Annotated in this window: 55 protein-coding genes and 1 tRNA gene (2 of these 56 running past the window's edge); 32 read left to right on the top strand and 24 right to left on the bottom strand. The window is 63.2% G+C overall.

Annotation, left to right across the window (positions count from 1 at the left end):
- From G474_RS0113280 to hyi, 3 genes are all read right to left on the bottom strand, one after another.
- Nucleotides 1–566, bottom strand: partial view of an HDOD domain-containing protein gene (locus tag G474_RS0113280; RefSeq protein WP_026687407.1) — the 5' portion only. 340 nt of this gene lie to the left of the window's left edge; only the first 566 of its 906 coding nucleotides appear in the window; its start codon is at nt 564–566; the stop codon falls past the left edge of the window.
- Nucleotides 566–736 (bottom strand): hypothetical protein, encoded by a 171-nt coding sequence (locus G474_RS23450; protein WP_156919260.1) that lies wholly within the window; start codon nt 734–736, stop codon nt 566–568. Before G474_RS23450 ends, G474_RS0113280 begins: the two co-directional genes overlap by 1 nt.
- A gap of 62 nt (nt 737–798) precedes the next feature.
- Nucleotides 799–1,587: a hydroxypyruvate isomerase gene (gene hyi / locus G474_RS0113270; RefSeq protein ID WP_026687406.1), complete on the bottom strand. Its 789-nt coding sequence runs from the start codon at nt 1,585–1,587 to the stop codon at nt 799–801.
- A gap of 103 nt (nt 1,588–1,690) precedes the next feature.
- Between hyi and G474_RS0113265 the strand changes: the two genes are divergently transcribed.
- From G474_RS0113265 to nifM, 7 genes are all read left to right on the top strand, one after another.
- On the top strand, nt 1,691–2,248 hold the full coding sequence (locus G474_RS0113265; RefSeq protein ID WP_026687405.1) for a cob(I)yrinic acid a,c-diamide adenosyltransferase: 558 nt from the start codon (nt 1,691–1,693) through the stop codon (nt 2,246–2,248).
- A 153-nt stretch (nt 2,249–2,401) separates the two neighbouring features.
- Nucleotides 2,402–3,583, top strand: coding sequence for a homocitrate synthase (gene nifV / locus G474_RS20770; protein ID WP_084513758.1), 1,182 nt, complete (start codon nt 2,402–2,404; stop codon nt 3,581–3,583).
- Nucleotides 3,576–4,391: a serine O-acetyltransferase gene (gene cysE, locus G474_RS0113255; protein WP_043464388.1), complete on the top strand. Its 816-nt coding sequence runs from the start codon at nt 3,576–3,578 to the stop codon at nt 4,389–4,391. Before nifV ends, cysE begins: the two co-directional genes overlap by 8 nt.
- Nucleotides 4,392–4,395: 4 nt before the next feature.
- Nucleotides 4,396–4,926 (top strand): hypothetical protein, encoded by a 531-nt coding sequence (locus G474_RS0113250; protein ID WP_026687403.1) that lies wholly within the window; start codon nt 4,396–4,398, stop codon nt 4,924–4,926.
- An 11-nt stretch (nt 4,927–4,937) separates the two neighbouring features.
- Nucleotides 4,938–5,279 carry a nitrogenase-stabilizing/protective protein NifW gene (gene nifW / locus G474_RS0113245; RefSeq protein ID WP_026687402.1) on the top strand — a complete coding sequence of 114 codons (342 nt, stop codon included), beginning with the start codon at nt 4,938–4,940 and terminating at the stop codon, nt 5,277–5,279.
- Nucleotides 5,276–5,734, top strand: coding sequence for a nitrogen fixation protein NifZ (locus G474_RS0113240; protein ID WP_026687401.1), 459 nt, complete (start codon nt 5,276–5,278; stop codon nt 5,732–5,734). Before nifW ends, G474_RS0113240 begins: the two co-directional genes overlap by 4 nt.
- Before the next feature lie 5 nt (nt 5,735–5,739).
- Nucleotides 5,740–6,561, top strand: coding sequence for a nitrogen fixation protein NifM (nifM, locus tag G474_RS0113235; protein WP_043464385.1), 822 nt, complete (start codon nt 5,740–5,742; stop codon nt 6,559–6,561).
- A gap of 119 nt (nt 6,562–6,680) precedes the next feature.
- Here nifM and glnA read toward each other — a convergent pair whose 3' ends face one another.
- On the bottom strand, nt 6,681–8,093 hold the full coding sequence (gene glnA / locus G474_RS0113230) for a glutamate--ammonia ligase (protein ID WP_026687399.1): 1,413 nt from the start codon (nt 8,091–8,093) through the stop codon (nt 6,681–6,683).
- 296 nt (nt 8,094–8,389) lie between these two features.
- Between glnA and G474_RS0113225 the strand changes: the two genes are divergently transcribed.
- The 9 genes from G474_RS0113225 to siaD all read left to right on the top strand — a co-directional run bounded on the left by G474_RS0113225 (nt 8,390) and on the right by siaD (nt 16,179).
- Nucleotides 8,390–8,842, top strand: a complete 453-nt coding sequence (locus tag G474_RS0113225; protein WP_026687398.1) for a rhodanese-like domain-containing protein — start codon at nt 8,390–8,392, stop codon at nt 8,840–8,842.
- A 47-nt stretch (nt 8,843–8,889) separates the two neighbouring features.
- Nucleotides 8,890–9,984, top strand: a complete 1,095-nt coding sequence (gene nadA, locus G474_RS0113220) for a quinolinate synthase NadA (RefSeq protein ID WP_043464382.1) — start codon at nt 8,890–8,892, stop codon at nt 9,982–9,984.
- 12 nt (nt 9,985–9,996) lie between these two features.
- Nucleotides 9,997–10,431 carry a BLUF domain-containing protein gene (locus G474_RS20765; RefSeq protein WP_051282280.1) on the top strand — a complete coding sequence of 145 codons (435 nt, stop codon included), beginning with the start codon at nt 9,997–9,999 and terminating at the stop codon, nt 10,429–10,431.
- A gap of 3 nt (nt 10,432–10,434) precedes the next feature.
- Nucleotides 10,435–11,181, top strand: a complete 747-nt coding sequence (locus G474_RS0113210) for an endonuclease/exonuclease/phosphatase family protein (protein WP_026687396.1) — start codon at nt 10,435–10,437, stop codon at nt 11,179–11,181.
- Entirely contained in the window at nt 11,174–12,355 is a 1,182-nt protein-coding gene (clsB, locus tag G474_RS0113205; protein WP_026687395.1) for a cardiolipin synthase ClsB, read from the top strand. The genes G474_RS0113210 and clsB overlap by 8 nt, the downstream gene beginning before the upstream one ends.
- Nucleotides 12,356–12,423: 68 nt before the next feature.
- Nucleotides 12,424–14,418, top strand: a complete 1,995-nt coding sequence (gene siaA, locus G474_RS0113200; protein ID WP_026687394.1) for a biofilm regulation protein phosphatase SiaA — start codon at nt 12,424–12,426, stop codon at nt 14,416–14,418.
- 11 nt (nt 14,419–14,429) lie between these two features.
- Nucleotides 14,430–14,972: a biofilm regulation protein kinase SiaB gene (siaB, locus tag G474_RS0113195; protein WP_026687393.1), complete on the top strand. Its 543-nt coding sequence runs from the start codon at nt 14,430–14,432 to the stop codon at nt 14,970–14,972.
- A 17-nt stretch (nt 14,973–14,989) separates the two neighbouring features.
- Nucleotides 14,990–15,376 (top strand): biofilm regulation phosphoprotein SiaC, encoded by a 387-nt coding sequence (siaC, locus tag G474_RS0113190; protein WP_026687392.1) that lies wholly within the window; start codon nt 14,990–14,992, stop codon nt 15,374–15,376.
- 2 nt (nt 15,377–15,378) lie between these two features.
- Nucleotides 15,379–16,179 carry a biofilm regulation diguanylate cyclase SiaD gene (siaD, locus tag G474_RS0113185; protein ID WP_211228115.1) on the top strand — a complete coding sequence of 267 codons (801 nt, stop codon included), beginning with the start codon at nt 15,379–15,381 and terminating at the stop codon, nt 16,177–16,179.
- A 5-nt stretch (nt 16,180–16,184) separates the two neighbouring features.
- Here the strand turns inward: siaD and gluQRS are convergent, their stop codons facing one another.
- The 4 genes from gluQRS to G474_RS0113165 form a co-directional block, all read right to left on the bottom strand.
- Nucleotides 16,185–17,108: a tRNA glutamyl-Q(34) synthetase GluQRS gene (gene gluQRS, locus G474_RS0113180; RefSeq protein WP_026687390.1), complete on the bottom strand. Its 924-nt coding sequence runs from the start codon at nt 17,106–17,108 to the stop codon at nt 16,185–16,187.
- A 70-nt stretch (nt 17,109–17,178) separates the two neighbouring features.
- The gene (locus G474_RS0113175) at nt 17,179–17,955 is read right to left on the bottom strand and encodes a DUF4124 domain-containing protein (protein ID WP_026687389.1); all 777 of its coding nucleotides are present in this window, start codon (nt 17,953–17,955) and stop codon (nt 17,179–17,181) included.
- A gap of 75 nt (nt 17,956–18,030) precedes the next feature.
- Nucleotides 18,031–21,090, bottom strand: a complete 3,060-nt coding sequence (locus G474_RS0113170; RefSeq protein ID WP_156919259.1) for a hypothetical protein — start codon at nt 21,088–21,090, stop codon at nt 18,031–18,033.
- Between the two features lie 564 nt (nt 21,091–21,654).
- Nucleotides 21,655–21,885: a helix-turn-helix domain-containing protein gene (locus tag G474_RS0113165; RefSeq protein ID WP_026687387.1), complete on the bottom strand. Its 231-nt coding sequence runs from the start codon at nt 21,883–21,885 to the stop codon at nt 21,655–21,657.
- A 129-nt stretch (nt 21,886–22,014) separates the two neighbouring features.
- Here G474_RS0113165 and G474_RS0113160 point away from each other — a divergent pair, with 129 nt between their 5' ends.
- Together G474_RS0113160 and G474_RS0113155 are read left to right on the top strand one after the other, a co-directional pair.
- Nucleotides 22,015–23,106, top strand: a complete 1,092-nt coding sequence (locus tag G474_RS0113160) for a hypothetical protein (protein ID WP_156919258.1) — start codon at nt 22,015–22,017, stop codon at nt 23,104–23,106.
- A 2-nt stretch (nt 23,107–23,108) separates the two neighbouring features.
- The gene (locus tag G474_RS0113155; RefSeq protein ID WP_026687385.1) at nt 23,109–23,582 is read left to right on the top strand and encodes a hypothetical protein; all 474 of its coding nucleotides are present in this window, start codon (nt 23,109–23,111) and stop codon (nt 23,580–23,582) included.
- Nucleotides 23,583–23,635: 53 nt separating this feature from the next.
- Here G474_RS0113155 and G474_RS0113150 read toward each other — a convergent pair whose 3' ends face one another.
- Nucleotides 23,636–25,216, bottom strand: a complete 1,581-nt coding sequence (locus G474_RS0113150) for an AAA family ATPase (RefSeq protein ID WP_026687384.1) — start codon at nt 25,214–25,216, stop codon at nt 23,636–23,638.
- A 117-nt stretch (nt 25,217–25,333) separates the two neighbouring features.
- Between G474_RS0113150 and G474_RS0113145 the strand changes: the two genes are divergently transcribed.
- The 12 genes from G474_RS0113145 to G474_RS0113090 all read left to right on the top strand — a co-directional run bounded on the left by G474_RS0113145 (nt 25,334) and on the right by G474_RS0113090 (nt 40,686).
- Nucleotides 25,334–26,062: a hypothetical protein gene (locus tag G474_RS0113145; RefSeq protein WP_026687383.1), complete on the top strand. Its 729-nt coding sequence runs from the start codon at nt 25,334–25,336 to the stop codon at nt 26,060–26,062.
- Nucleotides 26,063–26,398: 336 nt separating this feature from the next.
- On the top strand, nt 26,399–26,731 hold the full coding sequence (locus tag G474_RS22850) for a helix-turn-helix transcriptional regulator (protein ID WP_084513756.1): 333 nt from the start codon (nt 26,399–26,401) through the stop codon (nt 26,729–26,731).
- Nucleotides 26,732–26,755: 24 nt separating this feature from the next.
- Nucleotides 26,756–27,664 carry a hypothetical protein gene (locus tag G474_RS23445; RefSeq protein ID WP_156919257.1) on the top strand — a complete coding sequence of 303 codons (909 nt, stop codon included), beginning with the start codon at nt 26,756–26,758 and terminating at the stop codon, nt 27,662–27,664.
- Nucleotides 27,661–28,059: a hypothetical protein gene (locus tag G474_RS0113130; protein ID WP_026687381.1), complete on the top strand. Its 399-nt coding sequence runs from the start codon at nt 27,661–27,663 to the stop codon at nt 28,057–28,059. Before G474_RS23445 ends, G474_RS0113130 begins: the two co-directional genes overlap by 4 nt.
- A gap of 231 nt (nt 28,060–28,290) precedes the next feature.
- Nucleotides 28,291–29,157 (top strand): plasmid recombination protein, encoded by an 867-nt coding sequence (locus tag G474_RS0113125; protein ID WP_156919256.1) that lies wholly within the window; start codon nt 28,291–28,293, stop codon nt 29,155–29,157.
- Nucleotides 29,158–29,368: 211 nt separating this feature from the next.
- Nucleotides 29,369–30,277, top strand: coding sequence for a helix-turn-helix transcriptional regulator (locus G474_RS0113120; RefSeq protein ID WP_281171733.1), 909 nt, complete (start codon nt 29,369–29,371; stop codon nt 30,275–30,277).
- 7 nt (nt 30,278–30,284) lie between these two features.
- Nucleotides 30,285–31,841: a class I SAM-dependent DNA methyltransferase gene (locus G474_RS0113115; protein ID WP_026687378.1), complete on the top strand. Its 1,557-nt coding sequence runs from the start codon at nt 30,285–30,287 to the stop codon at nt 31,839–31,841.
- Nucleotides 31,831–33,153, top strand: a complete 1,323-nt coding sequence (locus G474_RS20760; protein ID WP_043464376.1) for a restriction endonuclease subunit S — start codon at nt 31,831–31,833, stop codon at nt 33,151–33,153. Before G474_RS0113115 ends, G474_RS20760 begins: the two co-directional genes overlap by 11 nt.
- Entirely contained in the window at nt 33,128–34,204 is a 1,077-nt protein-coding gene (locus G474_RS0113105) for a hypothetical protein (RefSeq protein WP_026687377.1), read from the top strand. The genes G474_RS20760 and G474_RS0113105 overlap by 26 nt, the downstream gene beginning before the upstream one ends.
- Before the next feature lie 33 nt (nt 34,205–34,237).
- Nucleotides 34,238–37,441 (top strand): type I restriction endonuclease subunit R, encoded by a 3,204-nt coding sequence (locus G474_RS0113100; protein WP_026687376.1) that lies wholly within the window; start codon nt 34,238–34,240, stop codon nt 37,439–37,441.
- A gap of 58 nt (nt 37,442–37,499) precedes the next feature.
- Nucleotides 37,500–39,335, top strand: a complete 1,836-nt coding sequence (locus G474_RS0113095; protein WP_026687375.1) for a DUF262 domain-containing protein — start codon at nt 37,500–37,502, stop codon at nt 39,333–39,335.
- A gap of 241 nt (nt 39,336–39,576) precedes the next feature.
- Nucleotides 39,577–40,686 (top strand): hypothetical protein, encoded by a 1,110-nt coding sequence (locus G474_RS0113090; RefSeq protein WP_043464371.1) that lies wholly within the window; start codon nt 39,577–39,579, stop codon nt 40,684–40,686.
- A 27-nt stretch (nt 40,687–40,713) separates the two neighbouring features.
- On the opposite strand, the gene G474_RS0113085 is transcribed toward G474_RS0113090, so the two are convergent.
- From G474_RS0113085 to G474_RS0113045, 9 genes are all read right to left on the bottom strand, one after another.
- The gene (locus G474_RS0113085) at nt 40,714–41,898 is read right to left on the bottom strand and encodes a tyrosine-type recombinase/integrase (RefSeq protein WP_026687373.1); all 1,185 of its coding nucleotides are present in this window, start codon (nt 41,896–41,898) and stop codon (nt 40,714–40,716) included.
- 218 nt (nt 41,899–42,116) lie between these two features.
- Complete coding sequence (gene ychF, locus G474_RS0113080; RefSeq protein WP_026687372.1) at nt 42,117–43,208, bottom strand: redox-regulated ATPase YchF; 1,092 nt, start codon at nt 43,206–43,208, stop codon at nt 42,117–42,119.
- A gap of 24 nt (nt 43,209–43,232) precedes the next feature.
- The gene (gene pth, locus G474_RS0113075; RefSeq protein WP_026687371.1) at nt 43,233–43,823 is read right to left on the bottom strand and encodes an aminoacyl-tRNA hydrolase; all 591 of its coding nucleotides are present in this window, start codon (nt 43,821–43,823) and stop codon (nt 43,233–43,235) included.
- Nucleotides 43,824–43,917: 94 nt separating this feature from the next.
- Nucleotides 43,918–44,520 (bottom strand): 50S ribosomal protein L25/general stress protein Ctc, encoded by a 603-nt coding sequence (locus tag G474_RS0113070; protein WP_026687370.1) that lies wholly within the window; start codon nt 44,518–44,520, stop codon nt 43,918–43,920.
- A gap of 52 nt (nt 44,521–44,572) precedes the next feature.
- On the bottom strand, nt 44,573–45,523 hold the full coding sequence (locus G474_RS0113065; RefSeq protein ID WP_026687369.1) for a ribose-phosphate pyrophosphokinase: 951 nt from the start codon (nt 45,521–45,523) through the stop codon (nt 44,573–44,575).
- Nucleotides 45,524–45,597: 74 nt separating this feature from the next.
- Nucleotides 45,598–45,674 (bottom strand) — tRNA-Gln (locus G474_RS0113060).
- An 86-nt stretch (nt 45,675–45,760) separates the two neighbouring features.
- A complete protein-coding gene (ispE, locus tag G474_RS0113055; RefSeq protein WP_026687368.1) occupies nt 45,761–46,627 on the bottom strand; it encodes a 4-(cytidine 5'-diphospho)-2-C-methyl-D-erythritol kinase in 867 nt (288 codons plus the stop codon).
- Nucleotides 46,624–47,235 carry an outer membrane lipoprotein LolB gene (locus tag G474_RS20755; protein WP_051282279.1) on the bottom strand — a complete coding sequence of 204 codons (612 nt, stop codon included), beginning with the start codon at nt 47,233–47,235 and terminating at the stop codon, nt 46,624–46,626. The genes ispE and G474_RS20755 overlap by 4 nt, the downstream gene beginning before the upstream one ends.
- Nucleotides 47,232–48,956 carry a tetratricopeptide repeat protein gene (locus G474_RS0113045; protein ID WP_026687367.1) on the bottom strand — a complete coding sequence of 575 codons (1,725 nt, stop codon included), beginning with the start codon at nt 48,954–48,956 and terminating at the stop codon, nt 47,232–47,234. Before G474_RS0113045 ends, G474_RS20755 begins: the two co-directional genes overlap by 4 nt.
- Nucleotides 48,957–49,049: 93 nt before the next feature.
- Between G474_RS0113045 and mutM the strand changes: the two genes are divergently transcribed.
- The gene (mutM, locus tag G474_RS0113040; protein ID WP_026687366.1) at nt 49,050–49,871 is read left to right on the top strand and encodes a bifunctional DNA-formamidopyrimidine glycosylase/DNA-(apurinic or apyrimidinic site) lyase; all 822 of its coding nucleotides are present in this window, start codon (nt 49,050–49,052) and stop codon (nt 49,869–49,871) included.
- A 78-nt stretch (nt 49,872–49,949) separates the two neighbouring features.
- A complete protein-coding gene (locus G474_RS0113035) occupies nt 49,950–51,896 on the top strand; it encodes a dynamin family protein (protein ID WP_026687365.1) in 1,947 nt (648 codons plus the stop codon).
- Here the strand turns inward: G474_RS0113035 and G474_RS0113030 are convergent.
- The 6 genes from G474_RS0113030 to cobA all read right to left on the bottom strand — a co-directional run.
- On the bottom strand, nt 51,875–52,063 hold the full coding sequence (locus tag G474_RS0113030) for a hypothetical protein (RefSeq protein WP_026687364.1): 189 nt from the start codon (nt 52,061–52,063) through the stop codon (nt 51,875–51,877). The genes G474_RS0113035 and G474_RS0113030 overlap by 22 nt on opposite strands.
- Before the next feature lie 74 nt (nt 52,064–52,137).
- Complete coding sequence (locus G474_RS0113025; RefSeq protein ID WP_026687363.1) at nt 52,138–52,848, bottom strand: response regulator transcription factor; 711 nt, start codon at nt 52,846–52,848, stop codon at nt 52,138–52,140.
- Between the two features lie 103 nt (nt 52,849–52,951).
- The gene (locus tag G474_RS0113020) at nt 52,952–54,940 is read right to left on the bottom strand and encodes a UvrD-helicase domain-containing protein (RefSeq protein ID WP_026687362.1); all 1,989 of its coding nucleotides are present in this window, start codon (nt 54,938–54,940) and stop codon (nt 52,952–52,954) included.
- An 82-nt stretch (nt 54,941–55,022) separates the two neighbouring features.
- Nucleotides 55,023–55,334: a hypothetical protein gene (locus G474_RS0113015; RefSeq protein WP_026687361.1), complete on the bottom strand. Its 312-nt coding sequence runs from the start codon at nt 55,332–55,334 to the stop codon at nt 55,023–55,025.
- A 76-nt stretch (nt 55,335–55,410) separates the two neighbouring features.
- Entirely contained in the window at nt 55,411–56,097 is a 687-nt protein-coding gene (locus G474_RS0113010; protein ID WP_043464368.1) for a DUF4197 domain-containing protein, read from the bottom strand.
- A gap of 83 nt (nt 56,098–56,180) precedes the next feature.
- Nucleotides 56,181–56,364: the final stretch of a uroporphyrinogen-III C-methyltransferase gene (cobA, locus tag G474_RS20750; RefSeq protein ID WP_043464365.1), read on the bottom strand. The gene runs 560 nt beyond the window's last position; 184 of the gene's 744 nt are visible here — the last part of the coding sequence; its start codon lies off the right edge, out of view; its stop codon occupies nt 56,181–56,183.

Here is a 56,364-nt window from a genome sequence, read left to right as displayed (position 1 = left end):
CGCCCCTGCTCCCCCAGGTGCATTTCCTGGCAATAGGTGGAAAAGCGCTGCATCAGCACCGGCACGCCGCAATCGTGGAACATGCCCGCCAGATAGGCCTGCTCGGGAAAGATGTTGCAGACGGTGACCCGGTCATCGGCGATCAGCATCGCCAGCTGCGCCACGGCCTGGGAGCGGGTCCAGAAGGCCTCGTAGGCCAGGCGGTTCTTCTTGATCTCGGTGGCGCTGGTGAGCGCCACCGCCTGGACCAGGTTGAAGGTTTCCCGGGTGCCCAGGGCGTGGATGATCTGCTCCACGGTCTCGAAGGGATGGTGCTGGCGATACACGGTGCTCTTGACCGCCTTGAAGAGCATGGCCGTCACCCCCGGGTCCTGGCTGATCACCCGGGCCAGGGCACGCACATCGAACTCGCGCCGGTTGAGGAGGCCGCGCAATTCGGCCAGCACCCGGGGCTGGGGCGGAATCTTGATGCCCCGCTCCAGGACGAAACGCAGGCGGGCCGCCTCTTCCTCGCTCATGGAGGCGAGGATTTCCGAGAGGGCAGGGGCTCCGGTGGAAGGAAGCATCAGTCCTCTCCCTCCGCAGGCGGTTTCCCCTGCCCGGCGGCCTGGCGCTCCCCGGCCTTCTGCTTGAGCCGGCCATAGGTGCGCAGGGACATCCAGGTTCCGATCAGGGACAGAATGGGGCCGCCCACCAAGAGGAGCTGCAGCTTCTGGTCGTCGCTCAGGTCGAGCATGGGCGTCCCTTCGGGATCAGGAAAAAGAGCTTCATTCTACTCCAGCCCCCCTGACAAAAGTTCTACGCCTCCGTCTGCCAGGGCCGCAGCCAGCCCAGGCCGGCCTCGGTCCCGGCCCGGGGCCGGTATTCGCAGCCCACCCAGCCTTGATAGCCGAGCCGGTCCAACAGGGCGAACAGGTAGGGATAGTGGATTTCCCCGGTCCCTGGCTCCTGGCGCCCGGGATTGTCAGCCACCTGGATGTGGCCGATGCGCGCCAGCTGGGTCTCCAGGGTCCGGGCCAGGTCCCCGGCCATCACCTGGGCATGGTAGAGGTCCAGCTGCACCAGCAGCCCCTCCCGCCCGGCCTGGGCCTGCAGGGCAAAGGCCCGGGCCGGGGTGTCCAGCCAGTAACCGGGCATGTCCACCCGGCTGTTGATGGGCTCCATCAGCAGGGTCACTCCCTGCCGGGCGCAGGCGTCGGCCGCGGCCCCCATGTTCTCCAGGAAGGTGGCCTCCAGCTCGGCTTCGGAAACCCCCGCCGGGCGCAACCCTGCCAGGGCGTGCAGCCGGGTGCAGCCGAGTGCTGCGGCGTATTCCAGGGCCTGCTCCAGGCCGGCCCGGAACTCGGCTTCCCGGCCCGGGTGACAGGCGCAGCCCCGCTCGCCGGCGGCCCAGCCACCGACGGGCAGATTGAACAGCACCTGCTCCAGGCCCGCTTCCCGGAGCCAGACGGCGATGTCGGCAGCCGGCCAGTCGTAGGCAAACAGGTATTCCACCCCGCGGAACCCGGCCCGGGCGGCGGCAGCAAAACGTTCCGGAAAAGGCAGTTCGGTAAACAGGAAGGAGAGATTGGCGCAGAACCTGGGCATGGGCAGCGGACCGGGGCGGAACTTCGGGGGCCCCGGCAAGTCTGTGGAACACCCGGCCAGTATAATGGCCCGCCACATCCGCCGCAGATACGAAGGAGTTTCCATGGGCAACCGGCTTTCCAAGATCATCACCCGCACCGGCGACGCCGGCACCACCGGCCTCGGGGACGGCTCCCGGGTCAACAAGGACAGCCTGCGCATCCACGCCATCGGCGAGGTGGATGAGCTCAATTCCAGCCTGGGCCTGCTGCTGGCGGAAGCGGAGCTCCCCGCCGCCGTGCGCGAAGCCCTGCTCGGCATCCAGCACGATCTCTTTGACCTGGGGGGCGAGCTCTGCCTGCCGGGCATGAGCGTCATCACCAACGCCCAGGTGGGCCGCCTGGAGGAGCTCTCCGCCGCCTTCAACGCCGACCTGCCCCGGCTCAAGGAATTCATCCTTCCCGGGGGCAGCCGGACCGCCGCCCTGGCCCACATGAGCCGGGCCATCTGCCGCCGGGCCGAGCGGGCCATCGTACATCTGGGCAACAACGAGACGGTCTCCGAGGACGCCCGCCGTTACGTGAATCGTCTCTCGGACCTGCTCTTCATCCTGGGCCGCGTCCTGAACCGGGCCTCCGGGGGCGGCGACGTGCTCTGGCAGAAGGGCAAGAACGCGGAGTAAGGGGCTGCCCGCCTTTGTCGCAAAACCGACAGGAACGTTCCGGGCGCTCCACACAATCCCGAAGCACTCACACAAACCACTGAATTAACGCATATTTTTAGCTGGCATCCCGCTTGCTAAACAGGGCTGACCTAGATTATTTCCGAGGCAGCCATGCATGCGGTGACCATCAACGACACGACCCTGAGGGACGGCGAGCAATCCGCCGGGGTGGCCTTTTCCCTGGAGGAAAAGCTGGCCATCGCCCAGGGCCTGGACGCCATCGGCGTGCCGGAGCTGGAAGTGGGCATTCCCGCCATGGGCAGCGAGGAACGGGAAAGCATCCGCGCCGTCGCCGACCTGGGCCTGAAGGCCCGGCTCATGGTCTGGTGCCGCATGCATCCCCTGGACCTGGCCGCCTGCGCCGGCCTGGGGGCCCAGCTGGTGGACATTTCCGTCCCCTCTTCAGAGCAGCACCTGGCCTACAAGCTCAAGAAGGACCGTGCCTGGCTGCTGGCCACCTTGCCCGAATACATCGCCCGGGGCCGGGACCTGGGCCTGGAAGTGTGCATAGGCTGCGAGGACGCCTCCCGGGCCGATCCGGATTTCCTGCTCGCCATCGCCGCCACGGCAGCCCGGGCCGGCGCCGTGCGCCTGCGCTACGCGGACACCCTGGGCATCATGGAGCCCTTCGGCCTGCACCAGATCATCGGACGCCTGGTGCAGGCATCCGGTCTGGCCATCGAAATGCACGCCCACGACGACCTGGGCCTGGCCACCGCCAACACCCTGGCCGCCATCCGTGCCGGCGCCACCCACGTCAACACCACGGTGAACGGTCTGGGCGAACGGGCTGGCAACGCCCCCCTGGAAGAAGTGGTGCTGGGGGTGGAGAAGTTCTACGGCGGCAGCACCGGCGTCAATCTCAAGGGTTTCCCCAGCCTCTCCGAACGGGTGGCCCGGGCCTCGGGCCGGCCGGTACCCTGGCAGAAGAGCATCGTCGGCCCCGGGGCCTTCACCCACGAGGCGGGCATCCACGTGGATGGCCTGCTCAAGGACCCGCGCAACTATCAGGGCTTCGACCCCATGGAAGTGGGCCGCAGCCATCGCATCGTGCTCGGCAAGCATTCGGGCCACCGGGCCGTGCAGGCCGTCTATGCCGGGCTGGGCATGCCCCTGGATGAGCCCACCGCCCGCCACCTGGTGGAGGGCGTGCGCGCCTTCGTGATCGCCGCCAAACGCCCGCCTGAAGACGGCGAACTCCTGGAGCTGCTGCATGCCCACACCGAACTCTCCTCCGGACGCCCGGACCCCGCCACCGGCACAACCCCTGCGAAGGATGACGCCCATGTCTGAGACCACCACCCTGCCCCTCGGCGCCAGCGATGAGGCCCCCGCGGGCCTCTGGGCCCAGATCCGGGAAGACCTGCGCTGCGTCTTCGAACGGGACCCGGCGGCACGCAGCACCCTGGAGGTGCTGACCACCTATCCGGGCCTGCACGCCATCATGCTGCACCGGGTGGCCCACGCCCTGTGGCTGCGCCAGCTGCGCTTCCCGGCCCGGCTGCTGTCCTTCCTGGCCCGGGCCTTCACCAATGTGGACATCCACCCGGGCGCCAGCATCGGCCGGCGCTTCTTCATCGACCACGGAGCTGGCGTGGTGATCGGCGAGACCGCCGAGGTGGGCCACGACGTGACCCTCTACCACGGCGTCACCCTGGGCGGTACCTCCTGGAACAAGGGCAAGCGCCACCCCACCCTGGGCGACGGGGTGGTGGTGGGGGCCGGCGCCAAGATCCTCGGCCCCATCCAGATCGGCCACCGGGTGCGGGTGGGCGCCAATTCCGTGGTGGTCAAGAATGTCCCCAGCGACCGCACCGTGGTGGGCATTCCCGGCCGCATCGTCCCGACCCGGGCCGGCTCGCCCCGCCCGGCCAACGGCATCAGCCTGGACCATAACCTGCTGCCCGATCCGGTGGCCCGCTCCATCACCTGCCTGCTGGACCGGATCGAATCCCTGGAAGCGGAGCTCAAGGCCATGAAGCGGGGCGAGCCCCTGGCCGACAGCCCCGACGCTGACGAAGAACGCTGCGGCGTCTGCAGCGCCGGCGACCTCTGTTGCGAGCATGAGCGGGACACCCCTCAGCCCGCCCCGCTCCAGTAAGACCATGGATATCCTGGACTTTTCCGACTGCGAACTCTATTTCGAGGAGCCCCTGCTCCCCGAGGCGGAGCGCCTGCTGCAGGAAGCCTCGGGCCTGTACGGGGACGAGGCGGCGGAGCTCGCCCTGCTGCGCGCCTATGTCCTGGCCCCGGAGCATCTGACCGTGCTGGTGGGCCTGTACCGTTACTACTTCTACCAGCACCGTCTGGAAGATGCCCTGGTGGTGGCCGAGCGGGCCATGCAGCTGGTGGCCCGACGCCTGGGCCTGCCCCTGGACTGGGCCCGGGTGGAGGAGCTGCATCTGGCGGCTGCGGCCCAGAGCTCTTTCGGCCTGTTGCGCTTTTACCTGCTGGCCCTGAAGGCCAGCTGCGTGGTGCTGTTGCGCCAGCACGCCATTGACGCCGCCCGGGCCCGGCTGCAGAAGCTGATGCGCCTGGACAGCCAGGACCAGCTGGGCGCGGCCAAGCTGCTCGAAGTGGTGGATGAATTCCGGCCCCGCCAGGAGGCGGAGCCGGCCCTGACCCTGATCGCCTGAGGAGGCCCCCTATGGATACCAACCTGACCCTGGACGAAGCCCTGGAAGAACTCGTGTCCGCCGAGGATTTCCTCGATTATTTCGGCGTGCCCTACGAGCCCACCGTGGTGCACGTGAATCGCCTGCACATCCTTCAGCGCTTCCACGACTACCTGAACCGCTACGCCAAGGAAATGCCCACCGACGACGGGGAGCGTAGCGCCATCTACAAACAGTGGCTGAGCCAGGCCTACGAGGACTTCGTCAAATCCGACGCCCTGACCGAGAAGGTCTTCGCCGTGTTCCAGAATGTGCCCACGGCGGACGGGGGCATGTCCTCCTTCGTCTCCCTGGACAAGGTGTTCCGCTCATGAGACCCCGCTGGCAGATCGACGACGAGGTGCGCGTCATCCGCAACGTGCGGGACGACGGCACCTTCCCCGGCGCCGACATGGGCGACCTGCTGGTCCGACGCGGCAGCATCGGGGTGATCCGGGACGTGGGCACTTTCCTCCAGGACCAGATCATCTACTCGGTGCATTTCTATGACGAGAACCGGATGGTGGGCTGCCGGGAAGAAGAGCTGATCCCCATCGACGAGGAATGGGTCCCCTCCCGCTTCGAGTTCCGGGAAAAGGTACGCAGCATCGCCTCCCTCAAGGTGGGCGACGAGATCCTGGTCCCGGCCGGGGCGCCCGGAGAAATCATCAAGGTGGTGCGGGACCATCCCAGCGGCCCCGCCTACCACGTCCATTTCGACAGCCTGCCCGGCCGCATCCTGCTGATCCCCGAACCCATGCTGGAAACCCGCACCCCCCTCCCCAACTGAAAAAAATGCTCGCCATGCAACCCTACCTGCAGCTCAAACTCTCCCTGGCACTGTTCAAGAAGGCGCCCCGCACCCTGGATGCCACGGAAAGTGCCCGGTTGGGCGAAGTGGTCAGCCGCCAGGCCCGCATGGAAGCTGCCATCCTCGCCAGCCCCGAAGCTCTGGGCGTGGTGGTGCCGGAAGCCACCCTGGCGACCCGCCTGGAAGAGATCAGGCAACGCTACCCGAGCCGGGAAGAGTTCCTCGCCGACATGGGCCAGAACGGCCTGAGCGAACCCGAACTGGAACAGGCCCTGGCCCGGGACCTGCGCATCGAGGCAGTACTGGAGCGGGTCTCGGCCCAGGCGCCCAGCCCCTCCGACGTGGAGGCGGAAATTTATTACCGGCTCCATCCCCAGGCCTTCAACCGCCCGGAAATGCGGCGCATCCGGCACATCCTGATCACCTTCGACGACGAAGCCCAGAAGCTGAAAGCCACGGAACTCCTGGAAACCTTGCGCCCCCAGCTGAAAACCGAGCAGGACTTCGGCGCCGCCGCCCTCAAGCATTCCCAGTGCCCCACGGCCATGGAGCAGGGTCTGATCGGCACCGTCAAAGCCGGCCAGCTGTTCCCGGAACTGGACCCCCAGGCCTTCAGTCTGGCCGAGGGGGAGGTTTCGCCACCCCTGGAATCTCCGGTGGGCCTGCACCTGCTGCGCTGCGACAGCATCCTGGCCGGCGAAACCCTGGATTTCCCGGAAGTCCGGGAACGGATCATCGCCCTGCTCCTGGAGCAGCGCCGCCAGACCTGCCAGCGGGCCTGGATCAAGGCCCTGCTGAAGCACTGATCCCGGCCCGCACCGGCAGAGGCAAGCAAAACGCCGGCCCTGAAAACAACAATGCCCCGGACCAGGTCCGGGGCATTGTTTTGCTGCCACAGCTGCCGCCGTAGCGGCAGCCGGGAAGATCAGCAGGAGTAGTACAGTTCGAATTCCACCGGGTGGGTGGTCATGCGGACCTTGTTCACTTCTTCCATCTTCAGGGCGATGAAGGCATCGATCCAGTCGTTGGAGAACACGCCACCACGGGTCAGGAACTCGCGGTCCTTGTCCAGGGCTGCCAGGGCTTCGTCCAGGCTGGCGCAGACGGTCGGGATCTTGGCGTCTTCCTCGGGGGGCAGGTCGTACAGATTCTTGTCAGCGGGATCGCCGGGGTGAATCTTGTTCTGGATGCCGTCCAGGCCAGCCATCAACAGTGCGGCGAAGCACAGGTAGGGGTTGGCGATGGGATCGGGGAAGCGGGTCTCGATACGACGGGCCTTGTCGGAAGCAACGTAGGGCACGCGGATGGAGGCGGAACGGTTCTTGGCGGAGTAGGCCAGCTTCACCGGAGCTTCGTAATGGGGCACCAGACGCTTGTAGGAGTTGGTGCCGGGGTTGGTGATGGCGTTCAGGGCCTTGGCATGCTTGATCACGCCGCCGATGTAGTACAGGGCGGTTTCGGACAGGCCGGCGTAGCCGTTGCCGGCGAACAGGTTCTTGCCATCCTTCCAGATGGACTGGTGCACGTGCATGCCGGAACCGTTGTCGCCCACGATGGGCTTGGGCATGAAGGTGGCGGTCTTGCCGTACTGGTGGGCCACGTTATGCACCACGTACTTCAGGACCTGGGTCAGGTCGGCGCGACGCACCAGGGTGCCGAACTTGGTACCGATTTCGTTCTGGCCGGCGGTGGCCACTTCGTGGTGATGCACTTCCACTTCGACGCCACACTGTTCCAGGGCCAGGCACATGGCAGCGCGGATGTCGTTGAAGGAATCGACGGGGGGCACGGGGAAGTAGCCGCCCTTGACGGTGGGACGGTGGCCGGTGTTGCCGCCCTCGACCTTTTCGCCGGAGGTCCAGGCAGCTTCTTCGGAGAAGATCTTCACGTAGGTGCCGGACATGTCGGTCTTCCACTCCACGGAGTCGAAGATGAAGAATTCGGGTTCGGGGCCGAAGAAGGCGGTATCACCGATGCCGGAGGACTTCAGGTAGGCTTCGGCGCGCTTGGCGATGGAGCGGGGGTCACGGTCGTAGCCGCGGCCGTCGGCGGGGTCCACCACGTCGCAGGAGATCACCAGGGTGGTTTCATCGAAGAAGGGGTCGATGAAGGCGGTGTCGGGGTCCGGCATCAGCAGCATGTCGGAAGCCTGAATACCCTTCCAGCCGGCGATGGAGGAACCGTCAAAAGCGTGGCCGCTCTCGAACTTGTCTTCATCCACGGCATGGGCGGGCACGCCCACGTGCTGTTCCTTGCCACGGGTATCGGTGAAACGGAAATCGACGAACTTGACGTCGTTTTCCTTCATCATCTTCAGAACGTCCTGAACAGTAGCCATATTGCAAAGTCTCCTAAACGGATACCGGCCTTGCCGGCAAGTGAGTACAAATTACGACAGACAGGCTACAGCAGGAAGCGTGCCAATCGTTTTCAAACAGTTTTCCATTGTGCCACAAGGGCAAAGGAAAAAGAGGCCCTGAAAGGCAGCACCAATACGGTGCAATACACCATATTGGGGCGCACCACATCGGTGCAGACAAAATATTTCCCCGACCCTGGCCTCCTCCCGCGATCCATCCGCCCCGGTTGGCCTGCGTTATACTGCAAGGCCTGATTTCACGCCCTGGAACCGTCATGGGAAAACTCACCGACCTCCTGCAACTGGCCCGGGAACGGGCCCAGGCCACCGGCCTTCCCTACGCTGGCGCCCTGACCCCGGCCGAAGCCCATCAGGTCTGGCAACTGGCGCCGGGCGCCAGGCTGGTGGATGTACGCACCCGCGCCGAATTGGATTGGGTGGGCCGCATACCCGATGCGGTGGAAATCGAATGGAACCAGTATCCAGGCGGCGTCCCCAACCCCCATTTCCTGACCCAGCTCAAGCGCCAGGTGGATCCCGAAGCCCTGGTGATGTTCATCTGTCGCAGCGGCCTCCGCTCCGACCACGCCGCCCGCAGCGCCACTGAAGCCGGCTACAACGCCTGCTACAACGTGCTGGAGGGTTTCGAAGGCGACAAGGATGCCCACGACCAGCGCAACCACCTGGGGGGCTGGCGCCACGCCGGCCTGCCCTGGTTCCAGAGCTGACCCCAACCTCCTCATGCCGGGCCAGCCCCGGCCACTTGCCCCGAATCATGACCCTGCCTCTGCCTTTTGACCCCTACAACCTGCTTTCCGACCAGGAGTGCCAGGAGCGCATCCGCGCTGCCCGCAGCAAACTGGGCCAGGAAGTGGTGCTGCTCTGCCACCACTACCAGCGCGCCGACGTGTACCAGCACGCGGACCTGACCGGCGACTCCCTCAAGCTCTCGCGTCTGGCCGCCCAGACCGACTCTCCCTACATCGTCTTCTGCGGCGTGCATTTCATGGCCGAGGTGGCGGACATCATGTCCAAGCCCGGCCAGACTGCCATCCTGCCCGACCTGGCGGCCGGCTGTTCCATGGCCGACATGGCCAACCTGGCCAAGGTGGAGCGCTGCTGGCGGGAGCTGGGGGAAGTGCTGGATGTGGAAAATGAATTCACCCCGGTCACCTACATCAACTCCGCCGCCGATCTGAAGGCCTTCTGCGGCGAGCACGGGGGCATCGTCTGCACTTCCAGCAACGCCGGCACCATCGCCAAGTGGGCCTTCGAGCAGCGCCCGAAGATACTGTTCTTCCCCGACCAGCACCTGGGCCGCTGGACCGGCCACAACATGGGCATTCCCCTGGAAGACATGCTGGTATGGGACCCGGACCGGGAGTACGGCGGCCTCACTCCCGAGCAGATCAGGAAGGCGAAGATCCTGCTCTGGAAGGGCCACTGCTCGGTGCACCAGATGTTCCAGAAACACCACATCGACGCCTTCCGGGCCCAGCACCCGGACGGCATCGTGATTGCCCACCCGGAGTGCAATTTCGAGGTCTGCGCCGCCTCCGACCATGTGGGCTCCACGGAACTGATCGTCAAGACCATCAAGGAGGCGCCGGCGGGCACCCGCTGGCTGGTGGGCACGGAACTCAATCTGGTGGACCGGCTCGCTCGGGAAGTGCTGCCCCAGGACAAGATCGTCCAGTTCATGGCCACCACCATCTGCATGTGCTCCACCATGCAGCGCATCGACCCCCAGCACCTGGCCTGGACCCTGGAAAACCTGGCGGCCGGCCAGGTGGTCAATCCCATCGCCGTGCCGCCCCACGAAGCAGAGCTGGCCCGGCTGGCCCTGGACCGGATGCTGGCCATTTCCTGACCGCCCCGGACCATGACCGAGCCGGCCCTGATACACCTGATCTACTGCAGCACCGCCACCCATGAAATGAGCCAGGCGGAACTGCTGGACCTGTTGCAGCAGAGCCGGAAGCTAAACGAACAGCTCAAGCTGACGGGGATGCTGCTCTACGGCGGCGGTGTATTCATGCAGGTGCTGGAAGGCATCCCTGCGGCCGTGGACATGGTCTATCAGAAAATCTGCCGGGACCCCCGCCACCATTCCCTGATCCTCCTGGAACGGGAGCCCGTCAGCGAACGCAGCTTCGCCGGGTGGAGCATGGGCTTTCACCATCTGGAAGCAGAGGCCGGGCAGCAGTTTGCCGGTGCCTTTGCCCTGAATGACGCCGGGCCCGACCTGGAAGACAAGGCCTGCCGCCCCGGACCGGCCCTGGACATCCTGCGCCAGTTCGCCCGCACCCAGCGCTAAACCATGCCCCCAGCCTCCCTGCACATTGCCACCTACAACATCCACAAGGGGTTTTCCCAGTTCAACCGGCGCATGATGGTGCACGAACTGCGGGAACGCCTGCGCAACTTGGCCCCGGACATCGTCTTCCTGCAGGAGGTCCAGGGCCTGCACATGGGCCATGCCCACCGCCATCCGGACTGGCCCCGGGATGCCCAGCACCGTTTCCTGGCCGAGGATGTCTGGCCGGCCACGGCCTACGGGGAGAACATGGTCTATGACCATGGCCACCATGGCAACGCCATCCTGTCCCGCTTTCCCATCCTGGACAGCCACAACCAGGATGTGACCCACCTGAAGTTCGAACGCCGGGGGCTGCTGCACTGTCGCATCGCCCTGCCCGACGGCCGCCCCCTGCACTGCGTCTGCGTGCACCTCTCCCTGTTTGGCCGCTCCCGGCGGCGGCAGATGGAGGAGCTGAGCAGCTATCTGGAGCAGATCGCCCCGCCGGGAACCCCTCTGGTGATTGCCGGCGACTTCAACGACTGGCGCAACCGGGCAGCCGCTCACCTGGCCGAGCGCCTGGGCCTGGAAGAAGTGTTCGGCCAGCGCCCGGTGCGCAGCTTCCCCGCCGCCCTGCCCCTGTTCCGCCTGGACCGCATCTACGTGCGGGGCCTCCAGGTCCGGGAGGCCCAGGTCCATTTCGGGCCGCCCTGGTCCGCCCTCTCCGACCACGCGGCCCTGTCGGCCCGGCTCCTCTACGATGCCTGAGTTCCTGCCCGGCAACTCCGTCACCCTGCTCAATTCGGGCCAGGAGTATTTCCCTGCCCTGCTCCAGGCCATAGACCAGGCCCACCGGGAAATCTTCCTGGAAAGCTACATCTTCGCCGATGACTGCATCGGCCAGGCCGTCGCCGCAGCCCTGGCCCGGGCCGCCCGGCGCCAGGTGGCGGTGCGGGTGCTGGTGGACGGCTTCGGCGCCCGGGACTTCCCCGAGACCTTCGGCCCCCTGCTCCAGGCGGCCGGGGTCCAGTACCTGATCTACCGCCAGGAAGTGGCCCGCTTCCGCCTGCGCCGGCACCGCCTGCGCCGCCTGCACCGCAAGCTGGTGGTCATCGACGGCCGGGTCGCCTTCGTGGGGGGTATCAACATCGTCGATGACAACAACGCCCCGGCGGCCCTGCGGCCCCGCTACGATTACTCGGTGCGGGTGGAAGGTCCCCTGCTGGTGCCGATCCGCCAGGCTGTCCGGCGCATGTGGGAAAACGTGGCCTGGGCCAGCTTCAAGCGGCGCTACCGCCTGCCCGATCACGACCCCTGCCCCGGCTGCCCGGAAAGCAGCGGCGAGCAGCGGGCCGCCTTCCTGCTGCGCGACAACATCCGCCACCGCAACGCCATCGCCAACGCCTACCTGGAGGCCATCCACGGGGCCCGGGAGTCGGTCTGCATCGCCAATGCCTATTTCCTGCCCGGCTTCCGCTTCCGCCATGCCCTGCGTGCCGCCGTGCAGCGGGGCATCCGGGTCACCATCCTGCTCCAGGGTCAGACCGACCACCCGCTGCTGCAATACGCCACCCAGGCCCTGTACGGCGCCCTGCTGGAAGAAGGCATCCGCATCTTCGAATACCGTAAGAGCTTCCTGCACGCCAAGGTAGCGGTGGTGGATGGTCATTGGGCCACGGTGGGCTCCTCCAACATCGACCCTTTCAGCCTGCTGCTGGCCAAGGAAAGCAACGTGGTGGTGGACGATCCCGGTTTTGCCCGGGAACTGAGCCAGAGCCTGGAGGCCGCCATGGCCGAGGGGGCCACGGAACTCACGGCCGGGGACCTGGAGCGACTACCCCTGCACTCACGCCTGCTGCGCTGGCTCAGCTACGGCCTGGTGCGCCTGTTCGTGGGCGCGGCCGGCTACGGCCCCCGCCACTGGCGGGGCGAACAGCATTGAAGCGGTAGCAAATCGGGCCCGCCAAGGTAGAATCCCCCTCACCAAAGACATAAGACCCGAGGCTTACCATGGCAACCTGGGGATTCGGCCTGCGCGCCAAGTCCATGCTGGCCCTCCTGCTCGCCTGCCTGCTCGCCCTGGTTCCGGCCGGGCTGATCGGCTGGCAGGTGCTGGACAGCGTGCGCAACCATTTCGGCGAAGCCTATGCGCGCAACCTCACTCTCCTGAAGCGCCAGAGCATCCTCGCCCCCATCTCCCGGGACCTGGCCCTGGCCCTGCGCCAGGCGGATTCGGAAGTGACCCGCCAATGGCTGCGGGACGAGCAGGACCCCGACAAACGGGCCCTGTTCTTCAAGGAGGCAGAAGGTTATCGCAAGGACTTCCGCAGCCATTCCTACTTCCTCGCCAGCGCCGCCGGTCTGGGCTTCTATTTCAACGATGACAAGAAGGGGGTCAGCGACCAGCCCCGTCATCTGCTCAGCCCGGACCAGGAAGGCGACTCCTGGTTCTTCAGCACCCTCAGGCAGAGCGAACCCTACAACATCAACGTCAATGACGATGTCCACCTGAAGATCACCCAGGTCTGGCTCAATGTGCTGATCCGCGATGGCGACCGGGTGCTCGGGGTATCCGGCACCGGCCTCGACCTGACCGCCTTCCTGCAGGAGTTCATCAACACCGGGGAAGCCGGGGTCACGCCGATGATCGTTACCCGCAGCGGCGCCATCCAGGCCCACCCGGACCCGGCCCTGATCGCCATCAACCAGGCAGCCAGCACGGCCAGCCAGGCCCAGACCCTGGCCGGCCAGCTGCAGCAGCCCCACGAACAGGCGGCCCTGGCCGCCGCCCTGGCCCGGGCCGAAACCCAGCCGGCAGAAGTCGCCACCCTGCGGGTGCATCTGGATGGCAAGGAACAGCTGCTGGCCCTGGCCTACCTGCCGGAGCTCAAGTGGCACGTGGTCACCGCCGTGGACCTCAAGGCGGCCCGGGTCCTGGACCAGGGCTGGCTCAACACCGCCGTGGGAGCCCTGGTGCTGTTGCTGGGCATCCTGCTGCTGGCCTTCGCCTACGCCGTGGAACGGCTGGTGCTGCGGCCCCTGAAGAAACTGCAGCAATCCGCCTCGGCCCTGGCCGGGGGCAATTTCGACGTGTCCCTGCCGCCCCCCAGCCGGGACGAACTGGGAGATCTGAGCCAGGCCTTCGGCATCATGGCCACCCGGATCCGCAACAACACCGAGGAGCTGGAAGCCCAGGTCCTGGCCCGGACCCAGGCCCTGGAAACCGCCAACCAGGACATGCGGCGGGCCCACAAACAGATCAACGACTCCATCGACTATGCCAGCCTGATCCAGCGGGCCATCCTGCCCAAGCAGCAGCTCGACCAGCTGCTCGGCCCGCACCACTTCGTCCTGTGGCGTCCCCGGGACGTGGTGGGCGGCGATTTCTACGTCTTCCGCAGCGAAGGCGAGCGCTACATGGTGGGGGTGGTGGATTGCGCCGGCCACGGGGTGCCCGGGGCCCTGATGACCATGCTGGCCCGGGCCGCCCTGGATCACGCCATGACTCAGGAAGGCATCGCCGCCCCGGCGGCCATCCTGACCCAGACCGATGCCACCATGCGCGCCATGCTGCAGCACTGCGAGCTGCCCCGGGCCATCGCCACCAACATGGATGCGGGTCTGGTCTATGTGGATAGGGAGCGGGGGCTGCTGCGCTTTGCCGGCGCCAAGATCGGCCTCTACTGGAGCGACGGCCAGGAGGTGGGCGAAATCAAGGGCGGCCGGCGAGCCATCGGCGACCGGCGCATGGGCAGCTACAGGGATACGGAATTGCAGATGCAACCGGGCACCACCTACTACCTGGCCACTGACGGCTTCCTGGACCAGGCCGGCGGCGAACTGGGCTACGGCTACGGCAACACCCGCTTCGCCCAGCTGCTCCTCGCCCATGCCCGCCTGCCCATGGCCGAACAGGCCGATGCCCTGGATCAGGCCCTGGAAAGCTATCGCGGCGAGTATCCACAGCGGGACGACATCACGATACTATCCTTCCGTTTCGAGTGATCGGGAAAGCCATGGAAACCATAGACCTCTTCAGCCTGCGCGCCCATTTCAACCAAAGCCGCATCCTGCTCTGCTTCAATGGCCCCATTTCCCGCAGCCTGATCGAGGAAATCGGCAACGCCCTGAAGAACTACCTGCAGGCCGACAATGCCCAGCCCTCGGCCGCCATGGACGTCTTCAGCGTCTACGTGGAAATGACCCAGAACATCCGCCACTATGCCCAGGCCCAGGGCTACGGCGAACAGGACAGCTCCGCCACCGTGGTGGTGGCCCGGAATGAGGAAGGACACTACCTGGTCCAGGCCGGCAACCTGGTGGAACAAGCCGACGGGACAGCCTTGCTGGAACGGATCGGCAATCTGGCCGGGCTGGACAAGGCGGAACTAAAGGCCGCCTACAAGGCCCAACTGCGCCAGCCCCGGGACGAAAACGCGGTCAGTGGCGCCGGGCTGGGCCTCATCGACGTGGCCCGCAAGTCCACTCAGCCCCTGAGTGCCAGCCTCTCCCATGTGGGCGACGGCCGCGCCTTTTTCAGCCTGCGGGCCGTGATCTAAGAGCAACAGGACCAACGATGAACGATCTGAACATCCCGGGCAGCCAGTCTACGCCCCAAATCAACAGCGACGGGAGCCAGGGCCTGCTCACCATGCAGGGGGACTCCTACCCGGAGAACTCCTTTGAGTTCTTCGGCCCCGTGATCGCCTGGATCGAGACCTACCTGCGCGACAGCCAGGCCCCCCTGCGCCTGGAACTGCGCCTGGTGTACATGAACACCAGCTCCGTGAAAGCCATGATGGACATCTTCGACCTGCTCGAGGAAGCCCACGGCCGGGGCCGCCAGGTGAGCGTGGACTGGTTCTACGACCCGCGCAACGAACGGGTCCTGGACCTGGCCGACGAATTCCGGGAAGACTGCACCTTCCCCTTCCTGATCGCCCCCGACAGCCCGTTCAAATGAACATGCCGCTCTTGGCCCCCTCGGAACAGGAACTGCTGCGCCAGGTGGAAACCCTGCTGGCCCAGGAACGCTACCAGGAGCATCCCCTGCGGGACGCCCTGGCCCGCCTGTTCGAGTACAGCGAGGGGCAGCGGGAGCGGCTCGAACGACTGATCAAGATTTCCGATGGCTACCACAGCATCTCCCGCAGCCACAGCCAGACCCTGGCCGAGCAGTACGACCGGCAGCTGCGCCGCCTGGAAAAGCTGGCGCGGATCTCGGACCGCTACCAGAACAGCCTGCGGGAACTGAGCGAAGCCCTCAAGGATGCCGCCCTGCGGGACCCCCTTACCGGCCTGGGCAACCGCCGCTTCCTCATGGAGCGGATCAAGGAGGAAACCGAGCGGGCCAACCGCAAGCAGGCCGCCTACAGCCTGGGCATCCTGGACGTGGACCACTTCAAGGCCATCAACGACCAGTTCGGCCACGAGACCGGGGACAAGGTCCTGTGCGAAATCGGCCTGGCCATTCAGGACGCCCTGCGGGAATACGACCTTTGCGGCCGCTGGGGCGGAGAGGAATTCCTCATCATGCTGCCGGAAACCCCCGTGGAATTTGCCCGCCAGGTGGCGGAACGGGTCTGCCAGGGCATCAAGGAAGTCCGCGTCGCCCTGCACCAGGAAGGTTGCACGCCACCCATCTCGGCCAGCCTGGGCCTGACCCAGTACCGCTTCGGCGAGAGTTTTTCGGAAGCCCTGAACCGGGCCGATACCGCCCTGCTGCAGGCCAAGGCCGCCGGGCGCGACCGCCTGGAAGTGGCCTGAGCGCCTCAGGCTGGCGGCCAGACCCGCCCCCGGCCAGGGGCAATGGCAGCAAACTGCCAGTGGCGCCGGGCCCAGGCCCAGACCTCCGCCACAGTAGCCCGAGCCAGTTCATCCGGGGGCGCCTGCCCCAGGAACCTCAGGGCCTCCACCAGGTTCGCCGCCGCCCGGGCAACCTCCAGGGCCGGCGCCCGGGTCTGCTTGGAGAGCTTTTCCCCAGCCCCGTTGGTGGCCACCGGCAGATGGGCGTAGACCGGCCGGGGATAACCGAGCTGCTGCTGCAGGAACAGCTGGCGCGGCGTGGAATCCAGCAAATCGGCGCCCCGCACCACCTGGTTGATGCCCTGAAAAGCGTCGTCCACCACCACCGCCAGCTGATAGGCAAACTGCCCGTCCGCCCGGAACAGGACGAAATCCCCCACATCCCTGGCCAGGTCCTGGGACTGGCGCCCCTGAATACGATCCTCGAAACTCACCCGCTCAGAGTCCACCTGCAGGCGCCAGGCCCGGGGGCTGCGCCCAGGGGGCAGGCCGGCACGGCAGCTGCCCGGATAGAGTAGCCCCCCATCCAGGGCCGGCCGTGAGCTGGCCGCCGCGATTTCCTTGCGGGAACAGGCGCAGGGATACGCCTTGCCTTCGGCCAGCAACTGCTCCAGGGCCGCCTGGTAGGCCTCCAGTCGGGTGCTCTGCCACAGCACCGGCCCATCCCAGGCAAAGCCGTGGGCTTCCAGGCAGGTCAGGATGGCTTCGGCCGCCCCGGGCACATTGCGGGGTGCGTCCACATCCTCCATGCGCAGCAACCACGCCCCGCCCTGGCTGCGTGCATCCAGACAGGAGGCCAGGGCGGCCACCAGGGAACCGAAATGCAAGGGACCGGTGGGACTGGGGGCAAATCGCCCCCGGTAGTTCGATGCAGGCAAGGGAGAATTCATGGGCGACAGTTTACCGGCATCCCGCCCATACGGCGGCTCCCCGGCCACAGGGAGCCGCCTGGAAGAAGAGCTAGCGGACCTTGAAGGTGGCCGACGGCTCTTCCGGAGCCGGGCTGCCGGGTTGCGGCTTGACCGCCCCCCCGGGGGTCTTGGGAGGGGTGGGCGGCGCCGGAACCGGCTGCACCGGATAGGGGGTGGACGGTGTCGGCAGGGGCTTCACCGGAGGGCAGCGACCATCCTTGCAGCCGGGCTGAGGGGGCAGGGGTTGTACCGGCACGGGACGGACGACCACCCCGCCGCCCCGGGGTTCGGGCAGGACGGCCCCGTGGCAGAGGGCGACGGCCCGGGCCCGCTCGGCGGCCGAAATGTCCTGGGCGTCCACGGCCTTGATGCACTCCTGCACCCCGGCCCGGTCCACCTGGCGGCCCTGCTGGCTGGCGCCGGCACTCTGACAGCCGGCAATGAGCTCGGCCTTGAGGGCGTCGGCCACCTCGCGCCGCTGTATGTCATCAACACAGGCCTTGATGGCCTCCCCGGCCCGGCGCGCCTCGTCGGCCTGGCTCTGTTTCGTTGCCTGCTGGGCCTCCTGGGCCTGGCGGGCCCGCAGGGCTTCCAGATCCTTGAGGCGCTGCTGGTGGGCCTGGCGGGCGGCCTGCTGCTGGGCCTCGGTGATGACTTCCGGCTGCACGACGCTCTCCACCCGGGAATTGCTCGGACAGGGAGAAGCCGAAATCACCACCCCCCCTTCGGGAGACTTGCATTTGTAGGCCTGCCCATGGGCCAGGGACGAAACACCGAGGATCAGCAGGGGCGCCAGCCGCGCCCACCAGGATAGCTTTCCGTTCACATCGACTCCTGCTTGATTTTCACGCACAGCCGTTAATGTAGTGCAGCCCATGACGAGCGCAAAACTGTTACTTCCTCAGCTTTCCTCGAACACGGGCGCACCAAGCTCGGTCAGCCGACGCTCCAGACGCCGGACGTCCACGCCCAGGGAAGGCAGCAGGGCGAGGGCCCGCTGCCAGACGCTGATCACCTTGCCGCCCGTCTCCCCATCCTGGCCATCCAGCTCCAGCAAGGCCTCCAGGAAATCCCCGGGCGCCGCCAGCGGCCCGTTTTCCTCCAGGCTCAGCAAGGTCATCCAGGCCGCCCCCAGGTGTTCCCGCTTCTTGCTCCAGTTGCCCCGGGTGGCCTGGGTATAAAGCTCGAAGAAACCCAGGGTCTCCGGGGCTGCCGCGCCCAGGAGCTGGGCCAGCTTGTGCTGGCTGTTCTCCAGGGCCAGCAGCAGCCGGGCCCGGGCCGCATCCAGGGGCATCTCCTGACGCTCCTCCTGGAAAGCCCGGCGGATGTCCGCCAGCCACTGACGCGCCTGCTCGGCGGACTCCGGTTCCGCCTCCGCAGGCAGGGGACTCCGGTAACGCAACAAGCCCAGGCGCTCCAGGGCCCGGTAGAACCCGAACAGCCCCGCCTTGGGGGAGAGGTAGCCGCTCCCCAGGGGTTCGCCGAAACAGACCGTATGGGGCCGCGCTTCATTGGCCAGGATGTAGTGTTCGGCCTGCAGGCGGCCATCCGGATAACGGCTCAGGCAAAGCTCGTAATCATGGCCATGGCCCACATGCAGGCCGATGGACTGACGACCATCCTGGTAGCGGTAGGCATAGGCATAACAGGCTTCGTCCCGGGACCGGGTATCCAGCCCATCCTTCAAGCGCGGACTGGCAAAAACCCAGTCGAACAGGCGCCGGGCTTCCTCCTCTTGCAGATCGTCCCCGGCACGCTCCAGCCGCTGCGGATCAAACACGCACTGTCCGGCCAGCATGTGCTGGAGCAGGGCGGAATGATCGGGAAAGTACAGGTCCCCCCACCAGGGCGAAGGATCGCAGAGGGCGGGCGCCAGCACATCCTGGGAGTGACAGGTGCCGGGGAAGAGATCCAGACGGCGCTGGGTAGTTCCGTCGGCTTCGGCAAAGCGGTTGAAACTCTGGATGCTGTCGTCGGCGATGATGGCCTCCGCCCGCAGCACGTCGCAACGGATGGGGAAGTCCTGGGAGATCAGCAGACGGGTCTCCAGGGTGCCGGCCACGGTGAGGGCGCCGTGATTGTAGAAACCATACAGGGTCTCGGCCTGCACCCCTCCGGCCACATGGACATCGCCCCCAGTCAAGTAGAGGTTCCGGGCCTTGAGATCCCCCATCACCACCAGCATGGGCGAGTAATCCGGCTCGTAGCCGGCCAGATGGGAGTCCAGCTCCAGATTACCCAGGAACAGGTAGCCCGCCACCGGCACTTCGCCCACCCGGGAAACGAGCTCCAGACAGGGCAGCCGGGCATCTGCCTCCATCACCAGCAGCAGGCCCTCCCGATCCCAGGGCGTACAGGTCGCGGGCTCGCCGGCGAAGCTCAGCTGATCCAGTACCCGGGCCCAGGCCTCCTGGGGCGCCACGGCAAAACGGGCCGAGGGAACATCCTCCGGCGCCTCGCCTTCCCGGGCCTCGCGCAGGGGCACATCCAGTGCATCGGGCAGGGATGCCAGCCGCCGTCGGGCCTCAGCCCCCTGGGATGCCTGTCCCTGCTGCAGCAGCTCTTCTGCCATGGCAAAGCACTGCAACATCGCCGGATAGAGGGGATACATGCCGCTCGCCTCGAAGGTGGTGAGATCGGGGCCCTGGTCCGGCTGGAAGCGCAGGTCAAGGGAGCCGTCCGCCTCCAGAATGAAGTGCAGCACGCAGAAATCGGGCAGCCCCTCCTCATCGAGTTCCCGGCTGCCGCGCCAGCCCACCGCCAGGCGGGATTCACCCTCCTTCGCCTGGCGCAGGATCAGATAATGGCCATTGAAATGTATCCCCTCCCCGATCCTGGCCAGACCCGTCCGGGTGCAGGGCAGATCCAGCAAGGCTTGCAGACGGGCGGGCGTGATCTCCCGCCGGATGCGGGGCAACAGCGCTTCGGCCTCGGCCAGCCGGGGCAACCACTGCTGCCAGAGGGCCTGGAACCGGGCCGGCTCATCCCCGGACGGAACCCGCCAGCGACGGGGCCCCTCCCCCCGCTCCGCCAGACGCAGGCGCAGGCGGGGCGCAGCCGGCCTGCGGCTCAGGCGTTGCCAGAAGGAGGCCGGGTATTCCAGCCCCAGCTCATACACCTGGGTGTCGTCGAACAGGGTCAGCCCCTGCAGTTTCTTCCCCTGACTGATGATGCAGGCGCTGCGGGAAAAGGGATCCCGCAGCAGGAAATCACCATGGGCATCCCGCGCTTCCAGCAAGGGCGTTTCCAGCAGTTTTTCCAGATTGGCCGCGTGCAAGGTCCCGTCCCCCAGGCGGGCCGGTGGCGCCGGAACCGCCTCGCCTTGCAGCAGGGGCAGGCCGGCCCGGCTGCGGCTCAACAGGGCGGCGTGGTCCAGCCAGTTGGCGAGCCGCAGCCAGCCGTCGGGGAAGCCCGCCTCCGGCCCGGGACGGTGCAGCACCTCGGGCACGAAGACCGGCGCCAGGGTCGCCATGGACAAGGCGGGGGGCAGCAGCCCCTCCCGGTGATCATCCCAATGCCGCCCCGTCATGCCGCCCTGCAACGCCAGCTCATACTGTTCCAGGCAGATCCACATGGCGGCCCGAGCCGGGCCGCACACCACCAGCCGGCCATGGATATCCTGGCCCAGGACCAGTTGCTCCACCTGCAGCCGCCCGCCCACCCATACCTCGTCGTCCCGGAGCAACAGGCTGTGGGCCTGCAGGTCCCCGAGCACCACCAGAGCGCTGCCGTCATCCCCGGACTCCTGCCAGACGGGCCCCTCCACCACCAGGGACCCGGTGACCAGCACCAGTAGCCCGTTCCCCTGGGATGGCCCCAGGCAGAGCTCCGGCAACCGGGCATCCCCTTCGTGAACCACCACCGGGCGCCCGGCCAACTCCTCCGCATGGCGGAGCAGGGCGAAGCCGGCCGGCAAAAGACCAAGGACATCAGCGAAAGTACGCAAAGGGGGAGAAGGCATGGACGGGCTTCCAGCGGGCGAAAAGGAAACGCATCATGCCACAAGCATTATTTCTATGTTACCCCTGTAGACCTACCTGCGAAACGGGGATTCAAGCATTCAGAACAATCACAAGAAAATATCCACGAAATACCACCTTATTTAGGTCACTACCCAGGCATGATAAATCACGCATTCATCACAGCACCACCCCAGAGAAAGGCAAAAAACCCAAACCCTATTCGCTTATCTTGCCAGCCCGATGACAGGAACAGCTTGCCGCCCCATGGCTCAGCTTATTTCTCCGAGTACGCGACACCTCTGCGGCTCAACCAAATTTCTAAGGATGAAACATTAATCCTGATCCGCTTTCCGATGCCTGGCCCCGCCTGAAACTTGCTCAGGTACAAATTTCAGGCGGCAACCATACCGTTAACACGGGATTAACCAGGAGTCATACGTTAAAGCGAAAGATGGCCTCAGAAGTGCCATTTTTACTGGGTCTCAGTCCGGTCTTGCTCATTTCGTAGTCACCTCCGTATACATTTTTTGCGAGCATCCCCATGTGGGTGGCATCACCCGTCTTCACTTGGTCTGACCCGCCAAGAGGTCGAGCACGTCGGCCTCCAGGATCGCTCCCAGCTTGCACAGGACCAGCAGGGACGGGTTGCCCACAGCGCGCTCGATCTGACTCACATAGGTGCGATCCACATCCGCGCTCAGGGCGAGCGCCTCCTGCGACAAGCCACGCCTGCCCCGGAAGTCTTTCATGTTGCGCGCCAAGTCCTGACGCACTTGCTCGTAGTCTCGTCCCATCAACGCCGAGCATGGGCGCCATGAGACCTTTAATCCACGGACTATATTCGACAATGTCGAATATAGTCTTCATAATCGGCTCAACTTGAGATCATGGGGAGCTGATGGATGAGTGGAGTCTGCTTTCGGATGCTGGCCGGGCTGGCCGTTGTGATGACCGTGACCGGCTGTGTCGCGACACAGCCGCAGGCTGACGGCTCGACCAAGGTTCATCTCTCCTTGGGTGGCGTGTCGAAGGCCAGCCAAGGTAACGTGGCACCGCCTCCTACTACCGAGACTCGCCCAGCCGTCGTTGCCAATCAATCCAAGCCAGACCAAAGCGCGCCGCCCGGCGCTCCTGGCATCCGTGCAACAGCACTGGCAGGCGTCTTCAGCAAGCATTCCTACGACGGAACGCCCAAGACCTACTTCCCCCGCGTGGCTGTCACGGTCACGGACTGGTCCCGCAGTGACTGCTGGATCGGCACCGCCACCATTTGGAGGAGCAAGACCAAGTCCGAAGCTGTGCCCGCCTTCTCTGTGTGCTGGGGACAGTCGGTGGGGTACGCGGTCAACAACGCCGCGAACCTGCACCTCTTCATGCAGCAGATGGCGGTCGAGCACAGTGGCAATGTCCGCACCGTTGGCCCCAAGCCGCCCATGCTGGCCATCCCCGACCGGCAGCCGATCAGCGAGCGGCAGCAACTCGTCTTCCAGGGGTTTGTCCAGCAGCTGGTGCTAGACACCGGATGGCAGCCGGGCGCACCGACCAATCTCTGGTTGGTAGGGTATGACGCCAACGCGGTCATCAAGCCAACCGTGCCTCCTGCCTCCAGCAACGGAGCGTCGGAGCCCGTGGACGCCAAGACCAAGGCGCAGCTCGAACAGGCGCTGAGCTGCGCTGTCATCGGTCCACGATTTGAACTGGCTGAGTCGCTGCTCAAGCAGTCGGGATGGAATCCCGATCAAGGCGTCACGCCGGTCACGCTCGCCGAGCCCGTCAAGGTCTATGGGTTCAGCGTCCGCAAGGTGGCGGTGTCACGTGACGGGGGTGAGCAGACCTACCGCAGCTACTTGGCTGGCACCTCGGTCCAGCAGCTCGCGAAATCAGCTTCGCTGAGATTGGGCAAGGATGGCAAGACCTATGGCCGTTTGACCAAAGTGGGCGTGTTGTCGGCGGGCATGGAGGGCGGCGAGGCCACGCTGACCTGTACCGTCAACACCGAAGGTTCGGAGGGCTGACCATGGCAATGCAATGTCCGAGCTGCGGCAGCACTCATATCCAGCCGATGGCCGTTGTGCATGCGGGCGGCACACAGCATTTCCACGCTACACACACGGCGGTGACCTCTGACGGGCAGTTTGTTCAAGGTAGCAGCCAGGGCCACCAGTTAACGGCGTTAGCCCAGCATTGCGCGCCGCCAGCTCCTCCGTCACCCTTGCCGTTCATCATTGCGTTTGGGCTGGGTGGAGCGACCGTCTATCACGCGGCCACAGTGTGCGACCTTTTCGAGCGGGGTTGCCGGGTCGGCATGTCCTTCTGGGCGCTGCTCATCTACAACTGGAAGCAAGCTGCAGTCGGGATTGGAGTCATCGCGCTGGGCTGGCTGCTGATGAAGGGCTGGCACGCCCAGGCTAAGGCCTACAGCGCGGCCAAGCGCCAGTGGCAGAGCACGTGGTTTTGCCATACGTGCGGGCAGGCACATCTCAGAAACTGATCGGCACCCGCCCGTTATCGTAGTTACCGTAATTACGATAACGGGTGCATGGACTACCGCTGGACAGTCAAGCCAGCGGTGAAACCGATGCTACGTTTCCCACCGTCCGAGACCAGCTGTAGGTCCTTGGGTTGGATGTGATCGCGCTGATCCCGTGCTGCATGCCCCAGCGCCCGTCGCAAGGCCAGGCCCAGGCTTCGCGGAGGCAGGTGTTTCAGCTTCACCAGCACGGCCTCGTCGAGAGAGGGTACGAAGGCAGAGCCCCAGCTTGCTTCTGCCCGCATCCGTCCGTAGATGTTCTGGGCGATGCGTGCAACCTGATCAGGTGTAGGCGCATGGACATGCTGCACCGTGAGCCGCGACAGCAATGGGCTTGGGATGCCCTCCACACTGTTTGCCGTCGCAATCCAGTTCACGTGGCTGGCGTCGATGGTGAAATCACGGATAGAGAGGTCCGTAAAGGACCGTGCGCTGCGGGGCTCAAGAAGGGTGTACAGCGCCGCCAATGGGTCGTACTGGCGCACCTGCTCGGTCTTGTCCAGCTCATCCAACACCACCACGGGGTTGGCCTTTGGCTGGTAGGCAAGCAGTTCGAACAGGAGGCCCGGCTCGGAATTGCTCCAGAAGGCTTCTGACCCAGCCAGCGGCGAACCGGATTGGGCGCTCGCCATGTCGAACACACGGAAGGGCAAGGCCAGCCTCTCCGCCAGCCATCGGGCTGCTTCTGTTTTGCCGATGCCCGCAGGCCCGACCAGCAGTAGCGGCGACCACGCAACGCGGCCATCGCCCATCGCACTGAGGGCAAAGTGATCGTGCAGCATCTCGGCCAGCTCGCTGAAGTTCGGGAAGACTTGGGTGAACTCTTCGATCAGAACGTCCCACTCGTCGGGCAGCATGCCGAGCGTGCGCCGCTCATGGCCGGCCGCCCGGATGCGCTCCGCAATCTGCTGGGCACGCTTGAACTTTTCGTCTGCCTTTGCGCGATGGCGGTCAACAAATTGCTTGAGGCCGGAAGCGTCCAGAAAGGTGATCAACGGCGCGTGCTTGTCGTCAATCGTAGTGCCGCTGCTATCGCGTGCGGGGACAGCGCTGTCGGGCAGTTCTCTCTTGGCGGCTTCGGTGCGAGTGGGGGCATCGCTATCAGTAGTGCTGCTCGCACGCTCAGCATCCGCCAACTCCAAGGCCTTCGCAGTCCTCTTGAAACGCTGGATGTCCTCTGCGAACAGTCCAACCACTTGCGCGTGTGCGGCGCACCGAGCGCCTTGCGGAGCATTGGCATCGCCACCGAAAACCGGAGCACCGCACACAGGGCAGCACTGCTGGGCGGCGTGCCGAGCCTGTTCCACCACGTCGAGTAAGGCGCGCTCGCGCTGGATGCTGGCATCAGAAACCTCGACTCGAACAGCCAGCTTCTCCCTGGCGGCAGTGACACAGAACAGCGGACGACGCTGGTAGTCACTGCGATGCATCAACCGCTCGCATTGATCGATCAACTCGGCGACCACGGCAAGATGGCCTGGGGCGGGCTGAAACACCTGCTTCTCCAGCCAAGGATGAAGTCGCTTCAGCTCTCCAACAGCCTCTTGGTACTCTTGGCGTCGCATGGGGCGGTACTTTTGTTGCGGGTCGGACATGGCACTCTCCAGCTAACTATAAATTACTATAAAGCCCCGAACAGGGCGTGCCAAGTCTTGGCTGGACAAACGTCACCTTGTTATAGTGATTTACTGTTAAAACAATGTAGGTGCCGTATGCTGACGCTTCAGGCCGAACAACTGCGTGCTATAGCAGCCGCACTCATGCACCTGCGCGGAGATACGCTGAACTCGGTAGGTGCGGCCACTGGTATTCGTTCAGCAAATCTCTCCGTTTGGCTACGGGGTAAGGAGCAAGTCATCTCGGCTCCGAGAGTGGCTGCGTTGCTCTACCACCTGGGCATCGAAGGGCAACATCTACGAGCAGACATGCTTCACAGGTGGCGTGACTTTGGCGCTTTGAATGATCTAAAGCAGGTGCTGAAGGCTCTCGTCAGAGCCGAAGCAGCCGTCCTGTACCAGGATTGCCAGCCGGGCCTCACCAAGACGCGGTTTTTGCAGATCGGCGAAACGCTCATTCGTGTCGAGTTGACACCAGGCATTGCTGCAGCAAGTGACTTGGTCGATCTAATCCAACCGCGTCGGGTGATCACGCTGCCAGAACCGCTTTCCTCTCTTCCCATAGATCAACTGCCAGCAACGCGTGAGGCCTTGTTGACCTTGGCGGAGCAAGCAGCATGTGAAATTGGGGATGACGAGTTACTGGATGGCTTGCTGTTTCGACTGAGCAATACCGATGCAACGACGGTTGCAACAAACAGCAGCGCAAGAGGTGGATGGCAAAAATTGGAGCAGGCACTTCGCTCTGCAATTCGTCTTGGAGTTGATCCGACAACCATTGCGGCATGGATTGAGAACGGGAAAGTCGCGGCACGGCGAGACTAGATGTTGCTTATTCACAACAGGTGAATAATTTTTTCATCAGATCCGACTTTGCGTCCCGCCATTTGCGCGGGTGGCGTAAGCCATTGTCAAATAAAGAACTTTTTAAGATCGAAAAATGACGATGCATTTTTTTGATGTTTGAGTCAGTTTCGCGAGTTTGGCATCTCATTCCCGATGGGATTGATGGGCAATCCGAACTTCGCTCTTTTCTTCTATCGCCCAGCCACTTCAATTCGTCGCTCAGAAGAAGTGCAGTCATTCGTTGGGCCTGCTGAACTCCAGCATTCAAGGCGGCGTCGCTGTTAGAAATATCGCATCTCGATCTTCTGACAAGGCATGCAAATTCTTGTTATTGGCATCCATTTGCTGCCAACTGCCGGCAAATTGCCCTTGTCGACATTCCCGCCTGCATGGATCAAGAATTCGCTCATTGCATGTAACAAAGAGAGCGAACCCATGACTGCACGCATCCTTCGATACTCCGATCTCGAAACCCAACTGGGCATGAACCGCGTCACCATCTGGCGCAGGACGAGAACAGACCCAACTTTTCCACGCCCGATTCGATTGGGTAACTCTGGCTCTCGCAATGCAGCCATTGGTTTTTTGGCCGAGGAGGTCGAGGCTTGGATCGCCCTGCAAGCCGCTACTGCACGGGTGGACCGCTGATCATGAAGGTCCGTGGAGACGCCCATGAACGCCTCTCAGTTGCTGATCGTTCGGCGTCGGCACACGGGGAATTTCACTCAAATCCCGAATGCTTTGATTCGCAATGACGAACTTAGCTCGAAATCTCTTGGGGTGATTGTTCATCTCCTGTCACTCCCACCAGGGTTTCGTATCAGCATCGAATTTCTTTGCAAAGCGCGCAATGAAGGGGAAACGGCAATGCGCAGTGCGATCCAACAGCTTGAGCGGTTGAACTACATGCGAATCGTCCGCGACCGTTCGGCATCGGGGCGATTCATTCAATCGAGATGGATTGTCAGTGATGAGCCGATTGTGGACTGGGCTCCACACCTTGAAAACCCACATGTGGAAGAGCCAGTTCTTGATCGCCCAGTTCAGGGCGACCAAGGGGCTACAAACACTGTATTTGTAGAAACATTGGATTCATCAAAAACAACTACCGGGCCAGAGGACACGCCTCCTGACACTGACGAGTCGCCGGCCCTGATCATGGACGAGGCGGATGAAGAGTGCTGGTTGTGGTTGTGTCAAAAGCTATCACTCGAACCCCAGAAAACCCGGGATCAGTGCGCGGGTCTCCCCTCATCTGCAGCCCTTGATGTTTTGGCAGAAGTCCTCGAATGCAAGCGCCAAAACAGCATCCGGAAGACTATCCCTCAATTCCTTGCCTCCCTGCTGCGAAGGGCTCGCGAGGGCAAGTTCAGCTTGTCGGCTGGGTCAGAGCTGCGACGGGACCTTCGCCAAATCATTAGGCGGCAACGCGCCGTGGAAGCCGCAGCCGAGCCCACTCAAGCAATCGTGACGGATCGGCCAGTGGCGGACAGGGCTCAAGCCAGAGAAAGGCTCCAGCAGATGCGCGATGAGCTCGCAAAGAAGGCGCAGACACCGGTAATGCCACGAGGCACAGCATGAACAACAAAAACTTGGAAAACCGATTCGCCTGGCGAGATGTCGTGGAGGATGACAAATGGGCGGGCTGGGGATGGATGCAAACCTGCACCGTGGCGACGGGCAGGGTCAATATTGAATGTGTACAGCAACCTGCTCTCGGCAATGACCGATGCATGCGGCTTTGTCTCATTGCGCTCGATCAGACCACGTTGATCGAATATACGGACACCGGCTTCGTGCTCCGCGAGTATGTGGCCCGACTTTCATTCGATGCTGTCATCGACAGGCTGCGGCAAGTCCCATCAACTCCAGTCCATTTGGCCGCACCGGAATTGCTGAATGGCCTGGCGGATGACGGTCTACTCGTGCAAGTTTTTGGTAATCAGCGGAGGCGTCGTGGGCAATTCACACACTGATTACACAATGTGCGCCACAGTGCCCCCACATGGTTGCCACACTGTTAACACAAGGGTCGGCATCAAATCGGCCAGTTGTTCACACAGTTTCGCCCATTGGTTCGCACGGTTTCAACACACTGTTCACACATTGGAAGGCGGGGTCCAGGGGATTTTCCCCTGGCCGACATTTATTGTTGCGACAGCGGCGATAAATATAGTCGGTCACTATGTTTTCAGCGACGGTGCCCCATGATCACAGGCGGCATTCAGTTTGTTCACATATCGGTCTATTCGCTGCACCCACCGAAGAAAACCTCGCGGGGAGCGGACCGGAAATGGGCTGTGCGCGACGTGATTGCTGAGGCCAGCCGCGAGCCGCAAGCCTGCTTGCATGTGCCGAGGCCGAGGCCACCCATCCTGTTGCATGGCCCCAGGCCGGCTGAGCTGGAAGCCGAGATTGGCGCCATTCATGCGCGCAGCACTGACGCAGCTGGTCGCCGTTTGCGAAAAGACGCGTCCGTCTTGCTGGCTGGCGTGGCGTCCTACCCGCGCGGTGGCATTGAGTACGGCTACTGGAAGCAATGCACGCTGGAATGGCTGCAGATCGAATTCGGTGAGCACCTCCGGTCAGTGGTCGAGCACATCGATGAGGCGCACCCCCATCTCCACTTCTTTGTGGTCAATCCTGACGGTGGCAACGTCAAGGACTTGCACCCCGGCTTCCGCGCGGCAAAGGGTGCTCAAACACCCAAGGAGCAACGCCTTGCCTACAACACGGCAATGCGCGCATTTCAGGACCGATTCTGGGAGCACGTTGCCGGGCCGTCCGGACTCGCTCGTTTGGGGCCGGGCCGACAGCGCATGAGCCGAGCTCAATGGACGCGGGTGAAGTTTGGGCTGCCGGCGCAGGCCGCGTTGCTTCAGCGGGCGCGTGAGATCACGCGTGGGACGGGTGAGCGTGACCGCCAACTGCGTTCATATGCCGAGAAAACCATGCTGGAAGCGCAGGCCCTGATCAAGCAGCTGGAAGCGCGGGAGGCCCGGATTTTGGAGCTGGAGGCGAGGCATGGCTTGGGCATTCAGGGTGTTCATCCTGAGGAGCCGGAACAGAGCTAACGACTCCAACAGGATGCAGCAGATAGCGTGCACCGGTTAGGCTGCTAGCTTGTCCTGAACTTGACGACCCAGCGTATAGGTGTAGCGGTGTTGTAGGAGTCCACTTGACGGTGCATAATGTGATCAAACTGATTACATTAGGCGCCAATAATGGTCCAATATAAAACCAATCTCAGTCTTTTGGTCGTCCGCCTTGGATGAGGAGCAGTTGGTGACTCAACCCCAGCGCGTCGAAAGCTTGAGCTACGCCCAGCGCGAGCGGCTGGCCTACATCGACTTCCGGCTCTACTTCTTTGGTGAGATCGGTCGCCCAGACCTGATTGAACGCTTCGGCGTGGCTCCGGCAGGGGCGACACGTGACTTGGCGCTGTACCGGGAAATCGCGCCGCAGAACATCACTTTTGACGGCAGCAACAAGATCTACCGGATCGGGCAGGCGTTTTCGCCGCTGTTCGACCACGCATCGCAGCGCGTGCTGTCGGCGCTGGCGCTCGGCTTCGGCGATGGCTTGAACGGTGCAACGCAGCCGCTGCTGCCATGCGAGTCACCCACCGCTCTGAGCAACCCCAAGATGGACGTGCTTGCCCCGGTTTGCCGGGCGATCCATGCCAAGCGGCCCGTCGCCATCCGCTACCACTCGATGAGCAGCGGTGAGTCCGAGCGCGTCATCGTTCCCTTCGCGCTGGTGGATACCGGCCTGCGCTGGCACGTCCGGGCCTTTGATCGCAAGAGCGGAGAGTTTCGGGATTTCGTCGTCACCCGCATCGAAGCGCCAACGCTGCTCGACGAGGAACCACAGGCCAACGAGCGTCCGGACAACGACATCCAGTGGACGCGCATCGTCGAGTTGGACTTCGTGCCGCATCCGCACCTTGAGCGCCCCGAGATCATCAAGATGGATTACGGGATGACTGACGGTTCGATACGGATGCGGGTTCGCGCTGCGGTCGCGGGGTACATGCTGCTGCGCTGGAGCGTGGACTGCTCGCCCGACCACCGGCTCAAGGAAGAACAGTACCGCCTATGGCTCAGCGATCCGCTGGCCCTGTACGGCGTTGAGAACGCAAAGCTCGCACCGGGCTATCAAGCCCCGGTAGCAAAGACATTACGTAAAGGGTAAGAACAAGATGGCACAGAACGACACCGCCAAAAATGGCAACGGAGGCAATCTCGGCTTCGAGGCTGATCTTTTCAAGGCCGCCGACAAGCTGCGCGGCAATATGGAGCCAAGCGACTACAAGCACGTCGCGCTCGGGCTCATCTTCCTGAAGTACATCTCCGATGCCTTCGAGGCCAAGCACAAAGCGCTGCTGGCTGAAGACGCGCAGGCCGCCGAGGACAAAGACGAGTACCTCGCGGACAACGTGTTCTGGGTTCCGAAAGAGGCGCGCTGGTCGCACCTGCAGGCCAACGCCAAGCTGCCCACCATCGGCACCTTGATCGATGACGCGATGCGCGCCATCGAAAAGGACAACGAGTCGCTCAAGGGCGTGCTGCCCAAGGACTACGCTCGGCCCGCGCTCAACAAGGTGATGCTAGGTGAGCTGATCGACCTGATTTCCGGCATTGCGCTCAACGAGGAAGGCGACCGCTCGAAGGACATTCTCGGGCGCGTGTACGAATATTTCCTGGGCCAGTTCGCTGGAGCGGAAGGCAAGCGCGGCGGCGAGTTCTACACCCCACGCTCCGTGGTGCGCGTACTGGTTGAAATGCTGGAGCCGTACTCAGGCCGCGTGTACGACCCGTGTTGCGGCTCAGGCGGGATGTTCGTGCAATCGGAAAAGTTCGTGCAGGAGCACGGTGGCCGCATCGGCGACATCGCGATCTATGGACAGGAGTCGAACTACACCACGTGGCGGCTGGCAAAGATGAACTTGGCTGTGCGCGGCATTGATTCCGACATCCGCTGGAACAACGAGGGTAGCTTCCACAAGGACGAACTGCGCGATCTCAAGGCCGACTACATCCTCGCCAATCCCCCATTCAATATCTCCGACTGGGGCGGCGACCGCTTGCGTGAAGACGTGCGCTGGAAGTTCGGCACGCCACCTGTCGGCAACGCCAACTACGCGTGGCTCCAGCACATCTATCACCACCTTGCACCCAACGGCACGGCGGGGGTGGTGCTGGCCAACGGCTCGATGAGCTCCAACCAGTCCGGAGAAGGCGACATCCGCAAGGCGATGGTCGAGGCCGACGCTGTGGATTGCATGGTGGCGCTACCAGGACAGCTCTTTTATTCCACGCAGATTCCCGCCTGCCTGTGGTTCCTTGCCCGCAACAAGAACCCCGGCAAGGTCCTGCGAGACAGGCGCGGGCAAGTACTGTTCATTGACGCTCGCAAGATGGGCGTGCTGGTGGATCGCACCCGGCGCGAACTCACTGACGAAGATGTCCAGAAGATCGCCGACACCTATCACGCATGGCGCGGTGAGAAAGACGCTGGGGAGTACGCCGACGTAGCTGGCTTCTGCAAGTCGGCATCGATGGAAGACATTCGCAAACACGGCCACGTGCTGACTCCGGGGCGCTATGTCGGCGCGGCGGAACAGGAAGGCGACGGCGAGCCCTTCGAGGAAAAGATGCTGCGGCTCTCGGCGTTGTGGCGCGAGCAGCGTACGGAAGCAGCAATGCTGGATGCTGCAATTGATGCCAACCTGAAGGAGCTTGGGTATGGCGAATGATTGGCGCGCAGTCTCACTGGGGGAACTATTCAAGGTTAAGCATGGATTCGCTTTTAAGAGCGAATACTTCACTGACGAACCGCAAGCCACTGTGTTGGTTACACCAGGCAATTTTGCTATTGGCGGAGGCTTTCAAGATGGCAAGCGCAAGTACTACAACGGGCAGTTGCCTGAGGACTATATTCTAAAGCCAGGGCAAGTTGTCGTGACGATGACAGATCTCAGCAAAGAATCCGACACCCTCGGATACGCCGCGAGCATTCCAAATGATTCAATCATTTGGCTGCATAACCAGCGAGTTGGTCTTCTCGAATTTAAAAACGAAATACCTACGTCGCCACGATTCGTTGAGTACCTATTGCGAACGCACGAGTATCGTTCATGGATTGTCGGCTCTGCTACGGGAACAACGGTAAAACACACTGCGCCGGGACGAATCGAGAGCTTTACTACAAAAATTCCTCCTATCGAAGAGCAGTGCGCCATCGCCCGCATACTCGGCACGATTGACGACAAGATCGAACTCAACCGCCACGCAAACGAAGCACTGGAGGCGATGGCCGGCGCCTTGTTCAAGGCGTGGTTCGTGGACTTCGAGCCGGTGCGCGCCAAGCTTGAAGGCCGCTGGCAGCGCGGGCAATCGCTGCCCGGCCTGCCCGCACACCTCTACGACCTCTTCCCCGACCGACTCGTCGAGTCAGAGTGGGGGGAGATTCCGGAGGGGTGGGCAATGCGCTCTCTGGATTCGATTGCGAACTATCTAAACGGTCTTGCTCTACAGAAATTCCCACCTGAAAGCGAAGACGAGTTTCTGCCGGTTATCAAGATTGCGCAACTACGCGCTGGAAATACGACTGGCGCAGACAAGGCGAGCACACAAATTAAGCCTGAATACGTCGTCGTTGATGGCGATGTGTTGTTCTCGTGGTCGGGTTCGCTCGAAGTTGAAGTGTGGAGTGGTGGGCGTGGTGCATTGAACCAGCATCTGTTCAAAGTTACCTCCGCCGAGGTACCGAAGTGGTTCTATTTCTTCGCCACTCGTCAGCACTTGTCCGATTTCCGCGCTATCGCTGCTGGCAAGGCTACAACGATGGGCCACATTCAGCGCAAACACCTAACGGAAGCAAGGGTTGCCGTGGCACCACCGGAAAGCATGGAAAAATTTGACGAAGTCATTGCTTCGCAATTCGATCAATTGGTCGGCAACGCGCAGCAATCCCGCTCCCTTGCCCAGTTGCGTGACACCCTGCTGCCCAAGCTAATCTCCGGCGAACTGCGCGTCCAGGATGCTGAACGCATTCACGGGGCTTGATCAGATGAAGCTTCAGCTCGATCCCAATAATTATGAGGCTTGTCCGCCATACAACGATTGGTTGGATGAGCAGTATTCAGAACAGTCGGGCGGAAAACTCGACATTTGTGGTTATCAGCCAAGGCCAAGCTTCGTTCTTTTCACCATGAGTCCGGATACTTATGAAGCGACATTTTCGGACTTCACGCAACAGCGCGAGGAAGGGATAAAAGAATCCGTATGCAATCAATTTCCATCACCGATTGCCTACTATTTCTACCGATTCGAGAATGGGTATGAAAGTGAACTGCAGCGCCTTCATCTTCTGCGCGACACCTGGGAGTCGGTCATCGACATTCTGCACGCGCTTGCCGTGGCGGAATGCCGTCATCGAAATATCCAGGTCGTAGATCCGCTGAAGTTTAAGGATTTTTTCACCGACAGCGTTGCAAAGAGACTCGAGAACATAGAGGGGATAACTGCCCAGTTGAGTGCTGCAGGAGTATTGCCAGCCGTCGCAAAAATATCACCGGCGGCGACACTCGCGGCGATGAAGGAGCTCAACCAGTCTCGAAATGCCTTCTCTCACAGCGCAGCGCAGTCCGAGGCACAGGCACGGAGCTGGATCAGCGAATGTTATGTAGACGTCGTGGAGGTTCTCGCAGAGCTGGATGGCCTAGAAGAAATTCAAATCGTTCGGTATCTGAGTCAGATTGACGGAACGACACTGAGATGCGAGATATTCAGAGGGCATAGCTCCACCAGAACAATTCAGAATATCAAGATTAGTCATCAGCAAATGCTTGATTCTGCGAAATATTTCCAGCAAGGGCAAATGCTAGTTATTGCTGATGGGTTGATCTTCGGGCTTCGCCCGATGATTCATTTTCGCGAGGATGGTGTGGGCCACACGACTCGTCTTTGCATCTTTAGAAAGACTCGAGGCGAAGTGCCCGATCGGCGGCTTGAGTACGAAGTTATTGGCGAAGCCATACGTCACGAAGAAAGCAGAAACAACTTCGCAACAGAAATAAACGAGCTGCGAGGATTGTTTGGATTGGGGATGGAATAGAAATGTACGAATCCAAATCGCAGGAGAAAAATAATGGCATTTCTATCTGAGGCCGCCGTCGAGCAAGCGTTGCTGGATCAGCTGCGAGCTCTCGATTACGTTGTCGAACGCGAGGAGGACATCGGCCCAGATGGACACCGATCGGAGCGCGAGAGTCACGATCAGGTCTTGCTCAAAAAACGATTCGAGGATGCCGTAGCGCGCCTTAACCCTGGCCTTCCGTTGGAGGCGCGTCAAGATGCTGTGCGGCGAGTGATGCAGTCCGAACTGCCATCGCTGCTCGAAGAGAACCGCCGTCTCCACAGGCTGATGACGGAAGGCGTAGACGTCGAGTACTACGCGGACGACGGCACACTGACCGCGGGCAAAGTCGCGCTGATCGACTTCGAGCACCCCGAGCAGAACGACTGGTTGGCAGTGAGCCAGTTCGTGGTAATCAACGGCCAAAACAATCGGCGACCAGATGTGGTGGTGTTCGTGAACGGCTTGCCGCTGGGCGTGATCGAGCTGAAAGCGCCGGGCAGCGCAGGGGCGCATCTTTTGGGCGCGTTCAACCAGTTGCAGACCTACAAGAAGCAGATTCCGGCACTGTTCAATACCAACGCGCTGCTGATCACCTCGGATGGCATTGCAGCACGTGTGGGTTCACTCTCGGCAGACCTTGAGCGATTCATGCCCTGGCGCACCACCGACGGCACGGACGTTGCCCCGAAGGGCGCGCCGGAACTCTCGACGCTGATCGAAGGCGTGTTCGAGCATCGCCGCCTGCTTGATCTGCTTTGTCACTTCACGGTCTTCAGCGAAACCGGTTCTGGGCTGGCCAAGATCATTGCAGGCTACCACCAGTTCCATGCGGTGCGACACGCGGTGGCATCGACTGTTCGTGCTTCGATGGCAGTGGAGGGGGTGGCAGAAGACCCTGCTGGCTACGGTTTGCCAAGTGTGAAGACTCAACGTCAAGGCGATAAACGCGCGGGCGTGATTTGGCACACCCAGGGCTCGGGCAAAAGCCTGCTGATGGCGTTCTACGCGGGGCAACTGGTCAAACACCCGGCAATGGCCAACCCGACGCTGGTTGTGCTGACTGACCGCAACGACCTCGACGACCAGCTCTTCTCGACCTTCTCGATGTGCCGCGACCTGATCCGGCAGACGCCGGTGCAGGCCGAGAGCCGCGAAGATCTTCAGAAGGTCTTGAGTCGGGCCTCGGGCGGCGTGATTTTCACGACCTTGCAGAAGTTCGGCGAGGTTGCGGAGCCACTCACCACTCGCCGCAACGTGGTCGTGATTGCCGATGAAGCGCACCGCAGTCAATACGGCTTCAAGGCCAAGGTTGACGCGAAGACCGGCGAAATCTCCTATGGCTTCGCCAAGTACATGCGCGACGCCCTGCCGAACGCATCCTTCATAGGTTTTACCGGCACGCCCATCGAGGCCGACGACGTCAACACCCCGGCGGTGTTCGGCAACTACATCGATGTCTACGACATCAGCCGTGCGGTCGAGGATGGCGCGACCGTTCCGATCTATTACGAGTCGCGGTTGGCGCGCATCGAACTCGACGAGGACGAGAAGCCGAAGATCGACGCCGAGGTTGACGATCTGACCGAGGAGGATTCCGAGGTCGATCAGGAGCGCTTCAAGAAGAAGTGGTCAACGGTCGAAGCCCTGGTTGGCAGCGACAAGCGCCTTGCTTTGGTGGCCAAGGATATGGTTGCCCACTTCGAGGACCGCGTGGCAGCTCTTGATGGCAAGGCGATGGTGGTGTGTATGAGCCGTCGCATTTGCGTGAAGCTCTACGACGAGATCATCAAGCTGCGACCCGACTGGCACAGCGCCGATGACAACGCAGGTGCAGTCAAGATCGTAATGACGGGGGCGGCGAGCGACCCGCAGGAGTGGCAGCAGCACATTGGCAACAAGGCCCGGCGTGATCTGTTGGCCAAGCGTGCGCGCGATCCCAAAGACCCGCTCAAGCTCGTGATCGTTCGGGACATGTGGCTCACCGGCTTTGACGCACCGTGCATGCACACGATGTATGTGGACAAGCCGATGAAGGGGCACGGCCTGATGCAGGCGATTGCGCGCGTGAACCGCGTGTTCCGCGACAAGCCCGCAGGGCTGATCGTGGACTACATCGGCATTGCGCAAAGCCTTAAGTCCGCTCTGCAGCAGTACTCCAAGAACGACCAAGAAAACACCGGCGTCGACGAAGCGCAGGCCATCGCATTGATGATGGAGAAGTACGAGGTCGTGCGGGACATGTACCACGGCTACGACTATGCGTCGGCGATGGGTGGTACGCCCCAAGAGCGCTTGGTAATGATGGCTGGCGCCATCGAGTGGATTCTCGATCTGCAGCAGAAGCTGGCTGAGAAGGAAAAAACGGCGGAGGGTAAGAAGAACGCTCACCGCCGATACCAGGATGCCGTGCTCGCATTGTCCAAGGCTTACGCTCTGGCCTCTGCCTCTGACGAGGCGCGAGAAATTCGAGAGGAGGTTGGCTTCTTCCAGGCGATTCGCGCTGCATTGGTCAAGAGCAGCACAGGGTCTGGCATGGCCCAGCAGGAGCGCGAGTTGGCTATCCAGCAAATCGTTAGCCGTGCTGTGATTTCGACCGAGATCGTAGACATCCTGGCGGCTGCGGGAGTCAAGAGCCCGGACATCTCCATCCTCTCCGACGAGTTCCTTGCCGAAGTGCAACAGATGGAGAAGAGGAATCTTGCTCTGGAAGCACTGCGCAAGTTGCTGAACGATGGGATTCGCTCGCGCAGCAAGGCCAACGTGGTGCAGACCAAAGCCTTCTCGGAACGTCTGGAAGATGCCGTGGCGCGCTACCACGCCAATGCGATCACGACCGCAGAAGTGCTGCAGGAGCTGATCCAGTTGGCCAAGGACATCCGTGCTGCGCGCCAGCGTGGCGAAGAGTCCGGCTTGTCAGACGAAGAGATTGCCTTCTACGACGCCCTGGCCGAGAACGAGAGCGCCGTGCAGATGATGGGCGACGACAAGCTCAAGCTGATCGCCCACGAATTGCTGATGAGCCTGCGCGAGAACGTATCGGTTGACTGGGCGCACAGAGACTCTGCCCGCGCGCGCATGCGGGTGCTGGTGAAGCGCATTCTGCGGAAGTACGGCTATCCGCCCGACCTTCAGGACACGGCGGTGCAAACGGTGTTGCAGCAGGCTGAGGCGCTGTCGTCGGGGTGGTCGGTGTCGCATCGCGGAACAACCTGATCAGCACCTACAAAAGGTGTCAGTCCACTGAAACAAGAAAAGAGGAAAGCCGAGAAATATGGCCCGCATCGAAAACCACAAATACAGCATCGAGGAAGCGTTCAGGGAGTGCTTCTATATCGTCCCGGACTACCAGCGCGAGTACGTATGGACGGACAAGGAAGTGCATCAGCTGCTGGAAGACATCGGCGAGCAGATCGATGCAGGCACGACGCGGGAATACTTCATTGGCACCGTGCTGGTATCGCCAACCGATCAGAAGAACCACTACGAGGTGATAGACGGCCAGCAGCGTCTGACCACCTTTTTCCTACTACTGTGCGCGCTAAAGCATCTATTCCATGGCGAACCACAGCGGCAGATGCTTTCCGGGCTGATCTCGACCAGCTACGTGGACAGCGACGGCGAGGTGTGCACCACCCTGAAGTTGGAGCCTCGCTACGAGAGCGCGGGCGAAGTGATGGCAAAGCTGGTAGAGATGGACGCCGAGCCGCAGGCGGTCCGAGCTGGCATCCAGGCCGCTGGCATCACGAGCTTCGGTTCGCTGGAAAATCTGGTCAACGCCTACAGTACGCTGTATCGCTATCTGAAGGATAACTACGACGACACGACCAAGTTGAAAAAATATTGGGGCTATCTGGCAAATAACGTGGTGTTCATCCAGATTTCCACCGACGTCAGCAGCGCGCTGAAGATTTTCGAAACCATCAACGAACGCGGCGTCGGCCTTAATCCGATGGACTTGCTCAAGAACTTGCTGTTCACGCAGGTCAAGCAAGCGCAGTTCACCCAACTCAAGGATGAGTGGAAGAAGATCACCAAGCCGCTGGAGAAGGAGAAGGAAAAACCGCTGCGTTTCCTGCGCTACTTCCTGATGGCTAACTACGTGATCAAGAACGAACGTGGCGATGCAGTGGTGCGCGAGGACGAGATCTACGACTGGTTCATCGCCAAGGGAAACGCAGCGCTGTGCGACTACGAAGCCAAGCCGTTTGAGTTCGTCCGGAAGGTGATCCGTAATGTCGACCACTACCTCGCCTTCGCCAATGGCCTCGGCAACGACGGCAAGCCGAGTCTGGCTATGGACAGCCTCAAGCGGTTGGCCGGTGGGGCTTTCAGTTTGCACTATGTGCTGCTGCTGGCGGCAGCGAACTTCCCTAAGCCTCTGTTTGATCACTTCGTGATGCAGCTGGAGAGCTTCCTCTTCTACTACATCTTCACCAAGACGCCGACCAAGGATCTGGAACGCAGCTTCTCGCAATGGGCTGACGAGCTGCGCGCAATTGCCGAGGTCGGTGATCCTGTTAAGCAAAAGGTCCACCTCAACGCCTTCGTTGCCGACCGTTTCGAGAAGAACATGGCGGGCAAGTCGCAGGAGCTGGCCGACGCTCTCAAGCGTTTTACCCTGTACTCGATGCAGCAGTACCGTACGCGCTACCTGCTGGCACGGCTAACGCAGCACGTCGAGATGGCGTTCAGCGGCCTAAAGACGCCGGGCAGTCTAGAGCCATTCACCAAGCTTGAAATCGAGCACATCCTGCCTGACAACCCGAAGGCGGAACTTCGCGTCACGTGGGCGGCCGAGAACCCCAATGCGGTATACGACGACTATAAGAATCGCCTTGGCAATCTGACCTTGCTGGAAAAGCCGATCAACATCGTCGCAGGCAACGACTTCTACACGGCCAAGCAGGCCGAGTACGGCAAGAGCGGAAACTATCTGACCCGAAGTCTGGTGGCGCTGACCGATGTCGGGCAGAACACATCTATTTCTAGGATCAATACCAAGCTGGAGGCCTTTCCTGCGTGGAATGCCACGTCCATCGAGAAGCGCCACGGGCTGCTCATTGCGCTGGCGCAGGAAGTTTGGAAGACGACGCCTATTGATGTTTGATGAGAAGGCTGAAAAAGTCCCGCCATTTGTGCCTAGCACTTTCTGGACGGATGACGGGCCTTCTCAGCCGGTTGACGTTGCGCTCGTCGTAAAAATTCACAACCAATTGCGCCGCGCATCCCCAGAGGTAGCCGCAAGGGCAATTCGGAATAACTTGCCAGCAATTCATTTTTATTAAGCTTGACGGCGGGGTATTCCGAGGGCGATTGGCTGACGATTTTGTATAGGAGTTATTAACATCATGCCGGAGACGCAGCGCCTATTCGTTACAGAAGGCAGCGTACACCTCTATTCGAGCCAGCCTATCGCCCTTTCCCCGGCAGACTTGTACGACGGAAGGAACAATCAACATTTCAGAAACACCATCGCTGACTGCAATCTCTATGTCATTGCAACCCGAGAGCGAATATTAATTCATCCAGAACGAGTGTCGTTTGTCGACAATATTCTCCATGGCGATTTTATAGTCAGGCGAGAAAACGGCTGGGTCCAAATTCCCTTCTGCTGGGACTTGGTGAAGGCATTACAGCGTAGCGGAGACTCCGTGAGAGGCGTTGGGGTCTTGCCGTCTGGTACACACCTCATTGTCGAGACACAGCGAGGCTCGATGCAGATACCGGCGCATGCTGTGGTCGCCAATGCCGACTCGCTCCTGAGCTACGAAGACTGCGATCTTGAAGTAGTCTATGTCGGGCAAGGTATTGGAAGATCGCAGCGGCGAACTGCGCTAGATCGACTGCTCAATCACTCAACATTGCAGAGAATCCTCGCCGAGGCGACGACATACCGGCCTGCCGCAGAAGTGTTGCTGTTGCTCTACCGCTTTGAACATCGCCGAGTTTTCATGAGCACAGGAGGAGATCTTCAAGCCGATCCGCAATCAAGTGTGGAGGAGGAAAGAGCACATCTGGAGAACATGCGGGCTTTAACGCTTTCCAGGCATGCACAAGTTGCTTTAGCTGAAGCAGCCCTGATCCGACATTTCCAGCCGCACTACAACGAGCAGTTGAAGGAAACCAACTTCGCTGCCAGGAAACGTATTAAGGTTTTGGAGCAGTTGCTGCAGAAAGACATTTCGGGAGTGATGGTAGAAATAGCCTCGGCTAATATCCGCTCTCGCCTCCGCACTGTAAACGCCCCTCCACGCGATCTTACTGATTTGTTCGGACCGGAGGCTCTAAGTGGTGAAAGGCTGGAAACGGAAGAAATGCGTCAGCAATGGGCAGAAGATGTGAAGCTAATGGCTCACACCCAATACGCAAGCTTCCCTTTAACTACGCCAGAAGAGCGGGATACTTTCCTGCATGGGACCATCTGGAATGGTGAAACTGAACGGCGAAAATTCATCTGAGCACTGAGCTGCTGCGGGCATCCGTAGTTAATTTCTTTCCTGTGCGGCCACCTTCCAACTTTCCAGTTTTTCCGCCCAGTCTTGCATCATCACCCGCCGCTCGTCGAGGTAGGTGGCATGGTTGTATGTGCGCCGAACACTATTCGGCTCCGCATGTGCAAGCTGGGCTTCGATGGCATCGGGCCGATAGCCCATTTCATTGAGCCGTGTGCTGCCCGTGGTGCGAGTGCCATGTGGGCTGTACTTGGTTGCCCAACCGAGCTTCTTGAGCGCCTGCCGCAGGGCTGCGTCGGCCATTGGGCGCTGGCGATCATCGCGGTTTGGGAAAACGAACTTCGTGTGTCCCGTGATCGGATGCATGGCCTTGAGAAGTTCGACCGCCTGAGTCGGTAGCGGAACGATGTGCTCTCGCCGCGCTTTCATCCGACGTGCTGGGATGGTCCAGAGCGCCTTTTCGAGGTCGAACTCGGCCCATTCTGCTTGAACGGATTCATTCGGGCGGCTGAGCGTCAACCACATGAGCTGGAAGGCCTTGATGGTCTGGAAGTTGCCGCCATGTCCATCAAAGTCGTTTAGCAGCTGGCCGACTTCCTCCGCGCTGAGGGCACGCTTGTGTTGCGTCTTGTTGGGCGGCAGCGCTTTGCGAACCGGCCAAACGGGGTCAGTGTCTGCCCGTAGAGTCGCGACTGCATGCTCGAACACACCAGACATGGTGCGCTTGGCTTCTGCCGCTACGGTGGGGGCACCCCGCTTGACCGTCTTGTTGAGAATGTCGAGGACATGGGCCGGAGTGATCTGGCGTACCGGCAGCTTGCCAATCGACGGAAAGACCACGCGCTCCAGCATGTCGAGCCGGCGCTTCTTGGTCACTTCCTCCCAATCCTTCAGGCTCAGCCACTCCTTGGCGATGGCCTTGAACGTGTTCGCTGAGTCTTGCTCGCGCTTGATGCGTTCGATCTGGCGATTCTGGACGGGATTGACGCCCTCCTTGACCAGCTTCCGCGCCGCCTCGCACTTCTCTCTCGCCTCGCCGAGCGTCACGCTGGGGTAGTCGCCAAGGGCGAACCATGAGGCCTTGTCATTGAGCTTGAAGCGATAGCGCCAAGCCTTGATGCCGTTGGGTTTGATTTCTAGGTACAGCCCCTTGTAGTCATTGAGGCGGTAGATGCCTTCTCTAGGCTTGGCGGCTCGGCACTGGGCGTCTGTCAGCATCGTGAAGGTCTCCTGTTCATCCTCAGGGCGTCATCGTATACACCTTCATCGACCTGGCGCAAGATCCATATACACGCCCGTATTCACTTGCGCAGCGCTATCAGGTGTCGTTGCATGCAATGAGATGAAATGAAAAAGCCCCGTATCTACGGGGCTTTGCATTGTTTTCAGTGATGCACCTGCAAGCAGATGCAATCGCCTGAAATGGCTTGCTCGAATCAGACGTTGAACAGGAAGTTCAGGACATCTCCGTCCTTGACCACATATTCCTTGCCTTCGGAGCGCATCTTGCCGGCTTCCTTGGCGCCTTGTTCGCCCTTGAAGGCGATGAAGTCCTCGTAAGCGATGGTCTGGGCGCGGATGAAGCCCCGCTCGAAATCGGTGTGGATGACGCCGGCGGCCTGGGGGGCGGTGTCGCCCTTGTGGATGGTCCAGGCGCGCACTTCCTTGACCCCGGCGGTGAAGTAGGTCTGCAGGCCCAGGAGGTCGTAGCCAGCGCGGATCAGGCGGTTCAGACCCGGCTCTTCCAGGCCCAGGTCGGCCAGGAAGGCCTGCTTGTCCTCGTCTTCCAGATCTGCCAGTTCTTCCTCGATCTTGGCGCACACGGCCACCACGGGAGCGCCTTCCTTGGCGGCATGTTCGCGCAGGCGGCCCAGGTGGGGATTGTTCTCGAACCCGTCTTCCATGACGTTGCCCACGTACATGGCAGGCTTGATGGTGAGCAGGCAGAGGGGTTTGACCAGAGCCTTGTCCTCGTCGGAAAGGCCTGCCGTGCGGGCCGGCCGCCCTTCGTTCAGGTGGGGCAGCAGCTTTTCCAGGACGGCCACGAGCTTCTGGGCATCCTTGTCGCCGGAGCGGGCCTTCTTCACATCCCGGTTGATGGTGCGTTCCACCACGGCCAGATCGGCCAGCGCCAGTTCAGTGACGATGGTTTCGATGTCGGCGATGGGATCCACCTTGCCGGAGACGTGCACCACATTGGGATCGTCGAAGCAGCGCACCACGTTCACGATGGCATCGGTTTCCCGGATGTTGGCCAGGAACTGGTTGCCCAGGCCCTCGCCCTTGGAAGCGCCGGCCACCAGACCGGCGATGTCCACGAACTCGACGATGGCCGGCTGCATGCGCTGGGGTTTGACGATCTCGGCCAGGGCCGCCATGCGGGGATCGGGCACTTCAACGATGCCCACATTGGGCTCGATGGTGCAGAAGGGGTAGTTGGCCGCTTCGATGCCCGCCTTGGTCAGGGCATTGAAGAGGGTGGACTTGCCCACGTTGGGTAGGCCGACGATGCCGCATTTCAGACTCATGTTCGCTTTCCTTGTAAGTAGGGCCTAGACGGCCCTAGCATGGGGGTTGCCATGCAGCAGGCGCTGGGCATCGGCGTAATCGCCGGCCGCCAGCTGGGGCCAGGACTTGAGGCAGCGCTCCAGGGCCCGGTCAATGTCTATCTGTTCTTCCGCCCGGGGGCGGTGCAGGACGAAATCCGCCACCTGCTGGTTCAGCCCCAGGGTACGGGGATGGCCGATGCCCAGGCGCAAGCGCCAGAAATCGGGGGTGGCCAGGGCGGCCTGAATGTCCTTCAGGCCATTATGCCCCCCGTTGCCGCCGCCTTTCTTGAGGCGGATGCCTCCCGGCGGCAGGTCCAGGTCGTCATGGACCACCAGCACCTCTTCCGGCGCGATCTTGTAGAAACGGGCCAGGGCGCCCACGGCCTGGCCGGAGCGGTTCATGAAGGTGGCCGGCTGCAACAGCCAGAGCTCCCCGTCCCGGCCTGCATTGCCGAAAAACTTGGGCTGGGGCGCCAGGCTCACCTTGAGCTGGCGGGACAGCTGATCGACGAACCAGAATCCCACGTTGTGGCGGGTGGCTTCGTAGTCGGGGCCCGGATTACCCAGGCCGACGATCAGGCGGGGGGTGGTCATGAACAGGATCTCGAAGAACAGGCAGCAGGGGATACTAAAACAAAGGGCCGCCAGCGGTTAAACCGTGGGCGGCCCTGGCGCTGGATCAGCAGGATCAGGCGGCTGCTTCTTCGCCTTCGGCAGCAGCGGCGCCGCCCTTCTTGGCGATGCAGGAAACCACGGCCTGGTCGTCGCCATGCACCACGGCGGTAACGCCCTTGGGCAGCTTCAGCTGGGACACGTGGATGGATTCACCGGCCTTCATGTCCTTCAGGTCCACTTCGATGAACTCGGGCAGATCGGCGGGCAGGCAGGAGATTTCCAGTTCGCTCAGCACGTGGGCGACCTGACCGCCGCCCAGCTTGACGCCAGGAGCCTGGTCCTGGTTCACGAAGTGCAGGGGCACCTTCTGATGCAGCTTCTGGTTGGCATCCACGCGCTGGAAATCCACGTGCAGGCACAGGGGACGGTAGGCGTGCACCTGGAAATCGCGCAGCAGGACCTGCTGCTTCTGGCCTTCCACTTCGATGGTCAGCACGGAAGAATGGAAAGCTTCCTTGCGCAGACCCTGGTACAGCTGGTTGTGGTCGAACTCGACCACTTCGGGGGCCTGGCCAGCACCGTAGATGATGCCGGGAACCTTGCCGGCACGACGCAGGCGGCGGCTCGCACTCGATCCCTGCAGCGTACGCTTTTGAGCATTGAGAACAAATTGCATGATGACTCCACTTAAGGATGCCGACCCGCGACCAGGCCGGCAGTTGAAAAAATCAGTCGATGAACAAGGAGGAAACCGAATCGTCGTTACTGATGCGACGAATGGTTTCCGCCAGGATGGGGGCCACGGACAGCTGACGGATACGGCCGCAGGCAGCGGCGGGATCCTGGAGCGGAATGGTATCGGTGACCACCAGGGAATCCAGGTCGGAATCGTTGACCCGCTCCACGGCGGGGCCGGACAGGACCGGATGGGTGCAGTAGGCCACCACCTTCTTGGCCCCGTGCTGCTTCAGGGCCGTGGCCGCCTTGCAGAGGGTGCCGGCGGTATCCACCATGTCGTCCATGATGACGCAGGTGCGGCCCTTGACGTCGCCGATGATGTTCATCACCTCGGAGACATTGGCCTTGGGGCGGCGCTTGTCGATGATGGCCAGGTCGCACTCCAGGCGCTTGGCCAGGGAACGGGCCCGCACCACCCCGCCATGGTCGGGAGAAACCACCAGGGGATTCTCGTAACACTGCTTCTTGATGTCGTCGAGCAGGATGGGCAGGGCGTAGATGTTATCCACCGGGATATCGAAGAAGCCCTGGATCTGTTCCGCGTGCAGGTCCATGGTCAGGACCCGGTCCACACCGGAGGCCATGAGCATGTTGGCCACCAGCTTGGCGGCGATGGAAACACGGGAGGAGCGGGGGCGGCGGTCCTGGCGGGCGTAGCCGAAATAGGGAATGGCAGCGGTGATGCGGCCGGCGGAGGCCCGCTTCAGGGCATCCACCATCACCAGGATTTCCATCAGGTTGTCGTTGGTGGGGGCGCAGGTGGATTGCAGCACGAACACATCGCGGCCGCGCACATGCTCCTGGACCTCGACGCTGACCTCACCATCGGAGAAGCGTCCCACATGAGCGCGCCCCAACTCCACGTTGAGGGCACCAGCCACGTCGGCAGCCAGCTTGGCGTTGGCATTGCCGGTAAAGACCATCAGACTGTTGTAAGCCATTTGCTTTCCCTGCGGGCTCGCCCACCCGCCTAAAATGACTTCGGGCAGGTAGAGTACCTGCCCGAGGGATTCTGTGGCTGGGGAAGAAGGATTCGAACCTTCGAATGCCGGAATCAAAATCCGGTGCCTTGACCAACTTGGCGACTCCCCAGCTGTTCGCTTGAACGGATTCCCGTAGAAGCGAGGCGCGCATTATACAAAGTTTTTCCGGATGCGCCATAGCTTTTTGAGATTTTTTTAAATCCCCAGTTTTTCCAGGGGGTGAGCCTCCAGTCCCCGGGCCACCCAGCCCAGCCAGGCGGCGGGCAATTGGGCCGCCAGATCCCGGGCTTCGGCCTCGCTGTCGCACTCGGCAAAGACACAGGCGCCGGAGCCGCTCATGCGGCTGCGCGCCTCGCCCACCCGCTCCCGCAACCAGCCCAGGTACTGCCCCACGACGGGATACAGGCTGCAGGCCACGGGCTCCAGGTCATTGCCCCCCAGGCCGGGATGCCAATCCCCGGGAGCCAGACGCGGCGTATCCCGACGCAGCTCCGGGGCCGTGAAGATGGCCGCCGTGGGCACCGCCACCGGCGGCACCAGCACCAGGTACCAGGCCGGCGGCAACTGTACCGGGAAGAATTCCTCCCCCACCCCCTCGGCGAAGGTGTTGCGGCCGTGCACGAACACCGGCACATCGGCCCCCAGGCTCAGCCCCAGGGCCTGCAGACGCAGCCGCCCCAGGCCCAGGCCCCAGAGATGGTTGAGGGCCAGGAGCACCGTGGCCGCGTCGGAACTGCCGCCCCCCAGCCCGCCGCCCATGGGCAGGCGCTTTTCCAGATGCAGGGTGACGCCCCGGCGGCAGCCGCTCTCCGCTTGCAGGAGGCGCACCGCCCGGACCGTCAGATCCTGCTCGGCCGGCACCCCGGGCAAGGCCCGGGCCAGCACCACCCGATCATCGTCCCGGGATTCGAAACGCAGGCTGTCGCCCCGGTCGATGAAGCGGAACAGGGTCTGCAGCAGGTGATAGCCATCGGGCCGGCGCCCCACCACATGCAGGAACAGGTTGAGCTTGGCCGGCGCCGGCCACTCGCTGTGCCAGCCCCACTCCTCGGTCGCACTCACGGCAGGGGCTCCCAGGCCTCGAAGGACAGGCGCAGCTTCAAGACCCCGTCCAGGCTCGCATCCAGGCGGGCCGGCAGGCGGCTGAACTCGCTCTCCCCGTCACCATAGTGGTAGAACAGCAACCAGCCCGACTCCCGCACCCGCCGGGGCCGGCCCTGGGCATCAGGCTCCATCAGGGCCCCCGGCCCGGGAATGGCCTGGACCCAGCCCGCCAGCTCCCCCAGGGGCAGGGGCACCCCCAGCACCTCGCCGATGAGCTGATCCGGATCATCGGCCTCGCGCCGGGTGCCATCGGCCAGCTGCAGCAGCACCGGCCCCAGGGCAGGACGCTGCAGTTCCGCCACGCCCTGGCCCAGGGGGTCCATGAACAGCAGCTTGTCCCCCAGGGGACCGTGCTGCCACTGCAGGCGCCCGGAAAACTGGCGCTGCTCCTGGCCGGAAGGGGGATTGAACTGGAGGCTGAAACGGGCGCTCAGATCGAAAGAAGCCACGCCCCCGGCGCTGGCCTGCTGGGCCAGCCCTTCGCCCACCCGGGCCGGCGGCACCGCACAGGCGGACAGGAAGCCCGCCGTGAGCAGGCTCCAGAGCAGCTGACGGCGGGAGTTCATGGCTGGAATTTCTTCAGGGTGGCCTGCAAAGCCTCATTGTCCGGCGCGGCGGCCACCGCCTTCTGCCACAGGGCCCGGGCCTCGTCCCGGCGCCCCAGCTTCCACAACACTTCGCCCAGGTGGGCGGCGATCTCCGGATCAGCCTTGATGCCGTAGGCCTTTTCCAGGGTGGCCAGGGACTCAGCCAGCTTGCCCTGGCGGTACAACACCCAGCCCATGCTGTCCATGATGAAAGGATCGGCAGGAGCCAGGCTCACGGCCCGGGCGATCAGCTCATGGGCTTCCTTGAGGCGCAGGTTGCGATCCGCCAGGGAATAACCCAGGGCATTGTAGGCATGGGCATTATCCGGCTGCAGCTTGATCAGCTTCTTGAGATGGGTTTCCATCTCCTGGGTGCGGCCCACCTTCTCGGCGGCCAGGGCGGTGTCGTAGAGCAGGTCCGGTTGCTCCGGCTGGGCCTTCAGGGCACCGCTCAGAGCCCCGTAGGCGGCCTGATGACGGCCGGCCTCACGCAGCAGCTGGGCTTCCGCCTGGGCCAACTGGACCTTTTCCTTGGGCGCCCGGACGTTGCTCTGGCGCAGCAGGAGCAGCCCCGCATCCAGCTGCCCCTGGTCGGCCAGCAGCTGGGCCGCCCGAGCCCGGGCGGGCAGGTACTGGGCACCACCGGGCACCTGTTCATAATGGGCCAGGGCCGCCGCCTTGTTGCCGGCCGCCTCTTCCACCTGGCCCAGGAAGTAACGGGCCGCCCCCCGGTCCGGGAAGGGCAGCTCCAGGAGCCGGGTGAACTGGGTGCGAGCCGTTTCCAGGTCCTTTTCCTGCAGGGCCAGCATGGCCACCGGATAGACCACGTCGGGATTGTCCGGGTCCTTGCGGAGCAGCTGGTCGAACTGCTCCCGGGCCTGGTGGTAGTCCTTGGCACCGATCAGGACCCGGGCCAGATGCAGCCGCACCTCCGTGGAATCGGGCTGGCGCTTGAGATAGTCGTTCAACAGCTGGGCCGCCTCGGCAATGCGGGGCTCGCCCTTCTCCCGCAGGATCAGCTGGGCCTCCAGCAGCACCGGCGCCTCCCAGTCGGGCTTCAGGACCTGGGCCTGGCGGGCCTCGGCGCGGCCCCGCTCCAGCTGGCCGGCGGCGGCCGCCGCCAGGGCAAGGGCATAGCGGGCCTCGGGCAGTTTCGGATAGGGGCTGGCCATGCGCTCCACGAAGGCCTGTACCGCCGCCTTGTCCGGATAGCGGGCCAGCAGCCGGTTGAGGCTGAGGAAGTTGGTGCCCAGGTTGTCCGGCTCCGCTGCCAGCATTTCCGCCACCGGACCATCCAGTTCATCGAGGCGCCCGGCCAGCACCAGCAGCCCGGCCTGCATCTGGCGGGCGGACTGGGACTCGGGCTCCAGCTCCAGCCACAGACGCACCATTTCCAGGGCCACCCCGTACTGCTGGGCGGCGCCGGCCAGCTCGGCGGCCCGGCGCACCACGCCCGCATCCCGGGTACGCAGGGCCAGATCCCGGTAAGCGCTCAGAGCCAGTTCCAGCTGGCCCCGCTGCAGGGCCACCTCGCCCAGCAGCAGCTGGAATACCACCTGCCCGGTAAGCCCCTCCGTCTCCCCAGCCCGGACCAGGCGCGCCGCCGCGGCCGCCTCGCTGGAAGGCGGCGCCGCCTGGGCAGCCCCCAGGGGCAGGAACAGGGCCATGGAAATCAGGGAAGCCAGCAACTTGGATGACATGGGTTACGTCCAGTACAGGTAAACACCGGCACGAAGCCGGTAAAATCGGGCCAACGGCGCATGTTATTGCGCTTTTCCTGGAGTCACAAGCCGATGCCCGAATTGCCGGAAGTGGAAGTGAGCCGCCTGGGCCTGGCGCCGCACCTGGAAGGCCACCGCCTTGCCACTGTCGTGACCCGCAGGGCCGACCTGCGCCTGCCCATCCCGGCCGACCTGGCCAGCCGCCTGGAAGGCCGGACCCTGGCAGCCATCCGGCGCCGGGGCAAGTACCTGCTGTTCCACTTCCCCGAGGCAGGGGGCTGGCTGATCCTGCACCTGGGCATGTCGGGCAGCCTGCGCCTGGTGGTGCCGGGCACCCCGCCCGGCCGCCACGACCACCTGGACCTGGCCTTCCCGCACACGGTGATGCGCCTCCGGGACCCACGCCGCTTCGGCCTGGCCGTCTGGCAGGAAGGCGACGATCCGGAGCAGCATCCCCTGCTGGCCTCCCTGGGCCTGGAGCCCCTCTCGGCGGCGTTCACCCCCGCCTGGCTGGCGGCCCGGGCCCGGGATCGCAGCCAGCCCGTCAAGCAGCTCATCATGGATGCCCACACCCTGGTGGGGGTCGGCAACATCTATGCGGCAGAGAGCCTGTTCCGGGCCGGCATCTCCCCCCTGCGCCCGGCGGGACGCATCAGCGCCGCCCGCTTGGCCCGGCTGGTGGAGGCCATCCGCCAGACCCTGAGCGACGCCATCGCCTCGGGGGGCAGCAGCGTGCGCGACTATGTCCATAGCGACGGGGGCGCCGGCAGTTTCCAGCTCCGCTGCGTCGTCTATGACCGGGCCGGCCAGACCTGCCCCCGCTGCGGCGGCACCATCCGTCAGGTGCGCCAGGCCGGCCGTTCCAGCTTCTACTGCCCCGGCTGCCAGCGCTGAAACCTCCGCCCCCGCCCTTGCGGGGGTTTGCCAACGTGCTAAATTAGCGGCTTATCGCCTCCTTTCGGGGAAAAGCCCATGTCCCTCGCACAACAATTCGCCGCCTACAGCCAGTGGCGCAGCCGCGTGGCCGAATCCGTAGATCGCTTCCGCCTCTGGCTGGCCGACCAGGAACTGGGCGACGCCCAGTCGGAACTGCGCCTCAACCAGCTGCTTGAGCGGCTCAAGGAAGACCGCCTGAACGTGGCCTTCGTGGCCGAGTTCTCCCGGGGCAAGTCGGAACTCATCAATGGCATTTTCTTTGCCGAATACGGCAACCGCATGCTGCCCTCCTCCGCCGGCCGCACCACCATGTGCCCGACGGAGCTGATGTACACCGCCGACAAGCCCCCCTGCATCGAGCTCTTGCCCATCGAGACCCGCAGCAACAGCACCAGCATCAGCGAGTACAAGCGCTTCCCCGAGGAATGGGAAACCGTGACCCTGGACATCGCCTCAGCGGACGCCATGCAGGCCGCCCTGCGCCAGGTCAGCGAAGTCACCCGGGTACGGCCGGAAGTGGCCCGGGACATGGGGTTTGCCGTGGGCAGCAGCGAGGCCGACCTGTTCCACGCGGGCGAGGACGGGCTGGTGGAGATTCCCCGCTGGCGCCACGCCATCATCAATTTCCCCCATCCGCTCCTGAAGCAGGGGCTGGTGATCCTGGACACCCCGGGCCTGAACGCCATCGGTACCGAACCCGAACTGACCCTGTCCCTGCTGCCCAACGCCCATGCGGTGCTGTTCATCCTGGCCGCCGACACCGGGGTGACCCAGTCTGACCTCTCCATCTGGCAGGAACACATCGGCACCAGCAACGGCAAGCGGGGTCGCCTGGTGGTCCTGAACAAGATCGACGGCCTCTGGGACGAGTTGAAGAGCGACGCCGAGATCGAGGCGGAAATCGACAAGCAGGTGAGTTCCTGCGCCGGCATCCTGGGCCTGGACGAAAGCCAGGTGTTCCCGGTCTCGGCCCAGAAGGGCCTGGTGGCCAAGATCAACGGCGACGACGAGCTACTGGCCCGGAGCCGCCTGCCGGAACTGGAAACCGCCCTGTCCCAGGAACTGATCCCGGCCAAGCAGGACATCGTGCGCGACAACACCGAAGGGGAGTTCAACGACATCCACCTGCGCGCCCGGGGCCTGCTGGAATCCCGGCTCGCCGGTCTGCGCGAACAGCTCTCCGAGCTCACCGAGCTGCGCGGCAAGAACAAGGGCGTGGTGGAGTACATGATGGGCAAGGTGCGGGCCGAGAAGGAGGAATTCGAGGCCGGGCTGCAGCACTACTATGCCGTGCGCAGCGTGTTCTCCTCCCTGACCAACAAGCTGTTCGGCCACCTGGGCCTGGATGCCCTGCGCACCCTCACCCACGACACCCGGGAAACCATGCTTGAGGCCACCTTCTCCAAGAGCCTTTCGGACGCCATGAAGGGCTTCTTCGCCATCACCCGGGGCAACCTGGAAAAGTCCCGGGTCGAGGTGGAGGAAATCCGCAGCATGATGGAGGCGGTCTACAAGCGCCTCACCGTGGAATACGGCCTGAAGCTGCCGGCCCCCGCCGCCTTCTCCCTGATGCGCTACGAGAAGGAGCTGAACCGGCTGCAGAACTGGTGCGACACCCACCTGAACACCACCATCAACCTGCTCACCCACGAGAAGAAGAACATCACCCACAAGTTCTTCGAGGAAGTGGCCCTGCAGGTCAGAAAGGCCTTCGAACGGGCCAACCGGGATGCGGAAAACTGGCTCAAGGCCATCATGGCCCCCATGGAAACCCAGGTGCGCGAACACCAGATCCACCTGAAGCGGCGCCTGGAAAGCATCAAGCGCATCCATCAGGCCACCGACACCCTGGAAGACCGGATCAGCGAACTGGAAGGGGTGGAGCAGGAGCTGCTGCAGCAGATCCAGACCCTGGAGCAGATCACCGGCATACTGCGCCAGCTGCTGCTGCCCCGGGAAGCTCAGGAAGCCCTGGCGGCCTGAAGCAGGGCGGGGGCGCCGGCAACGGTGTCCCCTTCCGGGCTGCCCTCCAGCAGCCACTGGACGGCCAGGATGCCGTCGCCACGCAGGTAAAGCCCCTGGGGCAGCTGTTCCAGCCCGTTCAAGGGCAGGCGCCCGGCCAGGGCGGTTGGGCAGATGGGATGGGACATGATGGAAACTCCGGCTCGGACAGAGCCGGAATTCTCCCGGCCGCGGCCCCCCGGGTCACTCACGGCCCCTCTCCTCAAGGCACATTGGGCGTCACCTGCCCGGAAAACACCAACCCCACGGCCTGCACCGCCCGCACCGGCAGGGGCTGACCCAGCTCCTTCAGGGCCTTGCGCCGCAGGCGTGAGAGCAGCACCTCCACCCCGTGGTAATCCCGATCGCTGTACTTGCCCCACAACAGGGTCACCAGCTGCTCCTTGGACAGGGTCTGGCCGTAACAGGCCATGAGCCCGCCCATCAGCCGCTGCTCGGTGGTGGTCAGGTGCATGCCCTTGCCGTCCGGCGCCACCAGGCGCGGCCCTTCCGGGTCCAGCCACCAGCCCCCCGGGCGCACCGCCTGCTGGCAGCGGTTCTCCCAGAGCATGGCGATACCGTAAAGGAGCTGCTGGAAGTTCACCGGCTTGGGCACACAACCCTGGGCGCCGGCTTCCCGGGCCTGGCTTTCCCGTCCCGGTTCCACCATGGCCATCAGCACCTGACGGCCGGCCGGGGCCAGGTGCCGCAACAGGGCCGGGCCGCAGGCTTCGGGCAGATCCAGGTCGAGAAGGACCAGATCCGCCTGGCGCACGGCCAGCTCCCGGTAAAAGGAAAGCTCCCCGTCGGCCCCCCAGGCGGCCAGCCCCCGGGAACGCAACTGGTCGAGGAGGGTTTCCCGCTGTCGCTGGTCCTGGACGACCACGGCCAGGGTGGGCGCGGGATCAGGAATCAAGAGGGCGCTGCTTGCCATGAACTACCTCACTTCAGTGAATCAGCCCCCATTGTCGGAAGCCCCCGCTGAGCGCGCACTCACAAGCGCTCACCCCGCGCTCACCCCGGGCGGCAGGAGCTGGCTACTTGCGCCCCGCCGAGAGCATCGCTTTCATGGCTTCCAGGCGGGCCGAACCGGTGGCCTTGTCCGCCGGGGCCTGGGCCTTGCCCCCGGCAAAGCGCACATCGTCCTTGCCCATTTCGGTGATGAAACGCGATGGTTCGCAGGTGATCCACTCACGATTCTGCTTCCTGCGCTCACAGTAGGAAAGATGCAGGCTCTGGCGGGCCCGGGTGATGCCCACGTACATCAGGCGCCGCTCCTCCTCCACCTTGCCGGTTTCCACCGACTCCCGGTGCGGCAGGATGCCCTCCTCCACTCCCACCAGGAACACGTGCTTGTATTCCAGGCCCTTGGCCGCGTGCAGGGTGGAGAGCTGGACCCCGTCGAACTCCTCTTCCTGCTTGTCGAGCATGTTGATGAGGGCGATGGTCTGGGTCAGGTCCACCAGGGTCTTCTCGTCCTGCTCCCCCTTCCGGCACAGCCAGTTGGTGAATTCGCAGACGTTGGCCCACTTGCTTTCGGCAGCCCTGGCTTCCTCGTGGTCGAACAGGAAGGCTTCGTAATCGATGGCGGTGAGCAGGTCGGGCAGCACCCGCTGGGCCGGCTCCGCCTCGGCCCGGGTCTGCATGCGGGCGATGAAGTTGCAGAATTCCAGCAAGGGCTCCAGCTGCCGGGCCTGGACCCGCTGGGCGAAGCCTTCCTCGAAGGCGGCGTCGAAGAGGGAGATGTGCCGCTCGCCAGCATAGGTGCCCAGGGCCTGCAGGGTGCCGGCGCCGATGCCCCGCTTCGGCGTGGTGGCGGCACGGATGAAGGCCGGATCGTCCTCCAGGTTGGCAAACAGGCGCAGGTAGGCGATCAGGTCCTTGATCTCGGCCTTGTCGAAGAAGGACTGGCCGCCGGAAAGCAGGTAGGGAATGCGCTGGTTCCGCAGTTGCTGCTCGAACATCCGGGCCAGGTGGTTGGAGCGGTAGAGGATGGCGTAGTCGGACCACTTGCCCCGGTTCTCGAACTTGTGGGCCTGCATGCGGATGGCGACACTTTCCGCCTCCCGCTCGTTGTCCGTGCACACGGTGACCGTGATCTGCTCCCCGTGCCCCAGGTCGGACCAGAGCTTCTTGTCGAACAGGTTCTCGTTGTGGGCGATGACGTTGTTGGCGGCCTTGAGGATGCGCACCGTGGAGCGGTAGTTCTGCTCCAGCTTGATGACCTTCAAGCGGGGGAATTCCTGCGGCAGCTTACGCAGGTTCTCGATGTCGGCACCGCGCCAGCCGTAGATACTCTGGTCGTCGTCGCCCACGGCAGTGAATTGCTGGCGCGGCCCGGTGAGCAGCTTCAGCAGGGTGTACTGGCAGGCGTTGGTGTCCTGATATTCATCCACCAGCAGGTAGCGCAGCCGGTTCTGCCATTTGTCGCGCACTTCCTGATGCTCCTCGAAGAGCTGCACCGGCAGCAGGATCAGGTCGTCGAAATCCACGGCCTGGTAGGCCTTCAGGGTGGCCTCGTAGGAGAGGTAGACCTGGGCGGCGAGCTTTTCCGTCTCGCTGGCCGCCAGGCCCTGGGCGGTTTCCGGATGCACCAGGGCATTCTTCCAGTTGGAAATGATGGCCTGGAGATTGCGTAGGGTCCCCTTGTCCACGCTGTTGGCCAGGTCGGCGATGATGCCGGCGCAGTCGGCCGAATCGAAGATGGAAAAGCGGGGCTTGTAACCCAGGACCTTGGCTTCCTCGCGCAGGATGCGCACCCCCAGGGAGTGGAAGGTGGAAATCTGCAGCTGCTTGGCGGCCTGGGTCGGAATCAGCTTGCCCACCCGCTCCTGCATTTCCTTGGCGGCCTTGTTGGTGAAGGTGATGGCGGCAATGTTGCGCGGCTCGAAGCCGCAGTCCTGCACCAGATAGGCGATTTTCTGGGTGATCACCCGGGTCTTGCCCGAGCCGGCGCCGGCCAGCACCAGGAGGGGCCCGTCGAGATAATGGATGGCTTCCCGTTGCTGGGGATTGAGACCGGACATGGATGGCAGGAACTTGAAACAGGAGGGGACTGCGGCAGGCAGCGACGCCATTCTAACCCGAGCCGGGCGGAGGCCGGAAAGATCAGGCCTCCAGGTCCAGCTCCGGCGGCAGGAAGTGCCGGAACCGGGACGGGTCCCGCAACAGCCGGTCGGCCTCGGGCCCCAGCCGTTCCAGCTCCGCCGCCAGGGCGCTGGCCGCCTGCTGCACCTGCTCCTCCCCCTGGAAAGGTCCCTGGGCCAGCTCCTGGACCGCGTTCAGGAGCTCCTGCAGGGCGTAGTTGGGGTCCGCCTCCAGCCCCGCCGCCGGGCTCACCCGCCGGGGGCCAGCGGGCAGCCGCGCCCCGGTCCGGGCGACACCGGCCGGCAGGGCATGGGAAAGCTGGGACAGTTTCATGGCGGACCTCCTTGTTTCCTTTAGCGGCAGGAGGTCCGCCGGACTTGAGCCCTTACAAGGTCACAAGGCCATAAGGTCACAGGGCGCCGAAGACCTTTTTCAGGAGATCGCTGCTGGCACCCAGGGGATTCTGGCGCAGGGCCTTTTCCTGCTCGCCGATCACATGGTACAGGCCATCCAGGGCCCGGGCCGTCACGTAGCTGTCCAGATTGGCGTCCTTCTTGTCCACCAGCCCCAGCTTGGCCGCCTGGCCCGCGTAATTGTTGTACTGCTCGGCCAGCTGCACCCGGGCCGTGGCCTTCTTGACGATGGGCAGGAATTTCTCGGTCAGGGGTTTGTCGGTGCTGCGCCGGAAATACTGGGTGACCGAATCGTCGCCCCCGGTGAGGATGTCCTTGGCGTCCTTCACCGTCATCTTCCTGATGGCGTCCATCAGGATGGGCTTGGCTTCGGCCACGGCCAGCTCCGCGGCCCGGTTCATGGATTCCACCAGCTCGTCGGCTTCATCCTTCATGCCGAACATGCGCATGGCCTTCTCGGCACTCTTCAGGGAATCCGGCAGACCGATGCGCACCTTCTTGTTGCCCAGGAAGCCGTCCTTCACCCCCAGGTTGCCGACCGCGTAGTCGGCCCCCTGGACCAGGGCCTCCTTGAGACCGGCGGCGGCATCGCCGCTGGACAGGGATTCCAGCCCCTGGGCCTGGGCCAGATTCATGCCCAGGCAGAGGAGCAGGGCAGCGTAGATGCGGAACAGGGATGACATGGCAGGCTCCTGGCAACGATGGGAAAGTCCCATTTCACCACAAAGCGCCCCCGCCGGGCGTTCCCCTTCTCTCACGCATCCGCTCAGCCGCTGGCCAGCTCCAGGACGCTGCCGATGATGACCAGGGCCGGCGGCTTCACCTGGTGCTGCCGGGCGGTGTCCACCAGGGTGGACAGGGTGCAGGACCAGCGCTGCTGTTCCGGCAGGGTGGCCTTGTACACCAGGGCAGCGGGGGTGCTCCCCGCCAGGCCGTGGGCCTGCAGTTCC

This window comes from Azovibrio restrictus DSM 23866 (assembly GCF_000429665.1).
GTDB classification, from domain to species: domain Bacteria; phylum Pseudomonadota; class Gammaproteobacteria; order Burkholderiales; family Rhodocyclaceae; genus Azovibrio; species Azovibrio restrictus.
This window is presented reverse-complemented; position numbering and strand designations above follow the sequence as displayed.

Bases quoted from the DNA above. Each gene is read 5' to 3' on its own strand.
- G474_RS23450 (WP_156919260.1), bottom strand. From the start codon at position 736: ATGCTCGACCTGAGCGACGACCAGAAGCTGCAGCTCCTCTTGGTGGGC.
- hyi (WP_026687406.1), bottom strand. From the start codon at position 1,587: ATGCCCAGGTTCTGCGCCAATCTCTCCTTCCTGTTTACCGAACTGCCT.
- G474_RS0113265 (WP_026687405.1), top strand. From the start codon at position 1,691: ATGGGCAACCGGCTTTCCAAGATCATCACCCGCACCGGCGACGCCGGC.
- nifV (WP_084513758.1), top strand. From the start codon at position 2,402: ATGCATGCGGTGACCATCAACGACACGACCCTGAGGGACGGCGAGCAA.
- cysE (WP_043464388.1), top strand. From the start codon at position 3,576: ATGTCTGAGACCACCACCCTGCCCCTCGGCGCCAGCGATGAGGCCCCC.
- G474_RS0113250 (WP_026687403.1), top strand. From the start codon at position 4,396: ATGGATATCCTGGACTTTTCCGACTGCGAACTCTATTTCGAGGAGCCC.
- nifW (WP_026687402.1), top strand. From the start codon at position 4,938: ATGGATACCAACCTGACCCTGGACGAAGCCCTGGAAGAACTCGTGTCC.
- G474_RS0113240 (WP_026687401.1), top strand. From the start codon at position 5,276: ATGAGACCCCGCTGGCAGATCGACGACGAGGTGCGCGTCATCCGCAAC.
- nifM (WP_043464385.1), top strand. From the start codon at position 5,740: ATGCTCGCCATGCAACCCTACCTGCAGCTCAAACTCTCCCTGGCACTG.
- glnA (WP_026687399.1), bottom strand. From the start codon at position 8,093: ATGGCTACTGTTCAGGACGTTCTGAAGATGATGAAGGAAAACGACGTC.
- G474_RS0113225 (WP_026687398.1), top strand. From the start codon at position 8,390: ATGGGAAAACTCACCGACCTCCTGCAACTGGCCCGGGAACGGGCCCAG.
- nadA (WP_043464382.1), top strand. From the start codon at position 8,890: ATGACCCTGCCTCTGCCTTTTGACCCCTACAACCTGCTTTCCGACCAG.
- G474_RS20765 (WP_051282280.1), top strand. From the start codon at position 9,997: ATGACCGAGCCGGCCCTGATACACCTGATCTACTGCAGCACCGCCACC.
- G474_RS0113210 (WP_026687396.1), top strand. From the start codon at position 10,435: ATGCCCCCAGCCTCCCTGCACATTGCCACCTACAACATCCACAAGGGG.
- clsB (WP_026687395.1), top strand. From the start codon at position 11,174: ATGCCTGAGTTCCTGCCCGGCAACTCCGTCACCCTGCTCAATTCGGGC.
- siaA (WP_026687394.1), top strand. From the start codon at position 12,424: ATGGCAACCTGGGGATTCGGCCTGCGCGCCAAGTCCATGCTGGCCCTC.
- siaB (WP_026687393.1), top strand. From the start codon at position 14,430: ATGGAAACCATAGACCTCTTCAGCCTGCGCGCCCATTTCAACCAAAGC.
- siaC (WP_026687392.1), top strand. From the start codon at position 14,990: ATGAACGATCTGAACATCCCGGGCAGCCAGTCTACGCCCCAAATCAAC.
- siaD (WP_211228115.1), top strand. From the start codon at position 15,379: ATGCCGCTCTTGGCCCCCTCGGAACAGGAACTGCTGCGCCAGGTGGAA.
- gluQRS (WP_026687390.1), bottom strand. From the start codon at position 17,108: ATGAATTCTCCCTTGCCTGCATCGAACTACCGGGGGCGATTTGCCCCC.
- G474_RS0113170 (WP_156919259.1), bottom strand. From the start codon at position 21,090: ATGCCTTCTCCCCCTTTGCGTACTTTCGCTGATGTCCTTGGTCTTTTG.
- G474_RS0113165 (WP_026687387.1), bottom strand. From the start codon at position 21,885: ATGGGACGAGACTACGAGCAAGTGCGTCAGGACTTGGCGCGCAACATG.
- G474_RS0113160 (WP_156919258.1), top strand. From the start codon at position 22,015: ATGCTGGCCGGGCTGGCCGTTGTGATGACCGTGACCGGCTGTGTCGCG.
- G474_RS0113155 (WP_026687385.1), top strand. From the start codon at position 23,109: ATGGCAATGCAATGTCCGAGCTGCGGCAGCACTCATATCCAGCCGATG.
- G474_RS0113150 (WP_026687384.1), bottom strand. From the start codon at position 25,216: ATGTCCGACCCGCAACAAAAGTACCGCCCCATGCGACGCCAAGAGTAC.
- G474_RS0113145 (WP_026687383.1), top strand. From the start codon at position 25,334: ATGCTGACGCTTCAGGCCGAACAACTGCGTGCTATAGCAGCCGCACTC.
- G474_RS22850 (WP_084513756.1), top strand. From the start codon at position 26,399: ATGCAAATTCTTGTTATTGGCATCCATTTGCTGCCAACTGCCGGCAAA.
- G474_RS23445 (WP_156919257.1), top strand. From the start codon at position 26,756: ATGAACGCCTCTCAGTTGCTGATCGTTCGGCGTCGGCACACGGGGAAT.
- G474_RS0113130 (WP_026687381.1), top strand. From the start codon at position 27,661: ATGAACAACAAAAACTTGGAAAACCGATTCGCCTGGCGAGATGTCGTG.
- G474_RS0113125 (WP_156919256.1), top strand. From the start codon at position 28,291: ATGATCACAGGCGGCATTCAGTTTGTTCACATATCGGTCTATTCGCTG.
- G474_RS0113115 (WP_026687378.1), top strand. From the start codon at position 30,285: ATGGCACAGAACGACACCGCCAAAAATGGCAACGGAGGCAATCTCGGC.
- G474_RS20760 (WP_043464376.1), top strand. From the start codon at position 31,831: ATGGCGAATGATTGGCGCGCAGTCTCACTGGGGGAACTATTCAAGGTT.
- G474_RS0113105 (WP_026687377.1), top strand. From the start codon at position 33,128: ATGCTGAACGCATTCACGGGGCTTGATCAGATGAAGCTTCAGCTCGAT.
- G474_RS0113100 (WP_026687376.1), top strand. From the start codon at position 34,238: ATGGCATTTCTATCTGAGGCCGCCGTCGAGCAAGCGTTGCTGGATCAG.
- G474_RS0113095 (WP_026687375.1), top strand. From the start codon at position 37,500: ATGGCCCGCATCGAAAACCACAAATACAGCATCGAGGAAGCGTTCAGG.
- G474_RS0113090 (WP_043464371.1), top strand. From the start codon at position 39,577: ATGCCGGAGACGCAGCGCCTATTCGTTACAGAAGGCAGCGTACACCTC.
- G474_RS0113085 (WP_026687373.1), bottom strand. From the start codon at position 41,898: ATGCTGACAGACGCCCAGTGCCGAGCCGCCAAGCCTAGAGAAGGCATC.
- ychF (WP_026687372.1), bottom strand. From the start codon at position 43,208: ATGAGTCTGAAATGCGGCATCGTCGGCCTACCCAACGTGGGCAAGTCC.
- pth (WP_026687371.1), bottom strand. From the start codon at position 43,823: ATGACCACCCCCCGCCTGATCGTCGGCCTGGGTAATCCGGGCCCCGAC.
- G474_RS0113070 (WP_026687370.1), bottom strand. From the start codon at position 44,520: ATGCAATTTGTTCTCAATGCTCAAAAGCGTACGCTGCAGGGATCGAGT.
- G474_RS0113065 (WP_026687369.1), bottom strand. From the start codon at position 45,523: ATGGCTTACAACAGTCTGATGGTCTTTACCGGCAATGCCAACGCCAAG.
- G474_RS20755 (WP_051282279.1), bottom strand. From the start codon at position 47,235: ATGAACTCCCGCCGTCAGCTGCTCTGGAGCCTGCTCACGGCGGGCTTC.
- G474_RS0113045 (WP_026687367.1), bottom strand. From the start codon at position 48,956: ATGTCATCCAAGTTGCTGGCTTCCCTGATTTCCATGGCCCTGTTCCTG.
- mutM (WP_026687366.1), top strand. From the start codon at position 49,050: ATGCCCGAATTGCCGGAAGTGGAAGTGAGCCGCCTGGGCCTGGCGCCG.
- G474_RS0113035 (WP_026687365.1), top strand. From the start codon at position 49,950: ATGTCCCTCGCACAACAATTCGCCGCCTACAGCCAGTGGCGCAGCCGC.
- G474_RS0113030 (WP_026687364.1), bottom strand. From the start codon at position 52,063: ATGTCCCATCCCATCTGCCCAACCGCCCTGGCCGGGCGCCTGCCCTTG.
- G474_RS0113025 (WP_026687363.1), bottom strand. From the start codon at position 52,848: ATGGCAAGCAGCGCCCTCTTGATTCCTGATCCCGCGCCCACCCTGGCC.
- G474_RS0113020 (WP_026687362.1), bottom strand. From the start codon at position 54,940: ATGTCCGGTCTCAATCCCCAGCAACGGGAAGCCATCCATTATCTCGAC.
- G474_RS0113015 (WP_026687361.1), bottom strand. From the start codon at position 55,334: ATGAAACTGTCCCAGCTTTCCCATGCCCTGCCGGCCGGTGTCGCCCGG.
- G474_RS0113010 (WP_043464368.1), bottom strand. From the start codon at position 56,097: ATGTCATCCCTGTTCCGCATCTACGCTGCCCTGCTCCTCTGCCTGGGC.